This window comes from Vibrio sp. vnigr-6D03, assembly GCF_002835515.1.
Lineage (GTDB): Bacteria > Pseudomonadota > Gammaproteobacteria > Enterobacterales > Vibrionaceae > Vibrio > Vibrio penaeicida.
The window spans coordinates 57672-115342 of record NZ_PIZL01000008.1 but is presented as its reverse complement, the minus strand read 5'-3'; the positions used below and the strand labels follow the sequence as shown (position 1 = coordinate 115342).

56 protein-coding genes (2 of these 56 cut by a window edge) are annotated in these 57671 nt (G+C 44.6%); 20 read left to right on the top strand and 36 right to left on the bottom strand.

The window, feature by feature from the left end:
* Nucleotides 1-1045 carry the 5' portion of a PLP-dependent aminotransferase family protein gene (locus CW749_RS07275; protein WP_101111364.1) on the bottom strand. Its footprint begins 392 nt before the window's first position, so 1045 of the gene's 1437 nt are visible here — the first part of the coding sequence; the start codon lies at nucleotides 1043-1045; the stop codon falls past the left edge of the window.
* A 606-nt stretch (nucleotides 1046-1651) separates the two neighbouring features.
* Here CW749_RS07275 and CW749_RS07270 point away from each other — a divergent pair.
* A complete protein-coding gene (locus CW749_RS07270) occupies nucleotides 1652-2395 on the top strand; it encodes a metallophosphoesterase (RefSeq protein ID WP_101111363.1) in 744 nt (247 codons plus the stop codon).
* 107 nt (nucleotides 2396-2502) lie between these two features.
* Complete coding sequence (locus CW749_RS07265; RefSeq protein WP_101111362.1) at nucleotides 2503-2961, top strand: hypothetical protein; 459 nt, start codon at nucleotides 2503-2505, stop codon at nucleotides 2959-2961.
* Nucleotides 2962-3018: 57 nt separating this feature from the next.
* Here CW749_RS07265 and CW749_RS07260 read toward each other — a convergent pair whose 3' ends face one another.
* The 11 genes from CW749_RS07260 to CW749_RS07210 form a co-directional block, all read right to left on the bottom strand.
* Nucleotides 3019-4128 carry an enolase C-terminal domain-like protein gene (locus CW749_RS07260; RefSeq protein WP_101111361.1) on the bottom strand — a complete coding sequence of 370 codons (1110 nt, stop codon included), beginning with the start codon at nucleotides 4126-4128 and terminating at the stop codon, nucleotides 3019-3021.
* 45 nt (nucleotides 4129-4173) lie between these two features.
* On the bottom strand, nucleotides 4174-5364 hold the full coding sequence (locus tag CW749_RS07255) for a UxaA family hydrolase (protein ID WP_101111402.1): 1191 nt from the start codon (nucleotides 5362-5364) through the stop codon (nucleotides 4174-4176).
* Complete coding sequence (locus tag CW749_RS07250; RefSeq protein WP_101111360.1) at nucleotides 5357-5656, bottom strand: UxaA family hydrolase; 300 nt, start codon at nucleotides 5654-5656, stop codon at nucleotides 5357-5359. The genes CW749_RS07255 and CW749_RS07250 overlap by 8 nt, the downstream gene beginning before the upstream one ends.
* Entirely contained in the window at nucleotides 5656-6324 is a 669-nt protein-coding gene (locus CW749_RS07245) for an RraA family protein (protein ID WP_101111359.1), read from the bottom strand. Before CW749_RS07245 ends, CW749_RS07250 begins: the two co-directional genes overlap by 1 nt.
* Nucleotides 6325-6335: 11 nt before the next feature.
* A complete protein-coding gene (gene ugpC / locus CW749_RS07240) occupies nucleotides 6336-7448 on the bottom strand; it encodes a sn-glycerol-3-phosphate ABC transporter ATP-binding protein UgpC (RefSeq protein ID WP_101111358.1) in 1113 nt (370 codons plus the stop codon).
* Nucleotides 7449-7454: 6 nt separating this feature from the next.
* On the bottom strand, nucleotides 7455-8309 hold the full coding sequence (locus CW749_RS07235) for a carbohydrate ABC transporter permease (RefSeq protein ID WP_180958344.1): 855 nt from the start codon (nucleotides 8307-8309) through the stop codon (nucleotides 7455-7457).
* Nucleotides 8310-8311: 2 nt separating this feature from the next.
* Nucleotides 8312-9229: a sugar ABC transporter permease gene (locus tag CW749_RS07230; protein ID WP_101111356.1), complete on the bottom strand. Its 918-nt coding sequence runs from the start codon at nucleotides 9227-9229 to the stop codon at nucleotides 8312-8314.
* Nucleotides 9230-9317: 88 nt separating this feature from the next.
* Nucleotides 9318-10640 (bottom strand): sugar ABC transporter substrate-binding protein, encoded by a 1323-nt coding sequence (locus tag CW749_RS07225; RefSeq protein ID WP_180958343.1) that lies wholly within the window; start codon nucleotides 10638-10640, stop codon nucleotides 9318-9320.
* 73 nt (nucleotides 10641-10713) lie between these two features.
* The gene (locus CW749_RS07220) at nucleotides 10714-11862 is read right to left on the bottom strand and encodes a CaiB/BaiF CoA-transferase family protein (protein WP_101111354.1); all 1149 of its coding nucleotides are present in this window, start codon (nucleotides 11860-11862) and stop codon (nucleotides 10714-10716) included.
* Nucleotides 11859-12986: an extracellular solute-binding protein gene (locus CW749_RS07215; protein WP_180958342.1), complete on the bottom strand. Its 1128-nt coding sequence runs from the start codon at nucleotides 12984-12986 to the stop codon at nucleotides 11859-11861. Before CW749_RS07215 ends, CW749_RS07220 begins: the two co-directional genes overlap by 4 nt.
* A complete protein-coding gene (locus tag CW749_RS07210; RefSeq protein ID WP_101111401.1) occupies nucleotides 12979-13527 on the bottom strand; it encodes a MaoC family dehydratase in 549 nt (182 codons plus the stop codon). The genes CW749_RS07215 and CW749_RS07210 overlap by 8 nt, the downstream gene beginning before the upstream one ends.
* 146 nt (nucleotides 13528-13673) lie before the next feature.
* Between CW749_RS07210 and CW749_RS07205 the strand changes: the two genes are divergently transcribed.
* The 10 genes from CW749_RS07205 (at nucleotide 13674) to CW749_RS07155 (ending at nucleotide 20803) form a co-directional block, all read left to right on the top strand.
* Nucleotides 13674-14117 (top strand): MaoC/PaaZ C-terminal domain-containing protein, encoded by a 444-nt coding sequence (locus CW749_RS07205; protein ID WP_101111352.1) that lies wholly within the window; start codon nucleotides 13674-13676, stop codon nucleotides 14115-14117.
* Nucleotides 14118-14477: 360 nt separating this feature from the next.
* Nucleotides 14478-15533, top strand: coding sequence for a Gfo/Idh/MocA family oxidoreductase (locus CW749_RS07200; RefSeq protein WP_237322356.1), 1056 nt, complete (start codon nucleotides 14478-14480; stop codon nucleotides 15531-15533).
* 243 nt (nucleotides 15534-15776) lie between these two features.
* Nucleotides 15777-15992, top strand: a complete 216-nt coding sequence (locus CW749_RS07195; RefSeq protein WP_101111351.1) for a DUF6434 domain-containing protein — start codon at nucleotides 15777-15779, stop codon at nucleotides 15990-15992.
* Between the two features lie 231 nt (nucleotides 15993-16223).
* Nucleotides 16224-16577, top strand: coding sequence for a hypothetical protein (locus CW749_RS07190; protein WP_101111350.1), 354 nt, complete (start codon nucleotides 16224-16226; stop codon nucleotides 16575-16577).
* A gap of 717 nt (nucleotides 16578-17294) precedes the next feature.
* Nucleotides 17295-17630 (top strand): hypothetical protein, encoded by a 336-nt coding sequence (locus CW749_RS07180; protein ID WP_022550338.1) that lies wholly within the window; start codon nucleotides 17295-17297, stop codon nucleotides 17628-17630.
* Nucleotides 17631-17659: 29 nt separating this feature from the next.
* On the top strand, nucleotides 17660-18472 hold the full coding sequence (locus tag CW749_RS07175; RefSeq protein ID WP_101111347.1) for a class I SAM-dependent methyltransferase: 813 nt from the start codon (nucleotides 17660-17662) through the stop codon (nucleotides 18470-18472).
* Nucleotides 18473-18597: 125 nt separating this feature from the next.
* Nucleotides 18598-19062: a GNAT family N-acetyltransferase gene (locus tag CW749_RS07170; protein WP_101111346.1), complete on the top strand. Its 465-nt coding sequence runs from the start codon at nucleotides 18598-18600 to the stop codon at nucleotides 19060-19062.
* Nucleotides 19063-19166: 104 nt separating this feature from the next.
* Nucleotides 19167-19763 (top strand): methyltransferase domain-containing protein, encoded by a 597-nt coding sequence (locus tag CW749_RS07165; protein ID WP_101111345.1) that lies wholly within the window; start codon nucleotides 19167-19169, stop codon nucleotides 19761-19763.
* A 178-nt stretch (nucleotides 19764-19941) separates the two neighbouring features.
* Nucleotides 19942-20322 (top strand): hypothetical protein, encoded by a 381-nt coding sequence (locus tag CW749_RS07160; RefSeq protein ID WP_101111344.1) that lies wholly within the window; start codon nucleotides 19942-19944, stop codon nucleotides 20320-20322.
* 232 nt (nucleotides 20323-20554) lie between these two features.
* The gene (locus tag CW749_RS07155; RefSeq protein WP_101111343.1) at nucleotides 20555-20803 is read left to right on the top strand and encodes a hypothetical protein; all 249 of its coding nucleotides are present in this window, start codon (nucleotides 20555-20557) and stop codon (nucleotides 20801-20803) included.
* Between the two features lie 375 nt (nucleotides 20804-21178).
* On the opposite strand, the gene CW749_RS07150 is transcribed toward CW749_RS07155, so the two are convergent.
* From CW749_RS07150 to CW749_RS07055, 17 genes are all read right to left on the bottom strand, one after another.
* A complete protein-coding gene (locus CW749_RS07150) occupies nucleotides 21179-22516 on the bottom strand; it encodes an MATE family efflux transporter (RefSeq protein ID WP_180958341.1) in 1338 nt (445 codons plus the stop codon).
* Nucleotides 22517-22539: 23 nt separating this feature from the next.
* Entirely contained in the window at nucleotides 22540-23415 is an 876-nt protein-coding gene (locus CW749_RS07145) for a hypothetical protein (protein WP_101111341.1), read from the bottom strand.
* A gap of 567 nt (nucleotides 23416-23982) precedes the next feature.
* Nucleotides 23983-24339: a YibL family ribosome-associated protein gene (locus tag CW749_RS07140; RefSeq protein WP_101111340.1), complete on the bottom strand. Its 357-nt coding sequence runs from the start codon at nucleotides 24337-24339 to the stop codon at nucleotides 23983-23985.
* A gap of 390 nt (nucleotides 24340-24729) precedes the next feature.
* Nucleotides 24730-25284: a GNAT family protein gene (locus CW749_RS07130; RefSeq protein ID WP_101111338.1), complete on the bottom strand. Its 555-nt coding sequence runs from the start codon at nucleotides 25282-25284 to the stop codon at nucleotides 24730-24732.
* A gap of 355 nt (nucleotides 25285-25639) precedes the next feature.
* Nucleotides 25640-27379, bottom strand: a complete 1740-nt coding sequence (locus CW749_RS07120) for an ABC-F family ATP-binding cassette domain-containing protein (protein ID WP_101111336.1) — start codon at nucleotides 27377-27379, stop codon at nucleotides 25640-25642.
* Between the two features lie 391 nt (nucleotides 27380-27770).
* Complete coding sequence (locus CW749_RS07110) at nucleotides 27771-28058, bottom strand: PAAR domain-containing protein (protein ID WP_101111334.1); 288 nt, start codon at nucleotides 28056-28058, stop codon at nucleotides 27771-27773.
* A 214-nt stretch (nucleotides 28059-28272) separates the two neighbouring features.
* Nucleotides 28273-29049: an IclR family transcriptional regulator gene (locus CW749_RS07105; RefSeq protein ID WP_101111333.1), complete on the bottom strand. Its 777-nt coding sequence runs from the start codon at nucleotides 29047-29049 to the stop codon at nucleotides 28273-28275.
* A 159-nt stretch (nucleotides 29050-29208) separates the two neighbouring features.
* The gene (locus tag CW749_RS07100; protein ID WP_101111332.1) at nucleotides 29209-30312 is read right to left on the bottom strand and encodes a mandelate racemase/muconate lactonizing enzyme family protein; all 1104 of its coding nucleotides are present in this window, start codon (nucleotides 30310-30312) and stop codon (nucleotides 29209-29211) included.
* 28 nt (nucleotides 30313-30340) lie between these two features.
* Nucleotides 30341-31201, bottom strand: coding sequence for a fumarylacetoacetate hydrolase family protein (locus CW749_RS07095; protein WP_101111331.1), 861 nt, complete (start codon nucleotides 31199-31201; stop codon nucleotides 30341-30343).
* Nucleotides 31202-31223: 22 nt separating this feature from the next.
* On the bottom strand, nucleotides 31224-31982 hold the full coding sequence (locus CW749_RS07090) for an SDR family oxidoreductase (protein WP_101111330.1): 759 nt from the start codon (nucleotides 31980-31982) through the stop codon (nucleotides 31224-31226).
* Between the two features lie 10 nt (nucleotides 31983-31992).
* On the bottom strand, nucleotides 31993-32313 hold the full coding sequence (locus CW749_RS07085; RefSeq protein WP_101111329.1) for an L-rhamnose mutarotase: 321 nt from the start codon (nucleotides 32311-32313) through the stop codon (nucleotides 31993-31995).
* 10 nt (nucleotides 32314-32323) lie between these two features.
* Nucleotides 32324-33187 (bottom strand): amidohydrolase family protein, encoded by an 864-nt coding sequence (locus tag CW749_RS07080; protein WP_101111328.1) that lies wholly within the window; start codon nucleotides 33185-33187, stop codon nucleotides 32324-32326.
* 346 nt (nucleotides 33188-33533) lie between these two features.
* Nucleotides 33534-34823, bottom strand: coding sequence for a TRAP transporter large permease (locus CW749_RS07075; RefSeq protein ID WP_101111327.1), 1290 nt, complete (start codon nucleotides 34821-34823; stop codon nucleotides 33534-33536).
* Entirely contained in the window at nucleotides 34820-35305 is a 486-nt protein-coding gene (locus CW749_RS07070) for a TRAP transporter small permease (RefSeq protein WP_101111326.1), read from the bottom strand. Before CW749_RS07070 ends, CW749_RS07075 begins: the two co-directional genes overlap by 4 nt.
* A gap of 95 nt (nucleotides 35306-35400) precedes the next feature.
* Nucleotides 35401-36372 (bottom strand): TRAP transporter substrate-binding protein, encoded by a 972-nt coding sequence (locus tag CW749_RS07065; protein WP_201796996.1) that lies wholly within the window; start codon nucleotides 36370-36372, stop codon nucleotides 35401-35403.
* Between the two features lie 116 nt (nucleotides 36373-36488).
* Nucleotides 36489-37688 carry an amidohydrolase family protein gene (locus CW749_RS07060; protein ID WP_101111325.1) on the bottom strand — a complete coding sequence of 400 codons (1200 nt, stop codon included), beginning with the start codon at nucleotides 37686-37688 and terminating at the stop codon, nucleotides 36489-36491.
* Nucleotides 37681-38436, bottom strand: coding sequence for a glucosamine-6-phosphate deaminase (locus CW749_RS07055; RefSeq protein WP_101111324.1), 756 nt, complete (start codon nucleotides 38434-38436; stop codon nucleotides 37681-37683). Before CW749_RS07055 ends, CW749_RS07060 begins: the two co-directional genes overlap by 8 nt.
* Before the next feature lie 258 nt (nucleotides 38437-38694).
* On the opposite strand from CW749_RS07055, the gene CW749_RS07050 reads away from it, so the two are divergent.
* Nucleotides 38695-39918, top strand: coding sequence for an ROK family transcriptional regulator (locus CW749_RS07050; protein ID WP_101111323.1), 1224 nt, complete (start codon nucleotides 38695-38697; stop codon nucleotides 39916-39918).
* Here the strand turns inward: CW749_RS07050 and uxuA are convergent.
* Nucleotides 39915-41105 carry a mannonate dehydratase gene (gene uxuA / locus CW749_RS07045; protein WP_101111322.1) on the bottom strand — a complete coding sequence of 397 codons (1191 nt, stop codon included), beginning with the start codon at nucleotides 41103-41105 and terminating at the stop codon, nucleotides 39915-39917. The two genes, CW749_RS07050 and uxuA, sit on opposite strands and share 4 nt — an antisense overlap.
* Nucleotides 41106-41194: 89 nt before the next feature.
* Here uxuA and CW749_RS07040 point away from each other — a divergent pair, with 89 nt between their 5' ends.
* Complete coding sequence (locus CW749_RS07040) at nucleotides 41195-42613, top strand: fructuronate reductase (RefSeq protein ID WP_101111321.1); 1419 nt, start codon at nucleotides 41195-41197, stop codon at nucleotides 42611-42613.
* A gap of 248 nt (nucleotides 42614-42861) precedes the next feature.
* The gene (locus CW749_RS28325; protein ID WP_201796995.1) at nucleotides 42862-44625 is read left to right on the top strand and encodes a hypothetical protein; all 1764 of its coding nucleotides are present in this window, start codon (nucleotides 42862-42864) and stop codon (nucleotides 44623-44625) included.
* Nucleotides 44626-44689: 64 nt separating this feature from the next.
* Here the strand turns inward: CW749_RS28325 and CW749_RS07030 are convergent, their stop codons facing one another.
* From CW749_RS07030 to CW749_RS07005, 6 genes are all read right to left on the bottom strand, one after another.
* Nucleotides 44690-45721, bottom strand: a complete 1032-nt coding sequence (locus tag CW749_RS07030; RefSeq protein ID WP_180958340.1) for a LacI family DNA-binding transcriptional regulator — start codon at nucleotides 45719-45721, stop codon at nucleotides 44690-44692.
* A gap of 120 nt (nucleotides 45722-45841) precedes the next feature.
* Nucleotides 45842-46939 (bottom strand): sn-glycerol-3-phosphate ABC transporter ATP-binding protein UgpC, encoded by a 1098-nt coding sequence (ugpC, locus tag CW749_RS07025; RefSeq protein ID WP_101111319.1) that lies wholly within the window; start codon nucleotides 46937-46939, stop codon nucleotides 45842-45844.
* On the bottom strand, nucleotides 46940-48610 hold the full coding sequence (locus tag CW749_RS07020; protein WP_101111318.1) for an alpha-amylase family glycosyl hydrolase: 1671 nt from the start codon (nucleotides 48608-48610) through the stop codon (nucleotides 46940-46942). It lies immediately after the preceding gene.
* 2 nt (nucleotides 48611-48612) lie between these two features.
* Nucleotides 48613-49767: a carbohydrate ABC transporter permease gene (locus CW749_RS07015; protein WP_101111317.1), complete on the bottom strand. Its 1155-nt coding sequence runs from the start codon at nucleotides 49765-49767 to the stop codon at nucleotides 48613-48615.
* The gene (locus CW749_RS07010) at nucleotides 49767-50768 is read right to left on the bottom strand and encodes a sugar ABC transporter permease (RefSeq protein ID WP_101111316.1); all 1002 of its coding nucleotides are present in this window, start codon (nucleotides 50766-50768) and stop codon (nucleotides 49767-49769) included. Before CW749_RS07010 ends, CW749_RS07015 begins: the two co-directional genes overlap by 1 nt.
* Nucleotides 50769-50897: 129 nt before the next feature.
* A complete protein-coding gene (locus tag CW749_RS07005; RefSeq protein WP_101111315.1) occupies nucleotides 50898-52253 on the bottom strand; it encodes an ABC transporter substrate-binding protein in 1356 nt (451 codons plus the stop codon).
* Between the two features lie 302 nt (nucleotides 52254-52555).
* Here CW749_RS07005 and hutC point away from each other — a divergent pair, with 302 nt between their 5' ends.
* The 5 genes from hutC to hutH form a co-directional block, all read left to right on the top strand.
* Nucleotides 52556-53266 carry a histidine utilization repressor gene (gene hutC / locus CW749_RS07000; RefSeq protein WP_101111314.1) on the top strand — a complete coding sequence of 237 codons (711 nt, stop codon included), beginning with the start codon at nucleotides 52556-52558 and terminating at the stop codon, nucleotides 53264-53266.
* Between the two features lie 166 nt (nucleotides 53267-53432).
* The gene (hutI, locus tag CW749_RS06995) at nucleotides 53433-54641 is read left to right on the top strand and encodes an imidazolonepropionase (RefSeq protein WP_101111313.1); all 1209 of its coding nucleotides are present in this window, start codon (nucleotides 53433-53435) and stop codon (nucleotides 54639-54641) included.
* Nucleotides 54634-55713: a formimidoylglutamase gene (gene hutG, locus CW749_RS06990; RefSeq protein WP_237322354.1), complete on the top strand. Its 1080-nt coding sequence runs from the start codon at nucleotides 54634-54636 to the stop codon at nucleotides 55711-55713. The genes hutI and hutG overlap by 8 nt, the downstream gene beginning before the upstream one ends.
* A 95-nt stretch (nucleotides 55714-55808) precedes the next feature.
* Nucleotides 55809-57491: a urocanate hydratase gene (hutU, locus tag CW749_RS06985; protein WP_101111311.1), complete on the top strand. Its 1683-nt coding sequence runs from the start codon at nucleotides 55809-55811 to the stop codon at nucleotides 57489-57491.
* Nucleotides 57488-57671 carry the 5' portion of a histidine ammonia-lyase gene (gene hutH, locus CW749_RS06980; RefSeq protein ID WP_180958339.1) on the top strand. 1364 nt of this gene lie beyond the right edge of the window, so only the first 184 of its 1548 coding nucleotides appear in the window; its start codon is at nucleotides 57488-57490; its stop codon lies beyond the right edge, outside the window. Before hutU ends, hutH begins: the two co-directional genes overlap by 4 nt.

Sequence of the window (57671 nt, the reverse complement as noted above, 5' to 3'; positions counted from 1 at the left end):
CCGAAAGCGTCGACATCAACTGCGCTCGTTGCAGAGCCTTTGCGTACTGACGATTGGCTACCCATCCAACCCGATAACCAGGCGCTAAACATTTGGAAAAAGAACCGCAGTGCAGGACTCGATGTTCAGAATCGAAATGTTTGGCAGGCAAAGGCTTGATTTGATCAAAATACAATTCGGAATACACATCGTCTTCAATGAGAGGAACATCATGCATCGCCAGCATATCGATTAACTGGCGCTTTTTCTCTGGAGACAATGAATGTCCAATCGGATTCTGAAAAGAAGTCATAAACCAACAGGCTTTGATTGGTAACGTAGACAGCGCTTCTTCAAACAATTCCAAGTTAATGCCAAACTTCGGGCAACTAGGGATCTCGACAACTTTCAATTGCAGCCGTTCAATAGCTTGCAACGCACCATAAAAAGTAGGCGATTCAACCGCAACCAAATCCCCAGGTTTCGTCAGAACTTGTAAACTTAAGTTCAGCGCTTCCATCGCTCCGGATGTCACCACAATATCGTCCGGTACAACATGAATGCCTTCAAGGTTATATCGCTGTGCAATACAGCGCCTCAGTGCATCGTTCCCCGGTGGTAAGTTGGTGACTGTAGAATGAGGTAGCATCTTTCGCCCACTGCTCGCTAGGTTTCTGGTGAGCACTTTAAAAGGAAATAATTCTGGGTCTGGAAACGCACTGCTTAACGGAACAATGTCGTTATCACGTGTTTGTTGAATAACATCAAACAATAAATCGTTAATGTTCACGCTATCTGATTGGTTGACAGATTCTCGAGTGCTAGGAAGAATGTGTTCAGGCTCTATAGGTGAGACTTTTCTTGGTGAGACATAGTATCCAGATTGTGGTCTAGCTGTAACCCAGCCTTGGCTTTCCAGCAGCTGATACGATTGCATAACAGTAGAGATACTAAAACCAGATGTTTTGCATGTCGCCCGCACTGATGGCAATTTGTCTCCAGCTCGCCAAACACCACTTTCTATCTGCGTTTTTATATCTTGTGCTAACTGCTCGTATCTCGTCATTCTATTGGGGCTTCCTTGGAGCTGTTATATCGAGCTCGAATAGTAGTCTCTCTTATTCGAATTTCCATCAAAACACTGATGTTCTATTTTCTATTTGTGAAGAGACGCACCGATTAGCCACATAGGCATCTCATACAAAGAAATGGGGCTGGATAAACGCACCATATGAAAGATAGTGCTTCTGTAACGTAGCTAGTTGGGTATGTATACCCAAGTGACCTCAAGATGCAGGATTCAGAGCCGCATATTCTGATTAAGTTCAAGGAAAAGAACGCAGTGGAATGACGAATCCTTTCCAAGTTTTTGACGATGAAATGAAGTAGAATATGGGCTCCCAAGGGCGAGTTAAACTGGTTTTCATACTGCGTTATCGATTCTTGATTTAGAACCACTAGATCTTCAATTCGATGCCTTGCCCGAAAACCAGTTCCCTATTCTTTGGTAGGGAAGCCGCTGAACCAAGCATCTTGAGGTTACTTGGGTATGGTAAACAAGAAAACTTTCGTATAACGTTCACAAGACGGTTCTGGCTCAGTTTGCTAGTTGTTTTAGCGAATAAGTTTTTAACAAATAAGTGTTTTCGAAGAATAAAGTGGTTTCAAAGAAATGGAATTCAGGCATCAACATATAAACGTATCTAATTTCAATCGTGTATTCGTCATTGGCGATATTCATGGAAAACTAGGGCATTTAAAACACACATTACAAGATATTGATTTTAACCCTGATACCGATTTACTTATCTCGGTTGGCGACCTGATTGATCGAGGTCCGCAATCGGCTGAAACCTTACGTTTTTACTCAGAAAACGACTGGTTCCTCTCTATTATTGGAAACCACGAACTGATGATGTCCAATGCGATGTCGGTTTGGGAGTTAGAAAATAAGAATAAAGATCAGAGAAGGCTATTGGAGCTCTGGTGTAAAAACGGCGGTGATTGGGCACTAGAAGAATCGATTGATACCTTAAGGAGTCTACAGGCAATTGTTGAAGATATGCCCAGCGCCATCACTTGTAACCTTCCCGATGGAAGAAAAGTCGGCATAAGCCACGCTCAACCTCACAGCCTTGATTGGACAGAAATGCAGAACTGGAAAGGCAATATGCTAGAAAACCCTAGGTGGATTTGGGGAAGAACGCGTATAAAAGGTGAACCATCGGATCCCGTTACGAATGTAGACTTCACCATTCATGGACACACAAGAAGTGACAAAGTAGTCCGCATCGCAAACAGCTACTTTATTGATACAGCATCGCGAAATGACTACGCCGGAGAGTTCACAATGATCGAGATACTCTCTGGTGAATTTTTCTCTGGTATCACTTTGGACGAGTGGGAAGGATTGTAGATCAACTTACTTGATATTTAACTCATTTTTCATACTGTTCAATTTGTGTTCTTGGCATAAGCTTAATTTAAGTTGACCCAAAGGAAGCAACGCTCAAGGAATGAAAAATGAAATTAAAATATCTACTTGTGACGCTGGCTTGTACTCTATCTTTTCAGATTGCCGCTAAGCCTAGCGTTAACGATATGCAGCAATGCCAAGCTCTCATTGATTTTATTGAACAAAAACTCACCAACCCACCAGCAAAATACAAATCCGATCTTGTAGATACGGCAAAACTAGGGCTGGAGAAATACGACGATTACATTCAAAGTGACATTGTCACACCAGGATTGATCGAGTTTAACGGGGGTGACAAAGCAAAAGCCGCTCAAATGCAGAAACAAGTGGATGCGTTTAAATCTTCCTTAACGAAAGCCTTAAACCAAAGATACTCTCAACCAGGGTTGTTTATGGATCAAGTCGTGGCGTTAAATGAATGCACGAAAAAAGCCGTTCCTTCGGGCGAAGCATTAGACGATCTAAAGCGTTCCATGGAATCATTAATCGCTTTGGTACAAAGCTAGAGTCCTTAATAGTCCAAACATTTATTGCACTATGATGCCCCTAAGAAAAAAGGGGCGTCATAACATTTGAATGGTCGCGTTATCAATAAAACCCCAATCCAATTCCGCACCCAACCCTGCTGTTTCTGGGAGGTTGACGTAACCCTTTTCTATAGGTAGCGCCTGTTTCAAACCAAATGAAAATGTGTCCGTCGGATACAAAAGTTCAACATACGTCGTGTTGCTGATTGCCGCCGCCACATGCATATTGACTAACTCCAACGGGTGGAAAATCGTGGTATGCAGTTCGCAATTCATATGGAACGATTCCGCTAAGTTTGCCGTTTTAAGGACTCCGGTAATACCGCCGGACCAAGACACGTCTGCTCTAACTGCATCATAAACACCAGCCGACAGTGCTTCCGCAACAGAGTAAGGATGATGCGGCAACACCTCTGCACCCACAATGGGAATAGACACCTTCGACTTCAGCTTTTTAAGTGCGGTAAATGACTCATCGGGCAACGGCTCTTCCAACCACGCATAGTTCAACGCTTCCACCCCTTTAGCAAACTCCACCGCCTCTAAAAGTGAATATGACGCAACCGGATCGGACATAAGTGTGAAATCTTCACCAACCGCTTCGCGAACCGCTCGGTGAATCTCCAAATCTTCACGCATGTTATTACCCGGTGGGTGAATTTTATATGCATGATACCCAGCATTTTTTACTGCCAGCGCTTCTTTCTTGTAATCTTCTAATGTTGCTAGCACCAGTGACGAAGTGTAAACAGGCACGCGCTGCCTTGAACCACCGATGTAGCGCCATAAAGGCTGCCCTGCATGCTGAGCGCCTAAAAGCCATAAGCAGCAATCAAAGGGGCCATAACTGTACATAGGCAAATGATGCCACCATCGATTAAGTGTTCGGTATTCCTGCCATAGCTTTTCTCGGTCAAGTGCATTTTTGCCAATTAGAAGTGTTGGCATGCTAGACGCTGCTAGATGACCCGCCCCTAATGCTGACTTTCCTGCAAAGCCAAACATGGACGCGTTCATCCCGCATTCGGTTTTGAGTGTCACCACAAGAAAGTTCAACGCCTCTGATTTGCCTGCTTTCTTTAACGCGTGCGCATTCATAGCTGTGTCTGTTTGACAGCAGCGTATTTCGACTTGTTTGATTCTCATGATTGTTACCGTGGTAGGTTTGGGGCCTGTTACCCCGATTTAAGGCTACTTATAAGTAATTAAGCACTCAGCATGCCCCAACGCCTCTGACTTGGTTTGCTGACCTTGCGCAACAGAAACAACGAGGTCGGTAATCTCATTGGCTACAGAATCCAGCCCGACACCTTCCAACACTTTTCCGGCATTCACATCCATATCATTGGACATGCGGCTGTATGTTTCTGGGTTTGCACAAATTTTAATGACAGGAGAAATCGCGCTTCCCACTACCGACCCACGTCCAGTCGTAAACAACACCATATGAGCCCCGCAGGCGATCAATTCTGTGATTTCTGCATTATCAGCGATGTTAGGAAAGCCGAACCGTACTTCGCCATCGGGGACAACATCCAGCAACCAAAGCCCTTTTTGAGTAGGCAATTCAGCGGGCTTGATTATGCCTTCAATCGGGCGTGTACCACTTTTGGAATACGCCCCTAAAGACTTTTCTTCAATAGTGGATAGACCGCCATCTGCATTACCCGGCGCAAAACTCGCAAAACCGAGTGTGCTGTAATAGCGAGCCGCCTTATCGACTGACTCAACCAGCGCTTTTGAAATCTCAGGTGTCGCACCACGCTCACTCATATGCGTTTCACAACCTATGAGTTCACCTGTTTCTTCAAAAATACAGGTTGCTCCCATATCCACTAATGTGTCGAAGCTTAGACCTACAGCCGGATTCGCCGTTATCCCTGACGTGCCGTCGGAGCCACCGCAAATCGTTGCAACGGAAAGCTCACCGATGTCCATGTTCACTTTGGTTTCAGACGCCAATATGTCCATCACGCCTGTAACCCACTCTATCCCTAAATCAATGGCGTTTTGCGTGCCACCAACTTCTTGAATACTGATGGTACGTGAGGGTCTACCACTGGCTTTGACCAGTTTATCCAACTTCTCTCTGTTCATGCTTTCGCACCCAAGAGAAACAAATAAGACTGCGCCAACATTTGGATGCGTCGCCAACCCAGACAACACGCGCTCTGCATGAGAATTAGGGTAACACCCCGGAAAGCCGACTTCATGCACGATACCCGGCGCGATTCCTTCAAAATGGCGAACAATTTTGCTCACCACAAAATGGCTGCACTCTACCAAATACGCCACCATTATTTGATTGCGAATCCCTTTTCGCCCATCGCTTCTTAAATAGCCTTGCAAGTGAACTTGACGGTTAGATATGGCATCACTCATGAACATGCCCTCCTCTTTGATGCGATGGGATGTATTGGCTACGGAGATTATGAGTATGGATCAGCTCCCCTGCCTCTACATCAGCACTGCACTGCCCAATCGGCACACCGTACTTGATGATCAATGTGCCTTTTTTGAGTGCCATTCGTGCAACCTTAAACCCGACAGGTGTCGGTTGTTTAACCTCAATAGCCTGCTCGGATCCTTCCATCGCTACGACTTCTTTCGGGCGTAACTCCCGACAAGCAATCAACACATTGTCGTCCTCTTTAAGCAAAATCACCGACGCCATTAGAACTTACCGAATTGCAAATAAGCTTCCTGTGCATCCATCCCATCAAGAATTGCGCTGCGCACTTTGTTCTCTACCTTGGTGGATGCATACGCGGCTTCGGCCACTGATTTAGCAATGGATTTAGGAATGATAATGGCACCATCGTCGTCAGCGAGTAGGTAATCGCCAGGAGATATTGAAACCTCTCCGATTTGGATTGGCACATCAAACCCTACTGGCTTCCAGTACCCGACAACGTCTTCCGGTGTATAGAATCGGTGCCACAATTGGAAACCAATTTTTCGAATAAACCCAGTATCTCTTGCCCCGCCATCCACCAAACAACCCAGAACTCCTTTGTGTTGAAGTGTCTCAGCCGACAGCTCTCCCATGTGGGCAACCTTGTTATCATTCGGCTGACATACCCAAATATGCCTAGGTTTTGCTTTGGAGAGTAACCCCGTCCATTCCAACAAACTCTGATGACCATCCATAGATTGATCAACTTCACCCAGAATGGTGAACACAGGTCCGGCTAAGACTTGATCGGTAATAAGGGGGCGCAATTCACGAGGTAAAACATAGTTCGTCATGCCCTCCCCTCGCATCACATCATTGACTACACCGGTGTAGCATTGTTGGAGCAACTCTGTAATTTCATATTGTTCACTGGTATGGCTTGTCATGGTTACTCTCCTTAGGGGCTCTCAGCTAAAAGGGACTGCTCGGTTCCTTTATCAAAGAGATGAATACGATCCAGCCCGATAGCAAATTCCAGACGCTCTCCGTTTCTCACATCCCTCGGGCTTAACATTTTCGATTGAACTTCTTTCTGCCCTATTTGCACAAACAAAATAGTCTCTGTGCCTTGGGGTTCAGAAATGATCACGCTTTCATGAAATGGCGTACTTTGTACGCCGTTTTCCATACCATGCCCAACGGGGTACAGATCATCCGGTCGGATGCCAACCACAATTTTTTGCTCATGTTGGACTTTTCCTAAGAAGCGCTCTGGTAACTCTATTTCGTGCGCCCCTTCCAAGTGCAGTATCCATTTCCCGTTTTGCTCGTAAGCAATGGCATCGATCATGTTCATAGGAGGGCTTCCGATAAAAGAAGCCACAAACATATTCGTTGGCGCGTGGAAGATCTCCATAGGGGAGCCGACCTGCTCTATGTAGCCATCTCGCATCACCACTACGCGGTCGGCCAATGTCATGGCTTCGACCTGATCGTGAGTCACGTACACTACCGTTGTTTTAACCGTCTGATGTAGCTTTTTAATCTCGGTACGCATCTGCACGCGTAGCTTCGCATCTAAGTTAGACAGGGGTTCATCGAATAAAAACACATCTGGTGTGCGCACAATGGCTCGCCCCATCGCCACCCGTTGACGCTGCCCACCAGAAAGCTCGGCAGGCATCCTATCCATCAAGCTGTCTAGCCCTAGAATTTGGGCCGCGTTTTGTACTCGTTTTTCGATTTCAGATTCTTCTATATTGGAAATTTTCAACCCGAAACCTAAGTTCTCTTCCACCGTCATATGTGGATATAGTGCGTAGCTCTGAAACACCATGGAGATGTTTCTGTCTCTTGGCGGCAAATCGTTGACCACTCTATCGCCTATCACCACGTCACCACTTGTGATGCCTTCTAACCCTGCGATGATTCTCAGGGTGGTCGACTTTCCGCAGCCAGACGGACCAACCAAAACCACGAATTCATTGTGTTTGATATCCAAATCGACACCATGAACCACTTCAGTTTTGCCGTATCTTTTTACTACCTTGTTCAGCTTTACGTCAGCCATAGATGTTTATCCTTTTACACCACCAAATGTCAGCCCTGAAATCAGGTGCTTTTGAACTAAAAACGTAAGAATAAGTGCCGGAATAATGATGATTACCGCCATGGCACACATACCTGCCCAGTCAATCGTAAATTGAGCGGTAAAATCCATTAACCCAACGGGCAACGTCTTACTGTCCGTGGAACGGGTAAGCTGACTCGCCAGTGCATATTCGTTCCAAGAGGTTAGGAAGGCGAAAATACCGGCCGATGCCAAACCTGATTTTGCTAAAGGAAATTCAATTTTCCAAAAAGCTTGCCAACGTGTACAACCATCGACTTGCGCGGCTTCCGATAGGTCCTTAGGTATCTGCCTGAAAAATCCATCAATCAGCCAGATCGTGAAGGGCACATTCAATGCGACATACACCAAAATCACCCCAAATTGTGTGTCTATCCAACCGAGCTTACTCCACAGAATGAACACCGGTAGGCTGAGGGCGATACCAGGGATGGTTCGCGAGAGCATTAAGCCCAAAAACAGAGCGTCTTTCCCTTTAAAACGATACCGAGCAAAAGCGTACCCACCAGCAATACCAATCAAAATGGCTATAACCGTGCTGGTTACCGCTATGATCAGTGAGTTCATAAAATAACTGCCAACCGGAATCGCGATTTGATCGACCCCTGCACCAAGTATCGACATGAAGTTAGATAACCCGAATTCTTGCGGAATCCAAACCGGAGGCTTAGCTAGGATCTCTCCATTCGGTCGAAAAGCCGAAAACATCACCCAGACACCAGGGATACACATCAAGGAAATCAGTATGAATACCCCAACTCGAACCGCCAGCTTCTGAAGCGTGACACGTGTTGATGCCATGATCATTGCGCACCTCCCATGAAGCGACGAGCCGCCATTAATTTACGAAAGAAATAGAAGGTAAAAGCGATAGAAAGCAGAATCGATACGTACGCCATCGCATTGGCTTGTCCCATTTTGGCATTGTCGTAACCGACTCGCGCAATCAACGTCCACAATAGCTCGGTTCGCCCTGCGGGGCCGCCGCCTGTCATCACATCGACAATATCGAACGCTCGTGCCACATCCAGTGAGCGAATCGTCATCGCAATAAAAATAAAGGGCATTAAAAACGGTAATGTAATGTGCCTAAACACCTGAATGGGTGAGCATCCATCCACTTTCGCAGCTTCAATTGGGTCTTGAGGCATCGCATATAGCCCTGCCAGTAATAAGATGGCAAAGACACTGGTACTCATCCAGATTTCAGCAATCATGATGGACATCATGGCCAAAGTGCCGTCCACCAGCCACGGGATCGCTTGATCAGTCCACCCAAGTGTTTGGAGCAAATTGTTTAAAATGCCTATGTTGTCGTTAAAAACAAATTTGAACTGGAAGCCGACCAATATTGGAGAAAACATCATCGGGAACATCATTACAGTGCGTAATAAACGCTTTCCTTTCGTGATTTGATTCACCAACAAAGCGATGACTAAACCAAGCACCAATTCCACATTCAAAACGATGGTTAAGAAAAACACCGTTCTTGCGAATACCCACCAGAAATCTGCGTCGGAAAATATTCGGCTGTAGTTTCTCAGCCCGATAAACTTCCAAAGTGTTTCAGGGCGAGTGATTTTGTATGGCGTAAAACTTGTGTACAGAGAGAATATCAGTGGTAACAAGACCACCACGAGTATGGTGACTATTGCTGGTAATAGCAGCATATAGGGAACCGACTCTTCTCGGTGTACAAAACGCCGAATTGCTCGAAACATACCTATCCTTGTATTGGTTGAGATTAGGGTCTGCTGCCCCTATTCAAGCTGGGTGGGTTCCCCCACCCTTATATGCTTATCTACAGCCTTATAAGTAGCCTGCGTCTTCCATCACTTCGCGAGCGCCTTCAGCAGCATCATCCAATGCTTCCTTCACGGTTTTATCACCAACGACGGCAGCCTGAAGCTCTGGCCAAATTTGGTTAGAGACTTCGATCCATTCTGGGATCAGCGGTGGCGTAAACGCATCTTCAGCCATGGACTGTTGGTAGGTTTTGAATACCTGAACCATAAAGTCATTATTCATGGCACGATTCGCTTCAATGATGTCTTGCCATACTCGCTCACGAGTAGGTAGCAAGCCTCGACGGGCTTCGAGAATCTGACCTTCGTAGCTTGTTAAGAACGTAATGAACGATGCCGCTGCTTGTTTGTTTTCACACGCTTCTGTAATTGAAAAAGTGTGAGACCCAGACCAACCTGTACGTTTACCACCCGAGCCTTTAGGGGCTTTGACTAACCCAATGTCGCCTGCCACTTTGGAGTTTTTCGGGTCGTTGAAAAACGCAGCCCAACCAGCCCAATCCAAATCTAATGCAACCGTGCCTGAAGCAAATCCAAGCCCAGTATCATCCCATAAATAGTTTGGCACCCCTGCTGGAACCGCTTTGGCTTCATACAAATCCACAAACCATTGCAACGCTCGCTGGCCTGCTTCGGAGTTAAAGGTTGGGTTCCAATCTTTATCGAATAGCGCGCCGCCTTCTGCCACCAGCATTTCGTAGAAACGACCTGTGATTGCTTCGTCTTTACCAACATATTGAGTGCCGTAGAAGTTCGGTGGATCTGCGAAGAAAATCGCCTGATCTTTCACTTGGCTCCACGTTTCAGGTGGCGTTAAGTCATAACCATATTTGGCTTTGAACTTAGACTTGTTGTCTTCGTCTTCAAACAAAGATTTTTTGTAGTAAAGATTTGAAATATCACTGTGCCTTGGCAACTGCACCAAGCGTCCATCAATGGTTCCGTGCTCAAGCGTCAGTGCAACAAACTCATCAAGTACACTCTTGTTGATCAGCTTGCTGAGATCCGTATAGATAGAGCCATATTGAGGGGCGAAGCTGGTATGGTTAGACGCCACACAATAATTGATGTTGTTGGCGGCGATATCTTGTTTGATTTCGCGGTCTAACTCAAAATGGTTTTTGCGTGAAAGCACTTCCACTTTCATGCCCGTTTTCTTTTCCCACTTTGGAATCAAAGTGTAGAGAGGTTCATACTGCGCACCGCCAATGAGCTTAACGCGCAGTACCTTGTCGTCTGCGGCATTTGCAACAGAAACAGAGGCAGTTAAACAAGCCAATCCAATGGCTTTTGTTAGTGTGTTCGATCCTAATAAACGCTTCATCATGTCCTCCATGACGCCGTTCTCCCTGTATTGAGAGCCGGCTAAAGATTAGTCGTAAAGATTAAACTTACGTGAGTCACTTAAGTAAAAACTCCTTGGTGATCGATCCGGTATGCTGACCTAGTGTTGGTGCAGCTACCTTGCTGTTCAAAACTTTCCCGTCAAACCTTATGGGTAGACGAGTGGTCATTAGTTCTTCTACATCTTGGTGTTCAAGTTTTTGAAGCATATCGAGGTGTTGAAATGCTTCCGTTTCAATCAAATCATCCCAGTTCAACACTTCCGATGCCCATACATCGTGTTGCGAGAATATCGACATCCAGTGCTCGGTCTTTTCTTCCAACAACTTGGTTTGTATTTGCTCTTTAATTTCATCTCGATGGCTAAACCACATTTTGCTGTCGGTGTATTGAGCGATGTTTTCGTCGCCCATTAATTTCCCAAGCTGGTCAACGGGCCCCATGGCGATCGCGATATAGTTATCTTTGGTTTTATAGATGCCATAAGGTGCTGATAAATACGCATGAGCATTGTTCATTTGGCTACGTTCTTGTTTTTTCTTGCCGCTATTCAAGTACGTGGTAAGCACCTCAAACTGAAAATCAATCAACACTTCCATTAAGCTGGTTTCTACTTTGCCGCCTTTTCCTGTGGACTGGCTTTTTACCAATGCCGCCAATACACCTTGAACCAATGCATTCCCCGCCAACATATCCGCGACGGCTAACCCCATTGGCGTCGGTGGCATATCGCTGTTTCCACTTAGCCATGTCAAACCAGATAAAGACTGCGCTAACAGGTCTTGTCCTGGGCGATTCACCCATGGTCCCGTTGTGCCATAACCAGAAACGGACCCATATATAACTGTAGGATTAAATTGACGAATTGTTTCATAATCCAATCCCAATCTTTCGATCACACCCGGTCGGAAATTCTGCAAAACGATATCCGCTTTTTTCAATAGATTCTTCACAGCGGCAATGTCTTCAGGCTTTTTCAAATCAGCGCAAAAGCTTTCTTTGTTACGGTTAATGGCTTGAAACAGTGAATTCACACCACCCACATCGGTGTCGGTTAAGTACAAGTGCCGACATAAATCTCCGGAGCCTGGACGCTCTATCTTGATTACACGAGCCCCTAAGTCGGCCAGCTTCAGTCCAGCCAAGGGACCTGCTAGAAACTGGCTAAAATCGACCACCAACTTCCCTTCTAGTGGCAATGTCATCTTTTGCTCCTTGCGTACTCTTGCTGAATGTTCTCGACCGTTTTTTCCGGTGAAAGCTGCCCTTGCAAACACGCGTTAACCCAATCGCCTGCCACATCCTGAAATTGCATATACCCATTATGTCTAGGGCGCAAATAGGCGTTTTCTAGCGTGGTTAATGTGTCTTTAAAAAAGTGATTGGATTGTTGATTGCAGTGTTCATCCTGCCACGCAACCAAATTCCCGGGCTGCCCACCGGAGTTAAAGAAGAGATCTTTTTGCACTTCAGCAGAGGCGATCCAAAAAGCGTATTTCAATGCGATGTCTTTATGTTGGGTAGATGCAGAGATAGCAATACCGGTTCCCCCCAATGTTGTGCCACCGACTGCGTTGCCACCAAATACTGGCGCGTCGCAAGAACAGACGACATGTTGACGAAACCCTTCACGCCCGTAGTTGCTGTAGCCATATAAATACGGGACGTACGCAGCATCATCTCGGCAGGCGAGCCACTCATAAGCACCAATGGGGTTCATAGAAAAGCAACGCTCATCCAAATGCTGACTTACACGCAGAAGCTGGTTCAATGCCGCGATGCCCTGCTCAGTAGCAACACCGTTTATATCGGTGCCAAATGGGACTCTTTGGTTGGCGAGCACATTGTAAAAAGACATGAGTGCGTCGATAGGCTTTAACGGCCAAACAACCTTGCCGGCTTCCGCTAGTGCAACCACTTCATCCCATTCACGTGGAATACTGTCTAATTTATCGGGGCGGTATGCCGACACAGGGGTAGCCGCGTCAATCGCTAGCGCCCATTGGTGCCCATGAAAATACGATGGATGCGATTGCCCGACCGATTGCCCAGCTAGTGTTTCCAGTTGGTCGTCATAACTGTTTCCATCCAGAGGAAGCAGCAAACCGGTTTCGGACGCCGCGCCAGCATGAGGGTGATCAATCACCATTAAGTCGAACTCAGCGGTCATTTCTTCAAGAGGACGATCGGCAAACGCCTGCAAAGAGCGTTTATGCCAAATGATTTCTACGTCTGGGTTAAGCTCTGAAAACTTATTCGCCGTCGCAACCATTGGGTCGTACCCGCGGCAGTGATCCCAAGTCATACCATGTAGTGTTACCTTACTCACCCGCTGACTCCTTCTTGCCGTCATTATCTTTGTAGAGAACCGTCAATAAGTGCTCGCAATAAAGCACAAGCTCGCCTTCGCCCTTATAAACGCTATAGCTCACGCGGACTAATCCCATCTCGTCGTACTTGGGTTCTTTCGATAGGTTTTTTCGTACGGTATATATGGTGTCGCCAATAAATGTGGGTTTGATAAAGCGGAGTTTGTCGTAGCCGTAGGAAAATGAATTGAGACAGTTGGTTGCTACCAAGCCCAAACCGTAGGAAAAAACTTGTGCCCCAGCCACTAATCGCTTACCAAAATGCCCTTCTTCTTTGGCAAAGGTGTCATCGGCAACATAAGGATGGAGATCCATTACCAAGCTATTAAATAGCATGGCTTCACCTTCAGAAATGGTGCGCCTTAACGATCGAATGGTATGGCCGACTTCGAAATCCTCGTAATACCAATCTTCTGCATTCCAAACCGGAATGTCGGCGTGGTCAGTGGGCATGCCTTTTACCGGACGTGATGAAACGCCCACTGTCGGTTTTCTTTCCATGATAACCTCAACTTTGATTTCATATTCGAAATCTAATTTCAAAATCAACACTAGCACTTGACTAAAAAATGATCAACAATAAATTTCAAATATAAATCTAGATTGTGAATATGAAATTCAATAGAAGATAAACGTAGGTAATGATCATGGAACGAGCACGATATTTTGAAGACTACGAAATGGATGAAATGCGCCTTACATTAGGCCGCACCATTACCGAAACGGACTTTGTAGTACATGCAGGTCACACTGGGGATTTCTTCCCACACCATATGGATGAAGAGTTTTGCAAACAGCAGCCTTGGGGAAAAAGAATTGCCCACGGCACGATGACATTTGCGATTGGCATCGGTTTAACCGCCACAGAAATTAACCCTTTAGCCTTCACGTATGGATATGAAAGGCTTCGTTTCCCTAATCCGGTCTATATTGGGGATACCATCAAAAGCCGAATAACCATAAGTAAAAAGGTAGATGACCCCAAACGAGAGGGTTTTGGACAAGTCACCGAAACAGTAGAAGTGTTGAATCAAGACGGAAAAACCGTGCTGTATTGCGAGCATATTTTGCTTGTAGAGAAGAAAAAATAAGCTAAAGCCCCTTTTATACGACTATCTTTATCGCATAACTGGCGCAGCAGTATATACCCAAGTGACCTCAAGATGCAGGATTCAGAGCCTCATATTCTGTTTCAGTTCTAGGAAAAGAGCGCAGCGGAATGACCAGTCCTTTCCAAGTTCTTTGACGAAGAGATGAGACAGAATATGGGCTCCCAAGGGCGAGTTTAACTGGCTTTCATACTGCGTTACCGATTCTTGATTTAGAGCCACTAGATCTTCAAATCGGTGTCTTGTCTGAAAGCTAGTTAATTCTCGCTGAACCTAGCATCTAGAGGTTACTTGGGTATAGAAACACAACACTACGCCAAATTAGAATTCAAGGAGTGAACGATGACAATGGAATTGCAGCAAACTTGGCCAAAACCCAATAACCCCAAACCAATCGTAATCATTGGAGCTGGCGGAATAGTTCATGATGCACATTTACCCGCCTACAAAAAAGCCGGTTTTCATGTTCAGGGGATCTTTGATATTGATACTTCTAGAGCAGAAAAAGTCGCCAGCGATTGGGGAATCGAGACCGTATATAAAAGCTTAGAAGACGCCACTCAGTTTACCGATGTGGTTTACGACCTCCCTCTTCCCCCTGTTGCAGCCCCACAAGTGCTCGAAATGCTCCCTGATGGCGTACCCGTTTTGATTCAAAAGCCTCTAGGATTGGATCTTGAACAAGCAAAAGTGATCCGTGACATTTGCGAGCGCAAAAACCTCATCGCATCCGTGAACTTTCAGCTTCGATTTTCTGCCATGATGCTGGCACTAAGAGACGTCGTTCAAAGCGGTAAGCTGGGTGAGCTAACGGATATTGAAGTACACTTAAACATTCATACTCCGTGGGAGATGTTTCCGTTTCTACTCAAAATGGAGCGAATCGAATTGCTGGTTCACTCAATACATTACATCGATCTCATTCGCTCTATCGCGGGCAACCCAAAATCGGTCTATTGCCGGAGCATGGCGGATCCACGCTCGCAAGACTTCAAACAAACTCGCACCAGCGCCATATTGGATTACGAATATCCTTTGCGCTGCCTAATGTCTATTAATCACAATCATGATTACGGTCGTAAAGCGCAAGACGCCAGTTTCCGCTTTGAAGGCACCGAAGGCTGCGTGATGATAAAAATGGGCGTCCTACTGGATTACCCCAACGGCGAGCCTGATGAATTTTTGTTTTGTGAACGGGGTAAAGAGTGGCAGTCCGTCCCACTTGAAGGCGGGTGGTTCCCAGAAGCGTTTATCGGCACCATGAGCAACATTCAACGCTTCGCATCCGGTGAAGACGACACCCTACACACGGCAGTCACCGACGCCTTTCAAACCATGGCCGTTGTTGAAGCTTGCTTTGAAAGCAACAAAGCAAAAGGTATGGATATCCAATACTAACTTAAATAACCCACCACTCATTAAAAAAGGCTGCCAAGTGATATTGGCAGCCTTTTTTTGATGAAGGAGAGTTCACTCACACAAAACACCTTCGTAGAACCTATGTAATCACATGCATTGTATGATTGCTTTTAACTTACAGAGTGATTCACCTGTGAGCGATAACCAATCAAAATACATAATCCCAAAAACTAGACTTTATTCGTCTAGGTGCTGTTGTCAAAAATGCGAGGTATCTAAGCCATGGAAAAAGTTGATTGGCACAGCAATAATATTGAAGACACAACTGTTATAACAGACACTTATAAAACAACTCAAAATGTTCGTCGGTACTTCAAATCCAAGTTTGGAGAAGAGTTTAAATTCGATCGTAGTTTTATGCACTGGATGCAAGAAGCGACCGGTCGAACAATGGAAGATGCTTGCCAAGAATGGACTAATCGCCAAAAGTTAAAGTAGCCAGCCAAACCCTCTTTCATCAAAAAAGCAGCCTATTGGTAGGCAGCTTTTTTGATGGAAGAGAGATAGCTCGCACAAAATACACTTCCAATTATTATGAGTGCAATTGCACTGTATAATTGTCAGAATTTAAAGACTAGTCCCCTTCGAATAACGGGTATTTGGATTGAAAACCAAGTTAATACCTCTAAGTATCATTATGTCTTACGAAACTATAGGAAATACCTTGTGATGAGCATATTTAGAAAATTTTTATTAGCCTCAATGTTAGTTTCTCCTATGTGCTATGCGGAAAATATTCACTTAAACTCCCTTGAAATAAAATTCATTAGAGCTGTAGGTGATTATAGTGGTAGTACATACGATAACACTATTGAGCTTTGGTTCACGAGCCCACTAGTTTGGCCTTCATCTTCTTGTTCCGATACTCGCAGGGTATATGTAGATTCAAAACATCAACATATTATAAGTGCTGCCTATACAGCTTTTGCTGCAAATAAAAAAGTCAATGTTCATGTTGATTCAACACTACCAAAACGAGGCGGCGCATGCGAAGTTTCATATTTAGATATTTTGAATAATTAACGTGGAAAGTACCTAATTTGGAGAAAAACGTGGCGTTTTCTGTCTATTAAAAAATGCCACGACTTCATCGAGATTAAGGTCCGAAGTCAAATGGAGAAACGGACAATGCAAAGAGTAGAATTGAGTCCAAAAACCTTATTAAACGAAGAGGAATTCAGACAATATAGAAAAAGTAATAGAAAGTGGTTTCTTATTCACACTATTATTCTGATCTCAATTCTTGTAACAGTAGCTATATCAATTTTTTACAAAGAGTTAGAAATGGGTATTTATACTGGTTCTCTAGTTTTTCTGTACATTATTTCCCTAGGCATCATTGCGTCAAAGAATAAGTTGAATTGGATTCTATGGGTGTTACTCACCTTTATCTCAATGTTTACATTACCAATAATAGGTATGCTCATTTCACATGCACTGATCGCCAGAAAGGGATTTAAGAATAAATGGCTATCCAATCTGGATACCTAAAAGTACTGTAAGCAAGCCCCGTTAATTTTTGGTGAGTAATGGACGATGAAGATAGGTCTATCTGACAGACTGAGATACCAATGAAAATGACCTAGCCAAACTAACGGTCTTTCATTGAAGGAGAGTTCACTCACACAAAACACATCTCCAACAAATATGAATTAAGTTGCAATGTATAATCGCCTCGATTTTACAGAGTCAATTTTGGTCTTTAAGACTCTGTTATTCATAATAAATATTGGAGAAAAAATGAAAAAGCTACTCTTGTTGTTATCTTTGGTGGTTTCTACAAATGCATTTGCCGCTTTCAATTGTGAGGTGACCGTTAATCGAGTACTCGTTTACGGAAATGGAAGTGTTAATATTCTGCATTCTGGCAGAAATGATTTTACCTATATATGTAATACAAAAGGCACATGGAAAGGCATAGATACTGTCACCTGTTCATTGTGGGTTGGCATGCTGCAAAATATCCAAAATAACGCCAAGAAAGCGATATTTTATTATGGCGGACAAGGCACATGTGCAACGCTTCCAACCTATGGTAATACACCAGCTCCCGTATACATTGGTTCAATTCAGTAACGGCTAGCCAGATACAGATAGATAACACGATGCGCTACACGCCATTTGGTTTGGCGTTAGCGCTTGTTCTTTTTTATAGAGGGAAAACATTGCAACAGAGTAAAACCGAATTTTGGTCTGGTGAGGAATACGATGCCCAATATGATCATTTATATTCCGCTGAAATTTCATTTCTACAGAGCTTGATCCAACAGAAAAAAATAAAGAACCTGCTAGATGTGTGTTGTGGTACGGGTATCGTCACTATTCCCTTATCCACTGATCTAACACACTGCGTAGGTATCGATTTTTCGTTACCCATGATCAACCATGCAAAAAGTAAGTCATGTCGACTGCTCAACATATATTTCCATGAAATGGACGCAGCTACCTTTAACTTACGTAAAACGTTTGATTTGGTATCGATGACAGGAAATGCGTTTCAAGCTTTTATTTCAGATGAAGATCTCATATCGGTTTTAAGCAACATCCGCCAGCACATGAACCACAACAGCCTGTTTGTATTTGATTCTCGGCTACGCGGTTTAACAAGCCTTGAAGTGACGAACAGCTTCGAACATTGGGACAGCTACATTAGCGCTGCAGGACTTGAAGTTCAGTTATATGGTAGAGGTCAGCCGCATGAACACATCGCGAACACAATGCTGCTCGATATTCGTAGGGAATATCAAAACGGCGTCCAGTACTACAGCCAGATCGAACTAAAATATCGCTCGTTAAGTGAAATCCGAAAGCACTTAGCTCGCTGTAACTTAGAACTGGTTGAGCTTTACTCAAACTGGGAAAGATCACCGTTTGAGAACTCTTCTAAAAGTATCGTTGGGGTTGTCAGAGCGTTATAACATAATGTTAAAGATTCCCAGCTGCAAACATTGGTTAGATCAAAAGAAGTATTTTGATCAATGAGTTTAAAATTAAAGGCGGGGCTACTTAGCCTAAATGGTACGAAACATAGTAAGGAACTAAATTGAATCACTTGGAATTGAAAGGTCCTAAAAAAGGGCTAGGAAAAAAATGTGAGCCTGTACTTCGCACTGTCCCTGAATGGTTTGGGCGCGAAGAAGCGCTGCGTGAATACGTTGATACGATTGAAACCTTAGATACCTATACGGCGTGGCAGAAAGATAAGTTGGTTGGGTTCTTTTCCGTCGATTACCACAATGACTACTCTGCTGAATTACATATACTAGCCGTGGATAAGGAATACCATCGACAAGGTATAGGGCGAAAGTTACTGGTAGCTATAGAGTCAGACCTAAAAGCGAGAGCGATTAAGCTTCTCCAAGTTAAAACGTTAGGAACGTCTGCTTGCGACGATAACTACGACAAAACGAGACATTTTTATATAGGTATGGGCTTTTACCCTCTTGAAGAACTTGCGGATTTTTGGGGAAAAGGAACCCCTTGTTTACTTATGGTGAAATGCATTTAACCTAATATTTGCCTCAACCAATAATGATGATTATATGGAACTTAGTAAGGCATTAAATTTCCCAATTGGTGCAGTTTGGTTTTTCTCACTACAAGGTACAAAATATGGATGAAAACACCAAAAACTGGCGAATATTCTATAAGAAAGCGTTGTCTCGCCCTCACGCTAAACGTACTGAATTAGCGACAAAGCTGAATGAATCTAAAACCAACGTAGCTATAGATTGTGGCTGTGGAACAGGAAGCGACATTGATTACCTCGAACAACAAGGGTATCAAGTGCATGGCTTTGATGTGAATCCTGACTCTATCGATATTTGTCTAAATAGGTTCAAAGAAAAACCACTAGTGAACATCAAGGAATCTTCATTTGAGTCTTATGACTTTCCCTGTTCTGGCGTTGTGATTGCTAATTCGAGTTTATTTTTTGCAGACCCCACTCATTTCAATAGGACTTGGGAAAAAATCGAAAAGTCGATAGAAATCGGAGGTGTGTTTGCAGGCGATTTTATGGGTGTGAAAGACAGTTGGGCTTCAAATTTTCGTCAGCCCACTACCCCATTGAGTGAGCAACAAGTAAGAGCGTTATTCGTTAACTTTGAGATAGTAAGATTTATTGAACGAGATGAAGCCTCCAAAACCACAATCGGAATTCTCAAGCATTGGCACACGTACTCTGTCGTTGCTGTTAAACGAACTTAGCACCGCCCAACAGAGAGAGTTTTCCAATTCAAATTGATTCATTTTGGCTAAAGATGATATGACTCGCACAGATAAGGAATCTAAGATATGCAATCCGATTTACTCTGTATACTCGCCCCTTTTTTGAAAACCCAAGTCCGTGTTGAAAAATGGACGTTAAAATGAAACGAGGGATACGATGTTTTGGGGAATAGCTTTTTCGATCTATGTCATTTATTTATTAGGGATCATTCCTTTAAAGATATATCACTATTGGACAGGTAAAGAAACGAGCGCTTTAAAGGTAAAAATTGAAGAGTTTTCAGGTAGTTTATTTTTCTCTATTGGACTCATTGCGGTATATGGTCAAATCAACCAACAGTTTTTCTTTGTTCATGAGTTTTGGATCGCTTGGCTAATTATCTATACTGCGTACTGTATTATCTGCCTTTTTTACTCGCCAAAAATGCGGCATGTAGCGAATATAGCAAGCAAGAAAGTGCTTATCATTGGGACGATCATAGCCCATCTAGTATCACTTCCTCTGTATTATGCTGTATTTATTCAAGCTGGTTTCTAGCCATCACAAATTGTCGAAATAACAAGCACGGCTTTTAATGTATAGCCCTAGCACAATGCTTTCAAAATCATGAAGGTGAGATCGCTCGCACAAGTCAAGTAGCCCACAAATATAAGCTTGGTGACCTTGTATGATGCTCCATAAATTTAGTTCACATTTAAAGTAGTATGCAGTAGCGGTAGTTCTCCGCTCTTGGCTACTTTATTGGGCGTTAGTTTACTATGGAGAAAGCATGAAGTTTTTAGTAAAGATGATCCCAGTACTTTGTATGGCGACTTTTGGTGTTCACGCTGGCACTCAGACTGGCAAAGTAGAAACTCTATATGCGAGAGCATCCGATAATTTGCATCTTGTAACATTGAGTGGCGGTACTGCAAAAACTGGCTCCCCGAGTTGTGCAATAAAAGGTTATTGGTTGAATAGGGGTGAAAAATCCATTGCTGGGAAATCACAAATTAGTCGGTTACTCGCGGCAAAATAGCTGGCGTGATCGTCACTATTACGGGTCTCAATACTTGTAGCCGATGGAAGGACGGATAAAACAATTAATATCATAGTAATTAAGCAAGTCGGTGGTAATAAAGCCGAGTCCCTAAACAGAATATTTTAACGCTATTTACCCCTTTAGATATCCGAAACCAAAGCTTATGTTGGTTTGAGATATGTGAAGAATTCGTGAACTTGCATGCGTTACCAATTATTGACATAGAAAGTAAATCACTGACGCAGGTGAAACGTGGCATATTTCAATTATTACATAGAAATTCTGTACGAAAACGTAGTCGCCACCTCATTGTTTATAAAATGCCGCTCACGATAAATCGAGCGGCATGAGTCTCTTAGGTGCTGGTATTTACTACGCTAGCTTAACCAACCACTTGTGCTGCCTAATCCTATACAATGCAGGGAAAAGTTTGGCAAATTCTTCCATTTGAACGAACAAGTACACCCAATGTACAGGTAAAGCTAACCACAGTCCTAAAACAAGTGCAGTTGGTATAGCGATAATCCATTGGCATATGAAATCCAACTTAACGACGAATTTTGTTTCTCCACCACTAACCAATATACCTGCCATCTGTACGCTGTTGATTGCTTTTAGCATAACGGTAATAGCTGTTAGCGGGTACATAATGGAAAGCATTTTGACTACTGGCTCGCTTAAATGCACGTAATATTGAATAACCCAAAATGATGAGCCTACAATGATCATTGCAGCTACCGAACCAGAAATAGCACCAAATGTAAGCCCTATATTTGCAACTTTTTTTGCCTCTTCAAACCTCCGAGATCCAAGTTCTTTACCAACCAGAATACTGGTTGCTTGCCCAACGCCAGAAACGAAAGACAGAGCCAAAAGTTCAAATGGTGTGATGATGGACATTACGACCAGCACGTTAGTTCCCATATTGGCGTAAATAACCTGAAACGCAAACACACCGCCAACCCAAGATAATGAACCTAAAATCACAGGCCAACATAAGCTATATATTTTCTTATAGGCTTCAATATTAAAAGACGAGTATACCTCACTCATCTTTACTCTAAGCCTCGGCTCCCACATGTACACCACAGCAAGAAGCAATAAAAATCTAGCCCCTCTAGCAATGATAGAACCTACCGCTGCTCCTTCAATTCCAAGCTTGGGAGCACCATAAGCTCCAAAAATAAGTAGGTAATTCAAAACTATATTTAGTATCACTTCAAAACAGTAGCTATATAGCACAACATTAAATCTACCCAGTGACCGAAATGCTACGTCTTGAATGGTCGTTAGCCCAGTAAGAATGATGACGACAGATATTAAAGAGATATAGCTGCTCGACAAACGTAAAATATCATCTTCTTTGGTAAATAATTTTGCTAGGAGCTCAGGTATAGCGAAGAATAAACAGGCAAAAATTAGCGAGCAACCAAATATGATTAGTGCCCCACGGACTATGTTTTTTCTATACTCTGAATCCGCTCGTTCAGATTGTTGGTTCCAAATAATAGCAACGCCAGTAGATGAAGCAGAAACAAAAAACGCACTAAACCAAAGCCATCTAGCTCCAATGCCTGCTGCTGCTGCCTCTGTATCTCCAAGTAGGCTGATCATAAAAGAATCAACAAACCCTAAAGATGACATGACAACGTTGTATAACGAGATGGGAATGGCGCACATCAGAAACGCTTTTTTATTATATTTAATCATTTTTTGTGTCATCAGTTGTTAAATTAAAGACCAAATATTAAATTTTCCGAATGTAAAGAGATGAAGGGCAAATCAGAATCTATTCCAAAAGTTATTCTTGGTTCTTTCATGTTAAATTGATGATCAGCATCAATAATATTACTAGGGCAATCCGAATAACTAATTACACAAAATGTTGATTGTTCTTTCTCTTTTAGTATTCTTGAAACATCATTAACATGATCTACGATAAATTTTTCATTATTATAATATGCTATTTCGCTACAAAGATTTCCTTGTAGAATAACTTTTCTAGTAATGATATAACAAGATTGTTCCCCGCTTTTGAAAACCATTTGGTTACACTCAAGGTCTTCGTGATGAAAATACAATTTTTTATCTTCCAAATCGAGATACCTAAACCCATCCCCTCCGAAAAAAGCCTCTACTCTGTTTTTGTTGGATTCGTCGCTCTCGGGTAGTATTTGAAATCTATTTGACTCTTCTTTCGCTTTACATATTTTCCTAAAGATCGCATCCGAAACTTCGCTTGCAGAAAGTACAGTAAATAGCGTGTTATCATATTTATTAAGCTGCCGAAATAGCTTTAATCCGTACCCTCTATAATCTGGGTGTGAAACAGCACAGGTGAGATTTATCGTGTTCACTAGTTTACCATCACTATCCAGTCTAGTTTTCGGGATAAATCCTATACACCCAACTAATCTACCCGAAGCTCTTAGTGCCAACCCTGTTACTACATCAGGACCTTCAGGTTTAAATACTTTCTTCAATAATCTTTCATCTACATAACCCAAATGTGGGGGAGTAATTAATGGGTATAATTCTTCATAATCAGATGATCGTAATTCATTGACCACAATTTCTTCTAAAACTTCTTCTTTAAAACCAACACTCACAATTGTATCCCTAAGTTAATTTAAAAACCCTATATAGTTATCAAACTGAAATAGTTCCAGGTTAATATTAAGTTAACAAACAATATATATACAAAGAATTAATCTTCACCAAATAAAAATCAAAAAAGATAATAACCATGAAAATTCCAAATAATATTATTATTTTATTTTCATTATTAAAAAGGAAGAAAAAATGCGAGTATAATCACTTGGATTTGCTATAACCATGCAATAAATACATCTATCAATACTAAATAATTCATTATATTTAGCAATAATAATACAATTATAGAATAAAATGTTAACTTTAAATTATTAGATAGTTAAATTATTAGATAGTAATACAATAAAATAAATTTATATTATTATCTGACGAAAAAAATAACAATAGAACAACAAGAATAGAACGGCTATACGCAAGTAACCTCAAGATGCTTGGGTATAAATGATAATTGTTAAGGTTTTAGCTGTGAGGAATAACATGTTAACTATGAAAGTCGAAGATGAATAGGATAGGAGTTCAGGAGGTTCTGAACACCCACCTTTTTTAGATTTGGGCTGAAAAAATTAGAACTTTTTCGGGGCGTAACCTGTCATTGCTTTCAACTGAAGTTCTTTACCCAATTTTGTCGTCGGATGCACGACAACCAAGCCTTTTACTGATTTCTTCAGTTTGCCCATATCCGCTTGTTCAGCTTTAGTGATTTCACGAGAAAATGGCATATCAAGCAAGCTTTTACGCTCTTTGTTCATGTCGTACTGTTGCTTGTGCTTCATCGAGTTCGCTTTCTTATTCATCTTTTCTATTTCATCAACGAACTTTGAAATCATTTCTTGATCGCCACGCCCTTTCGCTGCGTCTAGTTTACGTTGGCAGTTATCTAAACGGTTGTGAAGCTTTTGAAGTTCTTGCTTTAGGCTCATGGTGATCATCTCATTGAAACAGAAAAGGGCGGCGAGTGTAGCATAAGCTCCCTTACTGCCCTAGCTATAAATGGAACTGTACACTACCAAGAACAGTCGCACACGCCATCTGAGCAGTCTTTCTTGGTCCAAATGACATTGGAACAACAATCCGCATTCTGACAAAATTGATCGTTTTCTTTTTTGTCTTTTTTCTTTTTCCTCTCTCGACTCAAAGTATGGTTTGCGACTCTGCATGCTGAAAAACGCCGTGAAATTCTTGTCTTTGATGAAAACACGCCGTCTTCCTGAATGATCTTTTTAACGGCTTCAGAACAGGAATCCCCTTGGTGTAAACAGGCGTGTGCGCATCGAAATCCTTTATATGGAGAGATAAAGCGCTGATAAAACCTAATCAGTACGACGGCTAGATATCTCATTCACACTCCCCAATTGCATCCATTCTTCCTTTAGTATTCCGTATCTTACGGAGTCATAGTACGTACCCTTATAGAAACGCACTTTTCGCAGCCTGCCTTCAAGTTTGAAGCCAAGTTTTTCGGCACACTTCATCATTGCAGGGTTACCTGACCATGTTGTGAGCCCTACTCTTTCTAGCTCTCGTGTGGCAAATATGTGTGAAACCCACTGACTCAGCGCCTGATGTGCTATGCCCTGCCCCCATGCTTTGGAGTCATAGATCACCACACCAGATTCTAACCAACGGGTGTTTTCGTCTTCCCAATAGCAGCTTACTGTACCCACTGGTTTGCCATTCCATTCAATTACCTGAATGTCTTCCCCTTTGAGAAGCCGCTGGAATGTGGTTGTTCGAAACACGTCTTTCGTTGGACGGGTGTAGCCAAAGTAAGGACCGTTGTATTTCGTCCATTCCTCGTCTTTGGTGACCAAGTTATGTAAAGCCTGGCATTCGTCTTCGAACGCCTTTCTGATAATGACAGTCATAGGAAACACCTAAAAATCCTGAACTCAGGATGAAAAGAAGCTCCCCATATGGGGAGCATTCATTTTTATATCTTATATACCCAAGTGACCTCAAAATGCAGGATTCAGAGCCTCATAGCCTGTTCCAGTTCAAGGAGAAGGACGCAGTGGAATGACGAGTCCTTTCCAAGTTCTTTGACGATGAAATGGAACAGAATATGGGCTCCCAAGGGCGAGTTTAACTGGCTTTCATACTACGTTACCGATTCTTGATTTAGAATAACTAGATCTTCAAATCGATGCCTTGCCTGAAAGCCAGTTCCCTATTCTTTGGTAAGGAAGCCGCTGAACCTAGCATCTTGAGGTTACTTGGGTATCAGATTAACTTACTATTAATTAACGCAATTTCTTCTCGCCATTGTGACTGAAGTTTTGGTTTTTGATGCTTAGGCTTTCGAGCTAGATCGTCTTCAAGCCAGACTTCTAATTCCAATAGCCTTTCGAGCATGATCTCTTCATCAATATCAGAATGAACAGAATTGCTTACGTCCTTAGTGTTGCTTTCCTTATTGAGTTCAGAAGAACTGCCAATTTGGAGATCACCACTTTCAAAAGCCAAACGCTGGTACGCTTCATCAACTTCGAGGTACTCTTCCAGTTTTCCGTCGGTCACTAGCCAGAATCGATTACAACTGGATTCGATAAGCCGACGATCGTGACTGACCACCAACGCCCCGCCTTGGAAGTTTCTTAAGGTTTCGAAAAGCTCTTCTTTCCCTTCTAAATCCAAATGGTTGGTTGGCTCGTCCAGCATGAGCAAATGATAGTTTGCGAGCGTTAGCCCAACAAATAACAATCGGGAACGCTCACCACCACTGAGTTCCTTTACCTTCTGCTCATGGCGGTTAAATGGAAAACCGGCACTGATTAATGAACGCTTTCGTACTTCTTCCGTTAAATTCCCGTAGGAATACAGCGCGTCTAGTAGGCTTTCCTCTCCGTTTATCTGCTCTAAGCTCTGGTCGTAGTATCCGATGTTTGCTTTTGGATGAAGTACTATTCCTCCAACACTGTAACCATCGGAGTGCGCAGCCCAAAGCATGCGCATAAGAGAAGATTTACCACTGCCATTTCGACCCAATATCGCGACTTTATCACCACTTTTGATTTGCTGGTGAATAACCTCAAATAGCAAGGGAAGATGAGACTGTGCTTTCACTTGGGTGTTTTCGAGTTCTAACAGGCGATTCGCTTGCATACGTTCACCCGACAAGGTCAGCGTCCACGGTGAACCTTGCGTAAGTTCGGTTTGCTGCTCGACCAATCGATCTTTGCGCTTTTCCATGTGTTTAGCTTTACGGGCTAAGTCTTCGTTGTCGTAAACTTTGCCCCAAACGGCTAAACGTTTGGCGCTTTTTTCGATCCGGTCAATCTCCTTTTGCTCCGACTTATGGCGAGCTTCATCAGCCATGTCTTTCTCTGAGAGCGCTTGCCTCGCTTCGCTACAAGGTAAATCAAAACTATAGAGTCCTTTGTCTCTCATAATCCAAGTTGTATTGGTTACGCTGTCTAAAAGAGTCTGGTCGTGAGACACCAAAACAAAGCTGCCACGCCATGTGTTAAGAAAACGCTCTAACCATAGCAAGGTGGGTAAATCTAGGTGGTTGCTGGGTTCATCTAAAAGCAATAGATCGGGCTGGGTAATAAGCGCTCTTGCCAGCAAGAGTTTCATGTGCTGCCCACCACTGAGGGAGGAAGCAAGCTGTTGCCATTGGCTTTCGCTAAAGCCAAATTCTGCCAATAACGCTTCTACGCGCCATCGTTCATCGAGCTCTGGTAATTGCTCTGCCAATGCTTCAATCAAACTGGCGTGCTCAACTGCGGCAGGAAGGTGCTGCTCTACGCTGGCAACCACGCAGCGGTGTGCTTTGGTAACACTTCCTGTGTGAGAATCTGATCTGCCACTCAACACGGCAAGTAACGAGCTTTTTCCACAACCGTTGTGACCAATTAAGCCAATTTTGTTGCCTTTTTGCAGGGTGAAGGAAATCGCTTCAAACAAAGTGCTTGAAGGTTGTTCAATAGTAAGAGTTTGTGCTGATACTAAAGTACTCATAAGTTTCTCAAGAATTGCGGGCACGATGCCCTTGTCAAACTACGCTGACAACAATCCAAGAGCTCAAGAGAAGAGCACTCTGAATAGAATGGTTTTGTATTCGCTCAAGCCTGGATTATCGCAGCACGATATCGCAATGTCTTGAGTGGTTCACTATAGCAAAGTGACGTGCGCTAAATGGGCGACACACAAACATAATTAATTCCTCCTTTTTCTTTGGGGCGATGGTTACGCCGCTGTGAATGGGTAGCGCGATAATAGATTTATCACCTTGCAAAAGATAGCCTTGAGAAACTTTACGCATAAAAAAAGAGAGGTCGGTCACCTCTCTTTCACATTTGATGAGCATGACGCTAAGTTACGCTCGATGTTATTTTACCGATTGACGACGTCAACCAATCAATACTGTCGGATTTCCGGCAACGATTTTACCACCGTGAGCGGTACCATCACCCATTCTTGCGGCAGGTTTTCCATTAATGGAGACTGAGCCAGAACCTTCGTTGATAGTGTCTGGCGGACCTATGCAGACCAACTTATCTCCTTTTCTACCAGCAGGTAAGCCCCCAATAAATACATTGCCTGAGCCACTAACCACTGGCCCACCGACGTGAGGGACTTTGGCTGTAACCTTGGGGCAGACATGCATTGATGTAACGGTGGCAGCAGGTTTTCCCATCTCCAACTCCTCACATTAATATAAAATTATGTGAACAAGCTAGAACAGTCGATGGTTGATATCAATGTGAGAAGTTATTGGTGAGAACACTCGTTCGGTAAAATTGTAGTTTCATCACTTAGTGTCGATGAAATGAACAAATGCATACAAAAAAACTTTTATTTTGCTTCAGAACCCAAACCTATGGGAACCGAAGCTTAATGACGTTGATTGGCTACTGATGCAGATTACCGCCCATCTGTTCATTTAAATACTCAGCCGCTTCCAGCATAGCTTCGCGGCATTCTTTCCTGATGGCACGGTTATCGCCTTCAACGCTTTCTATTAAAGGAATGGTCAAACAGGCGATTGCCTGCCCAGAGTAATCCGTTAGAGGTACTGAAATGTTGACGACCCCTTTAATGACATAGCTTTTGCGCTCTTCGTATCCTTTTTTACGAACTTTCGCTAGCTCCGCTTTTATTTCGCTAATGTCTTCTTCACTACCGGGAGGGTGGGCAAGGATAAACTGCTCTAATTCACTGTCTGGCGAATGCGCTAAAATAACGCGACCAGAAGACGCTTTCCACACATCCAATTTGGCGCCTAAGCGAACGCTCATCAAGTGGTATCCCGGAGAGTCAACTTGCCCTATAACCAACAATTTCCCTTCAGAAACGATGGCCAAATGAACCGATTGCTGAAGCTTTTCAGCCAATGTATTCATAACCGGAACCGCAAGGGATGTGAGGCGTTTTATCTTTGGATAACGATGCGAGACTTCGAACAACTTCGTGGTAAGCGCATACCTGTCGGTGTGAGAATCTAGCGACAAATAACCTCTATCGCACAGCACCACCAGCATTCTAAAAATCTCTCCGACACTTCTGCCTAATTCTCTGGCAATTTCGACCTGAGAAAGCCCAGAAGCGTGGCTTGAAAGTACTTCTATGATGTCTAAGCCCTTTTCCAGAGCTGGCGCTTGATACTTTTTCTCTTCTTTCGTATCCAATGGTTTTCCTTACTGGTGAATAACTTGCTTCCAAGCTGCCTTTCTGGCGCTGTACCCAAGTAACCTTAAGATGCTTAGGGTATAAGACTGTCGCTTATTGGAACCAATACTACTGAATACTTTACCAAGTTTCATCTGCGAGACATCACATCATTCATACTATGTGATCGCATTTTCCACTTTGGTTGTTTGCCGTATTTTGTCCCAATCCCAGTTTATACCTAAGCCAGACTCCGAAGGAGCAATAGCTTTGCCATTATTTATTGAAAGTGTGTTCGATGTAACAGAACCTAACTGCGGGATATATTCTAACCAGCGGCTATTAGGCACTGCGCAACATAACGATACATGCAGCTCCATCAAGAAATGTGGGCAAACGGACACGTTATACGTTTCAGCCAAATGCGCGACTTTTAACCAAGGAGTAATCCCTCCAATTCTAGCCACATCGACTTGAACAATATGGCAAGCGCCACGCTCTAAATATTCTCGAAAACCACGCGTGCCGTACATGGACTCGCCGACCGCAATAGGCAGCCCTGCAGCGGCACACAATTGCTGATGACCCGAGATATCTTCCGCTGGCATCGGCTCTTCTAGCCAACTGATTCCGAGTTCGGCGAATGCTCTGCCTCGCTTTATGGCTTCATCACGGCTGAAGCTTTGGTTGGCATCAACCATGATGTGGTAGTCGTCGCCCACCTGCTCTCTCACGTATTCCAACCTGCGAATATCTTCCGCTAAACTTGGTGAACCGACCTTTACTTTGGAGCCACCAAACCCTTGCTGTTTAACCGCAATGGCATCCGCCGCAAGTTGTTCTGCCGTAAGGTGTAACCAACCCCCTTCGGTGGTATACAGCGGAATTTCATTTTTCGCTCCTCCCGCCATTTTCCACAATGGAAGCTGAGCTTTAATCGATTTTCTGTCCCACAACGCAGTATCAATCGCCGCAAGTGCTAGGGACGTAATTGCGCCTACCGATGTGGCGTGTGAATGGAAGTATAAAGAGCGCCAAATCTCTTCAATACAATCTGGGTCTTTCCCAATTAGCTGAGGCAACAGGTGATCGTTTAGAAGCGCGACGACAGAAGAACCTCCAGTACCAATGGTGTAGGTGTACCCCACACCCGTTACACCGTCACCATCGGTAATTTTAACAATGGGTGTTTCTTGACAAACAAATGCCTGAATGGCGTCAGTTCGTTTTACTTCGGGAGTCAGATCGACCCAAAAAAGCTCTGCTTTCACTATCCGTGTCATGGCTTTGATTCCTTAACCCTGATTCCATTCAGGCATTTTCGTACGCGACGGCGACTTGACTAGAAACACCCAGCCCATCGATACCAAGTTCTACGACATCGTTCTCTTTCAAATATCTAGGCGGATTGAATCCCAACCCAACACCAAATGGCGTACCTGTCGATATGACATCACCTGGCAATAAGGTCATGTATTGGCTGATGTAACTGATCTGGTTAGCGATTGAAAACACCATGTCACTGGTGTTGCTGTCCTGCAGCATTTCACCGTTCAAAGATAACCATAACCGGAGGCTTTGCGGATCCGTGCACTCGTCGGTGGTAACCAAATAAGGCCCAAGCGGCGCAAAGGTGTCGCTGCTTTTGCCTTTTACCCACTGCCCTTCTTGTTCAAGCTGGAATTCACGTTCTGAGTAATCGTTGTGTAGTGCATACCCAGCCACATAATCCAATGCCTCGTCTTCCGAGACGTAACTGGCGCGTTTGCCAATAACAATAGCGAGTTCCACTTCCCAGTCGGTTTTCACGCTGTTTTTTGGAATAATGACAGGATCGTTTGGTCCGCACAGTGAGCTCGTCGCTTTCATAAACAATACGGGCTGGCTTGGAAGTGGCATGCCCGATTCCTCGGCGTGTTTTTTGTAATTCAGACCAACACATATAATTTTAGATGGGCGGTAAATCGGGGCACCATAACGTTCTTTTTCATCAAAATCGGGGCAATTTCCTTGGTGTTCGTCGAGCCATTTCGCTAACCGTTCTACACCATCATTTTCAAAAAAATCTTCCGTATAATCTTCACCAAAAGCGCTGACATTGACACGTTTTCCATTGGTTAGTTCGACGCCGGGTTTCTCTTGCCCCAGTTCGCCCACTCGAATCAGTTTCATTTTATTGTCCTTAAAAAAATGTTTAGCGGAGTTGAACCACACCACCGTCTATGTCGTAGCTTACGCCTGTAATAAATTTGGCTTTATCGCTGCAAAGAAATACCGCTATATCGGCGATTTCTTCCGGTGTCCCCATTCGTCCAATAGGTTGATATTCGCTGAGTACTTTGAACATTTCGTTTTTATTGTCGGGGTAGTGTTTATCTAAATACCCATCGACGAATGGCGTATGAACTCGAGCTGGGCAAATGCAATTGCAACGCACCCCTTTATCAACGTAATCTCTTGCGACACTGAGCGTCATGGCTGATACCGCACCTTTAGAGGCGGAGTACGCAAACCGATCGGCTATGCCTAGTTTAGCGGCGATAGAAGAAAGATTGAGAATGGACCCTTTTGCCGATTGAAGCATTGGCATCAAGTACTTGGTGAATAAAAATAAGCCATTCACATTCACTGAAAATACGCGTTGAAGCTCATCCAGTTCGGTATTTTCAACGTTACCAATGTGCGCAATACCAGCATTGTTAACGAGAATATCCAATCGACCAATTTGCTGTTCTAATTCTGCCACTAGGCGCTTTACGTCGGGCTCCGAAGACACGTCACACGTTAACGACGTGATCCGATCAGAACCAAACTCTTCCGCAGCACTCTCAAGGTGCTCGGGGTTCATATCTACTAAAACGACATGTGCGCCCGCTTGATGAAAACCTTTGGCTATCGCTAACCCAATCCCAGACGCTGATCCGGTAATAAGGGCTACTTTTCCTTGTAGCATGGGTATCTCCTTAATTGAGTTCAAAGACTTGTTCCATGTTTTGCCACCACGCTTCACCTGCTTCAGGTAATGGCTGCTGCATGGGTTTCATCCACGCCCACCATTTTTGAGTAATGGGGTCTGCGGCCATCGCAGCCATATCTCCTTCAAAGTCATGACCAACGTATTCAAAGTAGGCAAACAGCAAACCGTCGTGATGAAAAATGGAGTAATTTTGGATGTGTGACGCTTTGATTTGAGCCAGTACTTCCGGCCAAACTTCAGCGTGTGCTTTAACGTATTCGTCGTAATGTTCGGGCTTTAATCGGATAACTTGACCAAACTTCTGCATGAGCATTCTCCTAACGTAGCCGCGACAAATAAGAACGTTGCGCCGTCTTATGGAAAAGGTGCTGACGTTCTTCTTCTGTCCAATTTGAAACCATTGCGTTTAAGCGTTGATGCCAATCCTGCGCTGACTCCACTAAAGCAACAACCGGCCAGTCGGAGCCAAACAACAGCCTTTCTGCACCAAATGTAGCTTTTAGATAAGCAAGCACATCGCTTAACAAACCTTCAGTTTTGGAAAGATCCCCAGCTTGAGTAACAAGACCAGATACCTTACAAACAGCATTTGGCATCGCCGCTATTAGGGCAATATCTTGTTTCCATTTCTCATAGGCTTTTTCATCTTCCAAATAGGAGGCAATGGCAGGAATACCGCCATGGTCGATAACGAAATGCGTATCTGGGCAATGCTTGATGAGTGCTGCGGCATCCTCTAGCTCTTGAGGGCGAATACAAATATCGAAAGAAAAACCAGCGTTACCTATCGCTTGAACACCATGAATAAAAGGGGCTTGTAAGCAGTATCCTTGTGGTCGCTCCTCTGTGTGAAGTACCTGTCTGAATCCAACGACATGTTTTGCTTCGCTGTGCACGCTTTGTAGATAAGGAACAATGTCGCTTCGTGTGACATCAAGAGACGCAACCATAGCAACAAGCGGAGATTGAGGGTTTCGACACAGCAGCCCTATAGCGTCAATTTCCTTACCTTTTTGACTCTCAACGACATCCACTTCCACGTAGATAGCGCGATCGACGGATTTAAAATCAGATTGGTACATGTCCAAACTGAACGTTTTATTGAGCGCTTCAAATCCTGTGACCCATGGCAAATCGAACTCATCCAAATCCCATAGATGCAAGTGACTGTCTATGATCATTTCTGATCTCCTTTTTTAGTTCGATATTTTAAATATAAAATTACATTTTAAATACGATATGTAAATCGATTTATGGTTATTATTTGATCAATTTAGCAGCTAGCGTGAAGTTGATCACGAAGCGCTTGTTCGAGATCTTCTTTGCGACCGCGGATTATTGAAATGATTTAAAAAACCGATGAGGTAATTGAGTTAACGGATGAGGCGAATTAAACAGGTAAAAAGAAGTGACACGAAAAACCCCTCACTTTGTCGATCCAAAGAAAGGGGCAAAAATTTCGTAGGTATTAGTAAGGTATAGCTTCGGTCTGCTGGGCTGTGGTCTATTGGTCTAAGGTCTGTTTAGCTAAAGTAAAGAAGGTAACCACAAGGTTATCGCAGGCATATAAGTCACCAGCATAAGCACGACAACCATCGCCAAATAGAAAGGCAGCATGTGCCGAGCCGTGGTTTCTATTTTCACCTTACCTATTCCGCACCCAACCATTAACGACGTACCCACAGGTGGAGTACACACGCCAATACCTAAATTGAGCAGCATGATGATGCCGAAATGAATCGGGTCGACGCCTATGGTTTTGGCTATGGGTAAAAGAATGGGCGTCAGAATCAGAATCAACACCCCCATGTCCATTAACATCCCCAAAACCAGCAGCAATATGTTGATGGCTAACAGCACCACATAAGGGTTATCGGATAACCCCAAGATAAAATCAGCCAGTAAACTTGGTACGCTGAGGAACGACAATAAATAACCAAATGCAGAAGAAGTCATGATAATCGCGATCACCATCGACAGCGTTTTCATGGTGTCGCTCATGATTTTATTCATTTGAGTACGGTTGACGCTTTTGTACACCAGCACTGTGACTAACAACGCATACGCCACCGCAACTGCCGCAGACTCTGTTGCGGTAAAGATACCTAACACTATCCCACCGATAATAATAACGATGGTAAATAACCCAATTGAAGCTTCGCTGGTGATCGCTATCCCTTCTTTAAGCGAATACCTTTTTCCTTGCGGATGACCATGGCGTATCGCCAAAAATCCGCACAAAATCATGAGAGAAACACTCAGCAATATGCCTGGCACATAACCTGCGACAAAAAGCTGGCTAATCGGTAACCCGCCAGCTGCCAACGCGTAGTAAATCATATTCTGGCTTGGCGGAATCAATACCCCCTGCACAGAAGATGTCACCGTAACCGCTACCGAGTATTCCGCAGGGTATCCACTGCGCTTCATGGCAGGAATCAAAAACGATCCAATCGATGCCACATCTGCCACTGAAGAGCCCGAAATGCCACCAAAGAAGGTACTGGCGACCACATTACCCTGCGCCATCCCGCCTCTAAATCGACCTACTAGCACTTCTGAAAAACGCACCAATCGGTCGGAAATTCCGCCTTCCGTCATAATGCTGCCGACAAGTATAAAAAATGGCACCGCAAGAAACGTAAAGCTGAACATGCCATTGACCATTCGTTGCGCCACAAGTAACAGTGGAAGGTCTAACTGCCAAGCAGTAAGTACTGAAGATATGCCTAGCGCAAAAGCAATGGGCACTCTTAGTAACATTAACGTTAAAAAGCTGCCGAGTAGTACCGCAATCCCTACTTGATCCGCACTCATAAAGATCCCTCTTCTTTTTCGCGAATATCACCTGTCACAATGTTGGTGAGTGCATTGATAAGAGTCAGAATAGCCCCGACAACGGCTGAATAATAAAGTAGCTGCTTTGGCAAACCGGAAGCAGGAAGAATCTGCGCACCAGCAATGTTAACCAGCGTTTGAGCATTCATGAGTAGAATGAGGGAAAAAGCCGCAATACATAGATAAGCGAAGTAATCTAATGCTTTACCAATGGCTATGGGTGCTTTGTCTCTGAGATAGGTAATCGCAACATGAGAATGCGTTTTCACCCCCACAGCAATAGACAACATCCCATACCACACCAAAAACAACATCGCGACTTCTTCAGACCAACTGGTTGGCTTGTTAAACACATATCGTAGAACAACCTGCATGACAGTTATCACAACAATCAGCTCAAGCAATCGGTTAGCTACCCATGCAACAATTTGGTTCAGTTTCGTTATTAGCAGACTTATCATTTTGGCTCCGTGAGCTTTGTGCTTGCCTTATCCCTACGTTCAATCACAACTCTATGTTTCAACGTAACCCTACGGTTTAAGGCAAGCACTCCGCACTATTTCACTGCCTTAATTTTGCTAACAAGAGGTAACAGTTTCGGAAATTCTTCATACACTGGCTGAACCGCTTCTTGGAAAGGTGTATTGTCGATAACCGTGACTTTCACACCCGCTGCAACCACTTTCTTTTTTGCATCAATGTTGGCGCGAATCATCAGATCTCGCTCAAAGATCGCCGCTTCTTTCGCTGCTCTAGAGATAGCTTCGCGCTGATTTTGAGGAAGGGAGTCATATTTCGCTTTATTCATGATCAGTATAGCGGGCGGGCTCAAGTGACCATCTTCAACGTAGTTAGGCGCAACTTCATAGTGACCAGATGTTAGATAACTCACGTAGTCGTTCTCAGCGCCGTCGATAACGCCAGTTTGCAAGCTAGAGAACACTTCACCGTAGTTCATGGGTGTCGCAACGCCGCCAACAAGATTGACCATGCTGATCGAAATGGGTGATTTCTGAACTCGGATTTTTAGCCCTTTCATGTCTTCGATTGAGTTTACAGGGTTGTCTTTCGTGGTATAAAAGCTGCGGGTTCCCGCCTCCATGTATTCGAAACCGATCAAGCCGTATTTCGCCATATCGGCACGAACTTCATCACCTACTTCACTATCTAAAACACGGTATTTGTGTTTCACATTTTTAAAGATATAAGGAAGCGTAAACACACCGATACTCGGAGACACGTTCGCCAGAGTCACACTGTTTACGCGAGTTAAGTCGATAATCCCAGCTTGGGTTTGCTCTATGGTTTCCGCCTCTTGCCCTAACTGAGCACCCGAGAACACTTTGACTTTTATCTCTCCGTTTGAGTATGTCGATGCAAGCTCGGTAAACTTATGCATCGCCACGGTAACGGGGTTGGATTCCGGCTGGTTTTCTGCCAAGCGTAACGTTGTTGCCATCGATAAGCTCGGCATCAGTATTGCTGCAACTGTGCAACTAATTAAACCTTTCGTTAGTGTCCATTTCATGTCCTATACTCCTTGTTTACTCGGCTATTCCTAAGCCAAATATTGGGTTATTGAGCGGGATACGCTTTCGCCATGCCGCCTGTTCCTTTATTCATTTCACGGTGTCGCTTAATCGCCTATTTGTGGCTCTCTTTTATCGTGTGACTGATCGAATGTTTGCCTAAATGTGCGGCCATTAAAAACGGACCATCAGGGGTGAGAGACCATTCAAGAAATTCTGCTCTATCCCCTACTCCAGGCATTGTGTTTGGAAGCGAGAGCAGTTGCAGCGGGTTGTGCCGTGTGACTTGAAGCAGTTCAGACATCGTAAGACCGCACCATTTCATCGTGTCACGCAACATTTTATCCATTCGTGCTGATGAACCCGCGAAGTAAGGGGAACCTGGAATACGCACCACTCCGTCGGAACAAAGCTCAATCTCAGCCTCTCCCAACCAGTAACGCCCCGGTTGCTGTGATAACCCTCCAGCTGCTGTCGCATCCGTTGTTAAAACGGCACGTGGTAACGTTTTTGCGCGCAACCACGTCTTAAGCATTTCCGGCTTAACATGAAGTCCATCGGCAATGAAACTGGCATAGAGGCCATCATGAGCCAATTGCGCCATCAGCGGGTTATCCACCTTATGCAGTTGATGCGCCAAACCATTTCCTAAATGCGTTGAAAGAATCGCGCCTGCGTTTACTGCTTCATTTATTTTTTCTGAACTCGCATTGGTATGCCCTAGCGCTACGGTAATCCCTTCCGATTTGAGAAATGAAATCAGCTCAAGCACGCCTTCAATTTCCGGTGCAACCGTCATTAGCTTGATAGGCTTGGATGACAATGACTGCATTTTCTTAACAATCGCAACAGAACCCGAAATCATCGCTTTTTTCGGATGGGCTCCAACAAAACCCTCTTTTGGAGATAAAAATGGTCCTTCAATGTGATAGCCCATGACCATTTCTTTGCCCAAAGTACTTTGCTTTACGGCGTCGTCTAACTCCTGAAGAAGGCGATAGAGTTTGTTTTCTTCGGCCGAAATCAATGTTGGTAAGCAGCGGGTAACGCCACACTCCAGCATTGCCGATAAAGCGCAATCCAACTTCTCGGCTGTTACACCATAAGAATTGAAATCAAGCCCGTTAAACCCGTTGATCTGAATATCCACCAGCCCCGGAGTAACAACGGAATCCTGATTATTCGTATCAAGACAAAATGCCGGCACTTCGTTTGTAACCCGAGAGATGATGCCCAATTCATTGATGTCATATCGCATCAAAGGCCGATCATCACCTGAATACACCAGCAGGCTTTTCGAGCTCGCGCTACTCATCTCGACCTCTTAGGTCCAGTAGGCTTGCAGCCTCATTGTCCAAAAACACGGATGTCGACGAGTGCTTTTGCAACACAGACGCCGGATGAAGAACGGATAGTTCACCTTCTAAACAGTTTCGAACAGCTTGTGCTTTCCTCTTCGATGGCACTGTGCAAACAATGTGTTCACTTTTCAGAATCTGCTGAATAGACATAGATATCGCGTAGGTAGGAACCTCTTCTAATGAAGCAAACCACCCTTCGCCTAACTGCTGTTCTCGGCATGCTTCATCTAATTCAACTTGAATGTAAGGCGTGGTCACTTCAAAGTCGGCGGGTGGATCGTTAAACGCTAAGTGACCGTTTTCACCGATCCCAACAAACGCTACATCGATACTTACTGCGGCCATCTTCTCATTGAGCTTTGTTAATTCTTCATGAAGAGGAAACGCATCTCCATTGACATAAGTGATGGAATGAAGACCTACCAGTTTGTCGGCAACTCGCTCTCTCAGGTATCGCCTAAAGCTAGCTGGGTGTTCATCACTCAAGCCCACATATTCGTCGAGATGGAAAATGGACACCTTTGACCAATCAATTCTGGCATCAACGATCAGATTAGAAAGCATTGAAAACTGGCTGGTGCCCGTAGCCAAAATTATGTTCGCATGCCCTTTCTTTTCAATAGCTTGTTGAACGAGCTGCGCTCCGTGCTGGGCAGCGGCTGCCCCCATAGATGCTTCGTCTAACCACCTAGATATTTCCATTGTTTCTTACTCCACAAATCTGGTTATGTGCGAATCACATGTTCATTCTTTAAACACAAATCTGTCATTAATTACACTTGCTGTAAATAACTATTTTTTACACAATGTGTAATTATATAAGTGAGCTTTTAGACAAAGCGGATAGACGTTACTTTCAACTATTTGTTTTTTATTGAATAAAAGACATGCTCCTAGCCAGATTAGCGTCGTTGCCAACCTCTTAATTGAATGGCAAAAATTTGAAGGAAATCACCATTTATGCCGTCTGCATCAACCTCAAAAACGTCGACTAACCTCTCTTTTGGTGAACGTCTCGCGACATCATTGGAACAGCTCGATTCACAATTGAGCCAGCTTTCAGACAAACGGAAAAACCAGCTATTACGTGCCATTTTTAGCCAGCCTGCCCCTACTAGAAAAAGCTTAAGCCAAGAATACAGATTGCGCCCCGCGACGGTGACAGAACTGGTTGGAGAGCTCATTGAGCTTGGCTTGGTTATCGAAGATCGAACCATTAATCCATCCAAGCCAGGACGACCTGAAGTGTTTTTGCGCGTTCAGCCCAACGCGTTGTCGGGTATTGTTATCACCATCGACTCGCTGACCATTTATGCACATCTCATTAACTTGAAGGGCGAAGTCGTTAGCTCGTCTTCAAAAACGCTCAACGACCACGAGCTTTCAAACCAACAAATATTGAATCAGTTTGAAACACTGGCAAATACTTTAATTCAGTCGTCTCCAGAGTCCAATATCGTAGGCATCACCTGTTCATTACCCGGCTTAGTGGATGAAGATAAAGTGAGTTGGGTCTACGCCAATCGTTGGCCTGAAGTAACCAACCTTTCGTTCGAGCCTCTTTCCAACAACACTAAGCTGCCCGTTAAAATAGCCAAAAACCTCAACAACGAATTACGCGCTCGTTTACTTCGCCACCCAGAAAACAAGAAAGATTCGGTGCTGAATATTCACTGGGGTTACGGGATCGGAACATCCTATGCGTTGCGTGGACAAGTACTTCATACCCCCATAGGTGGTTTTGGCGAACTGGGGCAAACGTCCATTTTCATGGGAGAAAAACTGGTCACGGTGGAATCGGTTGCGTCTCTTCGCGCAATTGAAGGAGAGCTGAAAGCACACGTTCAAAATGTTCCGTCTAACGAAGCAGGGTTCGAGGAGATGTTCAATGATAAGGAGATCACCGATTTGCCCGTAATAAACCAGGCCATAGAGCTCATGAGCGCCACACTAATGAATGCATTTTTGGTTCTGTTTCCTCAACAGATCGTGATAACTGGACCTTTTGCGCAAAGCCCTGAAATATTCAAACGTTTAGAGCAAAGTTTTTCCGAAAAGCTACCCAAATTTGTATCAAGGGAAGTTTCACTGCATGTAGGTCAGCGCGCCAAAGCAGATGAACTATTTGGCGCACTTTCGCCGCTATTTCAAACCGAAATACTCACACGATTAAAAAGTCGTTAGACGTTGCTCGACTCTAACATCCGCTTGATGCCGAGCTCTAGCCCACGGAATTCAGCGAGCCCTTTTAAGCGACCAATGCACGAGTAGCCAGGGTTAGTCGATTTGTTCAAATCGTCTATCATCTGGTGCCCGTGATCTGGGCGCATAGGAATGGAGCGGTTATTGCCATTTCCTCGTCTTCTCGACTCTTCTTTCAAAAGCGCTAATACCACCGAATACATATCCACGTCCCCTTCTAAATGCGCTGCTTCGTGAAAGCTATGAGGGTTTTCTTCTCTTTGAGTCGAACGTAAGTGCGTGAAAAATATTCGGTTGTGAAAGGCATTGATCATATTCACCAAATCATTGTCTTCTCGAACACCGTAGGAACCAGTACAGAACGTAAAACCATTGTTTTCACTAGGAACCGATTCCACCAACCACGCCATATCTTCAATGGTTGAAACAATTCTAGGGAGCCCCAAAATGGGTCTGGGTGGATCGTCGGGGTGAATCGCCATTTTGATATTTTGCCGTTCACAAATTGGCATTAAGTCGTTTAAAAACAGTCTTAAATTAGAACGAAGTCTTTCCTTATCAACTAAATCGTAACGAGTAAGATGAGCGCGAAATTCATCCAAGCTGTACCCTTCTTCTGCACCCGGCAGCCCAGCTATGATGTTTGCCGTTAGCTTATCAATATCGTCTTGATGCATTTGAGAAAACACGTCACGAGCAGCTGCTTGTTCAGCTTCACTGTACTGCTGAGCGGCTCCCTCTCGTTTCAGAATGTGCAGCTCAAATACAGAAAACAGTGTGTGGTCAAACCGCAACGCCTTTGAGCCATCAGGCAGCTCATATTCCAAGTCTGTCCGTGTCCAATCCAGAACTGGCATAAAGTTGTAGCACACGGTATCAATGCTACATATCGCGAGATTTTCTAGGGTTTTCTTATAATTCTCAACCCAGGTTTTCCATGCGCCTGTTCGGAGTTTTATGTCTTCATGCACGGGCACACTTTCTACAACCGACCACGTTAACCCTGCGCTTTCTATTTGGGTTTTTCTTATCTTGATCTCTTCAACACTCCATACCTCTCCATTAGGGATATGGTGTAATGCAGTGACGATTCCTGTCGCACCTGCTTGCCTAATGTCTTGTAAGGACACGGGATCTTCCGGCCCGTACCAGCGCCAAGTCTGTTCCATAACTCACTCCATTTGAATGATCGCTTGATTGAAAATAATTAATAACATAACCTGTTATTAATTATTTTGTAAATACCACTGGTGAAAATATGAGCTCTGAAATCGTCAAAAGTATACCGACAAAGATTGTTCATTTAGGGTTTGGGGCGTTCTATCGTGCACACCAAGCGGTTTATTCTCACGAGGCAATGAATGCTAAAGATCCGTGGGGGACGTGTGTGGTGAGCCTATTTAGCGGACAGCCAATGATATCGGCTTTAACGGAGCAAAATTATCAATACTCTGTCATTGCTAAGGGGGACGGCGGTGCGAATATCACCAAAATTCAATCCATTAGTAACGCTCTGCATCCTATGATTCATGGCAAAGACGTGATCTTGGATACGATGGCGTCAATCGATACCCACATCATCTCACTCACCATCACCGAAAAAGGGTATTGCATAGAACCTCATTCTAGGCAATTAGACACAAGTGACCCTCTCATTCTGCATGACTTAGCCAAGCCCAGCGCGCCACGTTCAGCAATTGGTTACATCGTGGAATCTTTGAGAAGGCGATTTGAACGAAATTTAGAAGGGGTAACGGTGCTTTCTTGCGACAATATCCCAAATAATGGAGAAACCGTTCAAAACGCGGTGACGCAATTTGCCGAGTTGATTTCCCCCGAACTCGCGCTTTGGATAGACCGAGAAGTCACTTTTCCATCATCGATGGTCGATCGAATTACGCCAGCCGTCACCAACGAAACCCAACAAGAAATCGATCGTATCGTGGGAGAACACGACCCCTGCGGTATCATCACCGAACCTTTTAGCCAATGGGTGATAGAAGATAACTTCCGTTATGGCAGACCAAACTGGGAAACGGCCGGTGCTCAATTTGTTGAGGATGTCACGCCCTACGAAGACATGAAATTGAGAATGCTCAATGGGGCGCATTCTTTCATGGCTTATTTGGGTTACTTAGCGGGTTACAAAACAGTAGCGGAGACGATTCAAGACAAAGATTTCGAGATAGCGGTTCGACGGCTCATGACATCGCAAGCACAAACGTTACAAATGCCCCAACATGAATTGGACGTGTATAAAGAGTCGCTTATCGAGCGTTTTCGCAATACTCAACTGAAACATAAAACCTGGCAAATCGCGATGGATGGCAGCCAGAAATTGCCGCAAAGAATCCTTAGACCTATGGAACTTCACCTTCAAGCGGATCAAAACTGTGAAGATTACTATTTGGCGATCGCAGCTTGGATGCGATACGTAGGTGGAGTCGACGACAGTGGAGAAAGATTTGAAGTTAAGGATCCAAAATCAGCGCAGTTCGATACTATTCACAAAAGCACCCAACCTAACAATCTGGTCGAACAATTTATTCAAGTGGAGGACGTGTTCGGCGCTCAATTAATCCAAAATGATACCGCTGTTGCAAGGATAAAGAATGCGTATGAATCCATCGTACAACATGGTGCGAAGAACACGCTGAAAAGGTTCAACGTGTCCTAACTAATCGCTAGGTCTGGCAATACAAGTGACTGCCACATAACATTATCACCAACAAGATTAGGGTCTTTTCTTACACAGTTCACACTTTATAAATATTGATTCTGTGTAAAGGATTGCATTAGTGACTATTTATGCCAATTTAATGCGAAATTAACATTCTCAAAATTACGCTGCTTCCAAGTTTCATATAAGGCTCAACTTTCCCCAAAAACGTCATTGCTGAGCCGTTAACCTAACTCGGAAGAACAATGAAAAAGTTGCTAGTTACTACGGTTTTATTAGGTCTCACTGCCTGTGGCGGAGGATCGGATTCAGAAACAACCACCAATCCAGTGACACCAACCCCCGCGCCCACTCAACCAACAGAGCCTGCTAATGGGTCGGGTATCTCAGCCAAGTGGAAAGTGTTTGCCACCATCTCTCTGCCAAATGGCGATTATGTTTCAGCACGTTCGGATCAGCAAACAACGAAAATACACCAAGAGCTGCCTCTTATTCCCGCTCCTAATGGCTACGAATTGTCAAATCAAACCACGGCTTTAGCGCAGTTCGCTCAGTGGACGATTACCAACCCAGACAATTCAGTAGTCACGAGTGACGCTAAAAGAACGGTATTACTTCAGCTAAGAGAGGAAGGGACTTATCAAATAGAAATGTGCGTTTCTGAAACCAACACGATTGTGAAAGCGTATCCTTTTTGCGCCAATGTTGACTTGATCGTCGCTACACCAAAATCTCATCCAAAACTCATGTCTAATGGCACGCAATTGAATGTGAGTGCATCTGATTTGGTTTCAGGTACGAACGCCGTCTTTGATGTCGTCACTTTAAATAGTTCTGATCGTGGATTGGCCACTGTAAATACTGAACGCACAACGTTAACCTACGAAACGTTGAATGAATACGCGTATCTTTCATCAAGTGAACGAGAAGAAGTTCGTTTGAATGTACAGGCTAGCAGCGACAGCGAACGTTGGTCCGGTGTTATTGATGTGGTTATTAATGGCACCAACTCGACACCAGAATGCACAGCGCAAACCAGCACGATCACCATTCCAGAATCTGCCCTCGACAGTGAAACGTTCACAAAAGTCCCAGCAGGTCATTGTTTTACTGTTGGATCAAACTCTCTCTCAGCCAATTCTGACTGGCAAGGCTCCATTCATAACAACACCAGAGATACCCTTCTCGGTATCTTCCGGTATGCGGGTGTGGATTCAACAGACAACGTTCTTCATATGAAAACCACATCTCCTGGGAAGATAACCCTATCTAAGAAGCTGCATGGTGGTGATATCGATGGTAACAACGAATGGAACATTGAGATCATCGATAACGAGAACGTTGCACTGCCCGAAATAAAGGATTGGAAAACGCACCAAACTCTCGCAATCAATGAACGTCACCAATTATCCGTTCAGACAGAAGGTGAAGCGCAAAATTGGATTTACCATTGGCGTGTATCGGATGTGTCATTTGGTGAAAAACAAACCATCCGAGTTGCAACCAAATCACCCAATTTGAATTTAGGTGCATTCTCAAACAGCCAAAACGTGAAAGTCGAGCTAGTCACCGACAACCGACATTATTTGAAGAATCAATCCGCCAGTTTCGGTCGCGATTCACTCGTCATTGTTGGAATGAAAGGGTCGCACAAAAAATATAAGCAGTACGCGCTGATACGAGGAGACGAGCCAACACCGCCAGAGACCGTCGTTAAGGTCAATGGTCAAGTCTACAAAGCTGGCTTACACAGGTTGCGACTGGATAGAAATGAAAAGTTAACGATTGACGGAAGTGCTTCGGTATACGATGAGAATGACGCATTCCTCAAATTCCATCACATTAAGAACTTCGGCTCTAACAGTACGGTAAATTGGGTAAGCGATCAGGCAGCTCACACATACAACAACGCTCTAGATGTGATGACACACCATTTCTGCATTACCGGAAAGTTCCCTTGGACAAGTTCGGAGAATTCTTGTGTAAAACTGCTTATTCTGAGCGAATAGTTTTTCTTACACTCAATCTTCTTTTATCCCCAATCCGTCGATAAGCGGTGCGGGGATATTTGATTCAGGCGCTGGTTCGAACTTTTAGCTCGCTGTCTATTACGCAGCTTTTCAACGGTTCCTTACCTAAAATCATGTACGCTGCCAGCCGCCCTTTCTCTCTTTGAGCCTGATGGATCGTCGTTAGTCCCGCGGTTTCAGCCTGCGGAATATCATCAAATCCAGACACTCTCACATCGTTAGGTACTGACAACCCAGCATCCTGACACGCCTGTATCGTGCCTAAAGCAATCACATCGCTCATGCACAAAATAACGTCTGGCTTGCTTGTTTTAAGCGCCTGCTTTGCGGCTTGATAAGCATCATCGAACGCATTGTCTGGTACGTTCCAAATGTGTTTGTCTTGCAGAAAATGTCCTGTCTTGGCTTTGATCACATTCTGCATTCCTTGAAGGCGTCGGTTTGATACCGACATATTAAAGTCCAGCAAATCTGCTGTATGAATGGGTTCAGCTTTAGGCGAAGCCGTCAGCCTTAACCCTAAAATGCAGACTTGCTTAAAGGGTTGCCCAAGCGTGTGATTCGAGATGAGAGAAGCCGCTCCCTCGTCATCGGTGTTGATGTGACAAACACCATCAATATCCACATCGACTGAAACCATAGGCTTGTGCTGACGAATCAGCCTTGCCAACATTTCGTCGTCTTTTGGTGGACCATAGACAATAAAGCCGTCGGCATAAGCATCGAAAGAACGACTCTCAGCGAACCCAACTCGGCTAGGCAGTAAGAGAATGTTGATGTTCTCTTCGTCAAACACTTCGGAAACACCCGTTAAGAACTGCGTTGCGATGGGATCGCTAAAGTTATATTGAAGGCGCTCTGCGAGCGACACACCGATAATGCCAGACTTCCCAATTTTTAAACTACGCGCCGCTGCATTGGGACCGTAAAACCCCATTTTTTCACATTCAGATAAAATGTGCGCCCGAAGCTTTTCGGAGAGTTGGTTGGGTCGGTTAAAGGCATTAGAAATGGTCGCGGTCGATACACCAAGAGCGAGTGATACGTCTTTTAATGTCAGCTTTTTCGCGTTCATAATAACCTTTAACTTCCTTATATTGACTTGAAAGATCCAAAGCCGAAAGCGCCCCATTCCCCGATGGGTCGCTTCCCCTTTAAACATCACTTTTGTATGCGGACCACATAGATTATCAGTTTACTTCCGTAATGTTTGTCCTTTTTCTGAGTCAAACAAATGGATTGCGTTCAGATCGAGATACCCAGTGAAATGGCTGTTTTCTGAAGAAAAATCATCATCCGCAGGGACTTCTAAAGACAACGGTTGGTCGCCAATTTCAGCGCGGATCAGCATGCTCGCCCCCAAGAGTTCGTAATCCACCAGCTTACATTTTACGGCGGCAAAGTTGGTGTGCCCCACAAATTCCGGTTTCAAGTGAATGTCGGTTGGACGAAGTCCCAAGGTCACTTTACTGCCTTTGGCGGGACGTTCAAAATCTTCTGGAACAGGAACCTTTTCTCCGTTCAAAGGAAACACTGCTGTCTCGTTTTCTTGCTGAACAATGGTATCGATCATGTTCATACTTGGGTTCCCGATAAAGCCTGCGACAAACTTGTTCACGGGGCGATTAAAGACTTCTTTGGGTGAGCCGATTTGAGCAATAATCCCTTTTTCCATGATGACGATTCTGTCTGCCAGCGTCATTGCTTCTACTTGATCGTGGGTAACGTAAATCGTGGTGGTTTCAAGTTCCTTGTGCAGCCCTTTAATTTCTGCACGCATTTGCCCCCTCAACTTGGCGTCTAAGTTCGACAATGGCTCATCAAACAAAAACAACTTGGGTGTTCGAACCATGGCTCGCCCCATCGCTACACGCTGGCGTTGACCACCAGATAGCGCTTTGGGTTTTCGTTCGAGTAATGGCGTCAGCTCCAGCAAATCCGCGGCCCATTCAACACGCTTGTCGATGGCGTCTTTCGACATTTTCTTCAGCTGTAATGAAAACGCGATATTGTCGTACACCGACATATGGGGATAGAGGGCGTAGCTTTGAAATACCATAGCGAGGTCGCGATCTTTCGGGTCTACGTCGTTAATGCAGACATCATCAAGATAGATCTCTCCGCTGCTGATGTCTTCTAGCCCTGCCACCATTCTTAATGTGGTCGATTTACCACAGCCTGAAGACCCAAGCAGTACAACAAATTCACCATCTCTAATCTCTAGGTCAAATCCTTTAACAACCTGAGTGCCGCTGTAGTCTTTTTTGACATTTTTAAATGTTACCGATGCCATCTATTTTCCCTCATTCCCAGAAGCCACTAACTTACCCAGCTTTGCAATTAAGCCACCAGCCGAAGGCACGCTTAACTGATCATTCAAAAGCGTATGCGGTAAACCGATGTCTTCAACAGAAGCGATATCAATCCCTTTTTCGCTTAAGTTTTCGATGACGACGTCGTTGCCAGTCAGGTTCAAAACGACGAATAAGCGGGTGCCATTTTCAAATCGTTCAAAACTGATCAGATCCGCGTGCAGTTGATGCCACTTAAACTGACCCGTTTTTAGTGTTGGCTGTGTTTTTCGCCACTCAATGAAACGTTGCACGAAGCGCAAGACTGAGTTTTCTTTCTGCTGCTGCAGTTCTGGGTTTAATGCCAAATGTGCTGTTTCTATTGGCAGCCACGTTTCAGCATTCTGGCTAAACCCGCCATCGCTATTCCAAACCATTGGGGTTCGGCAGCCATCTCGCCCTTTGAAATCTGGCCAAAATTCAATGCCAAACGGGTCTTGAAGATCATCAAACCCTACCGTCGCTTCTGGTAAGCCCAACTCCTCACCCTGATAGATGCAAGCGCTGCCTCTTAAGCTAAGTAAAAAGACTAGGCTGGCTTTGGCTAACGCTTCTCTGTCCAGCACGTTGCCTTGCTTATCCGTGCCCCAACGAGAAACGCTGCGAACGACATCGTGATTACTCAATGCAAAGCAAGGCCATCCCGACCCTAGATTTTCTTCAACGCGTTCAAGCGTATCTTTTATATACGCCGCATTATGATCTTCACCCAATAATTCGAACGTGTAAGCAGAGTGCAATTTGTCGCCATTAGAAGTGTAAGACGCCATCACTTTTAACCCTTCAGGTGCGCCAATTTCACCAACAGTAAAGCGATCAGGGTACTCATCCAAAACCGCTCGCAGTTTCTTCAAAAATTCCAGATTTTCAGGCTGTGTCAGTTGGTGGCAGTGATATTGATAGCTGAATGGGTTTTTCTTATCTGTCCCCACAAACTGCTCTTCAGGTTTTCTCACGGGTGGATTGTCTCTTAGCTGTTGGTCGTGGAAAAACATATTCACCACATCTAACCGGAATCCATCCACCCCCAAGTCCATCCAGAACTTCGCTGTATCTAAGGTGGCTTGCTGTACCTCTGGGTTATGGAAGTTCAGATCAGGTTGCGAGGTTAAAAAGTTGTGCTGGTAGTACTGCTGACGACGGCTATCCCACTGCCATGCCGAACCCCCAAAAATACTAAGCCAGTTGTTCGGCGGTGTGCCGTCTTCTTTAGCGTCAGCCCATACATACCAATCGGCTTTGGGATTGGTTTTGTCTTGTCGGCTTTCTTTAAACCATGCATGCTGGTCGCTGCTGTGGCTGTATACTTGATCCACAATTATCTTAAGCCCCAGCTTATGCGCTTCATCCAACAATGTTTTGAAATCGTCCAACGTGCCGAACATCGGATCAATTTCGACGTAGTTGGCAATGTCGTAACCAAAATCATCCATGGGCGACGCAAAAATGGGCGATAGCCAAATCGCATCTACCCCTAAGCTCGCAATGTAGGGCAACTTGCTGGTTATCCCATTTAAGTCGCCAATACCATCACCGTTGCTGTCCATGTAACTGCGTGGATAGATCTGATAGATCACCGCTCCGCGCCACCATTCTATGTTTGAATTTTCCATGATTATCCTCCCTTAACCGAACCGGACAGCAATCCGCGAACAAAATATCGTTGTAACGATAAAAATACGACAAGCGGTACGATGATCGTTATGAACGCACCACTCGTTAAAATTTCCCAGTTATCCCCACGCGATCCCAGCAGTTCACGAAGTTGCGCCGTGAGCACAATCTTGTCGCCACTGTTTCCGAGGTACACCATGGCCACCAGCAAGTCATTCCATACCCATAAGAATTGGAAAATAGCGAACGATGCCAGTGCGGGTAATGAAAGAGGCAGCACCACTTTGATAAAGGTTTGAAAGTGATTGGCTCCGTCCATACGCGACGATTCCATGATTTCTTTTGGCAAACCCGCCATATAATTCCGCAGCAGATAAATCGCCAGCGGTAGCCCAAACCCTGTATGGGCAAGCCAAACACCGGGATACGATTTGGTCGCCACGTCGAAAAAGCTTCCGACTTCGTTGTACAACCTAAGCACCGGAATCAACGACATTTGTAATGGCACAACCAATAAGCCAACAATGATGGCTAACATGATGCTTTTGCCTCTAAAATCCATCCACGCTAATCCGTAGGCAGCAAATGCCGCGATCATAATGGGAATAAACGTAGCCGGTATGGTCACCGTCAGTGAGTTAACAAAAGCTTGCCCTACCCCTTCCGAAGCCAATACCTCTATGTAGTTTTCAAAGGTAAATCGAGGTGGAATGTTTGCCACATGGAAAATCCGTTTGCCTCTTTTATGTGTAAATGGCGCATTGGATTCCCAGCGATATTCACCATTTTCCATCACGGTTAATACGCTGCCGTTTTTCAACTCAACAGCCTCACCGGGTTGATGTTTGTCGATTTCCTTCGCCCGTTCACCCCAGCTGTCTACCGTTCTTCCTGAATTTTCTTCAAACAAATTACCTGCGATGACATATTGGTCACCATCGCGGATGGCACTGCCTTTCTTTCCTGTTCTGACCACTTCATTTCGTTCTGTGGTGACCATGGCTGTCCACCAACCGCTGATCGCAAGCTGGTCTTTGTCACGCACTGAGCTCACCAACAATCCCAACGTTGGTAAAGTCCACGCCAGCACGAAGAACAAGATCAGGCCATGTTTAAAAAGCGTACCTGCAGACAGCTTTTTTTTGTTTCTTTCCATCACTCTTCCCTTGCCTTCTTAATGTTCCACAACATAACGGGAATGACCGCTACCATAAGAACAACGGCTATTGCACTTCCTTTGCCGAAGTCCCCTCCACCTCTGAACATCCAATCGAACATGAGGTTGGCCATCACTTCGGTATCCCACTGACCGTTGGTCATGGTAAGAACGATGTCGAAGACCTTGAGAACAAGAATGGTAATGGTGGTCCACACGACTAAGATGGTCGGTATAATTTGAGGCACCAGAATTTTGACAAAAATTTGAAAATCGTTCGCACCATCGAGTTTTGCTGCTTCGAGTACTTCCTCAGACACGCCTCTCATTGCCGCACCTAACAGCACCATGGCGAATCCGGTTTGAATCCAGATCAGAATGACCATGAGCAAAATGTTGTTCCAAAATGGCAAGGCGATCCACGCTTGAGGCTCTCCCCCTAACGCCACCACAATGGCATTCAATAGCCCAATTTGGTCGCTGTCGGCACCTCGGTAGTCGTATACAAATCGCCAAATGACGCTGGCACCAACAAATGAAATAGCCATAGGTAAGAAAATTAATGTCTTGGCTACCTGCCCCCACCAGATTCGGTCGGAAAGGTAGGCAATCACCAAGCCAAAAAACGTGCTTAGCGTAGGCACTAATATCAACCAAAGTAGGTTGTTTAAGATGGCTTGAGAGAATTCTTCATCCCCGAATGCCCAGCTGTAATTACTCAAACCAACGAAGTCCGTTGCCGTTCGGTCATACATAGATAAACGCAAGGTTTCCACAACGGGATAAACAAGAAATATAAGCAGTAATAGCAAAGCAGGACCAACAAAAATAAAGGGTTGCAGCTTAAGCCTAAGCTGATCCTTTTTTCGCTTTTCCTCGCCTTGTAAATGCTTACTGGATAAAGCTTTCTCTAAGCCAAAATACGCCGTGTAGTAAAAAGCAATCGATGCTATTACTGCAACAAGCATGGCAAACAGAGAATCTAGGAGTTGATCGATCAAAATCGTTCTCCATAACATAGAAATTGAATGGTTAGGGCGAAGCTCATTACTACGCCCTTATTGGCAGTTAGCGACACTTGGTCGCTAACCTAGGTCTGTTGACCTACTGACTTTATTGGAATAGTCGCTTTACTTGATGTCGTCCCAGCTTTTCTGAATAGACTTAGTGACTTTCTCAGCGGACTCTCCACCTACGTAGTCCACCATGCCCGTCCAGAAGGAACCAGCACCCACAGCACCCGGCATTAAGTCAGAACCATCAAATCGGAAAGTGGTCGCATTAAGTAAGATTTCACCTTGCTTTCTCTGTGCGTCATTCTCATATGTCGCAACATTGACGCCTTTGTGTGCCGACAGGAACCCACCCTGTGCCATCCAAAGTTCATTTGCCAGTGGAGTCAGCAAGTAATCCATCACAGCGCGAGTCGCTGCAGAATCTTTCGTTACCGCATAAGCCACACCAGCACCTAGAACAGGGTTACCCAAATCTTTGGATTCATAAGAAGGGAAATAGAAGAAATCGGCATCTTCACCTACAACTGTCCCTTTAGGGAAAAACGCTGGGATGAAACTTGCTTGGTGATGCATGAAACATTTAGCTGGCACGGTGAATAAGCCTTTAGGGCTGTCGCGGAAATCCGTAGTGCCAACAGAAGCGCTTCCACCAGCGACGTATTTGTCGTTCAACGCAAATGTTCCAAACTTCTCAATGGCATCAATAATGCGTGGGTCGCTAAATTTAATGCTGTTATTTACCCAGCCGTCGTACACTTCCGGTTTTTGGGTTCTTAACAGTATATCTTCCACCCAATCTGTTGCTGGCCAACCTGTCGCACCACCAGATCCAAGCCCAATACACCAAGGAGTATTGCCGTCTTTTGCCATTTGTTCCGTTAACGCTAACAATTCTTCCATTGAATTGGGTGTTTCATATCCTGCGTCTTCAAAATTATCTGGGGAGTACCAAACCAAAGACTTAATGTCGGTTTTATAGAAAATCCCATAAAACTCTTCTTTTCCTTCTTTATTTTTATAGGTACCCAGATCTACCCAAGAATTACCTGCTGCGTAATTTTCTTTAACATAGTCTGAATACTTATCGCCTAATGGCACCAGCAAGTTTTTAGACGCCAAATCCGCTGCCAACCCCGGTTGAGGGAACGCTGCAATATTCGGCGGGCTACCTGCTTGAGTATCAATCACGATTTGTTGTTCAAAGCCATCCGAACCTGAATATTGAACCTCCACTCCCGTCGCTTTTTCAAAATAGGCGAGTACATTACGTATTTTGGTGTCTTCCGGAGCCAAGAAAGGACCCGCCATCGTTACCGTTTTCCCTTTTAGATTAAGCCCTTCGAAAGCTTTGAGGTTATCCCAAGAGAAATACCCTTCTCCTTCTGGAAAAAGTAGATCTTGCGACCATACACTTGTAGATAATGATGCCGCGACTGCGGTAGCGAGTAACTGGACTTGGTAGCGTTTCATTTAAAGTTCCCTCTTAACGTGTTTTCAGCGTAGTTGATGTCTAGAAAGCCAGCTCATTACCTAAAAGGGAAAAATTAGAAGGCGAGGTTAGAAGCTTTTTTCTTAACATTTAATTAACCTTAAACGTTTAAGTTGATTTAAAGCGTGATTTTGATCGAATTTTGAACACTTATTTAAGTCTCAATTTCGATACGACTGGTGTACGGTAGGCTCGCTATAGTTAAAAAGTGTGAGGTTACTGACTTGCTATCTGAGCGGAAATTGCGCATCATTTGTATAGTCAATAAAGGACAGAAGCAGTCATGACAGGCGCTCCGCTATATATACAAATCAAACGCTACATTCAGGAAAAAATTGATTCAGGTGATTGGCCTGTAGGTCACAGAATCGCGACTGAACTCGAACTCACAGAGCAATTTGAAGTAAGCCGAATGACAGTGAATAAAGCCATTCGAGATTTGGTGTCTGAAGGTAAACTGAAACGCACACCTCGCTTGGGTACGTTCGTTTGTGCGCTGGAAGAGAAAGCCGAATCCCCCTTGCTCAATATTCGCAATATTGCTGAAGAAGTGTCTTCTCGTGGGAAGCAATATCACAGCCAAGTACTGACTCAGAAAGCTCTTAAAGCAGACGACACAACAGCCACAAAGCTAGGCGTTATGTTAGGTAGCGACGTTTTTTACAGTGAAATTATCCACTTTGAAGACAAAACGCCCATTCAGCTTGAAGTGCGTTGGGTAAACGCCGTTTATGCCCCTAACTACCTTAAGCAGGATTTTTCAATCATCACGCCAAACCAGTATCTATCGGATAACTGCCCACTGAGTGCAATTGAACACACGGTAGAAGCGATTAACCCCGAAGTAACCATAAGGGACGCGCTAGAACTGAAAAACTACGAGCCATGTTTATTGCTGAATAGAAGGACGTGGAGCGGTGATAAGCTAGTCAGCTCTGCCCAGCTTTATCACCCGGGAACCCGCTATAAACTAAGCTCTAAAATCGATATTTAGCCGCACAGTTACCCATCCCCAATCTACGCCCTTGATGTGCTCAGACATTTCGCTTTGAGCACATCAAATTCACTCCCATGATCACACTTTTCTAACATCTCTCTTGCTCCGTTTTCTTAATTCATCTATTTATTTGTATATACATTTAAATTCAAAAGATGAAATCATGCTTCGGAAACTCATTAACGCGAGATTAGTCACTATGGTGACTGGCACACAGGGTTACACCGCTTCCCCCTCAACGTCAGTGCTGATCAGAGATGGAAAAATCGACGCTATTGGCGATTCAATCTCAGCGCAGGTGCCCGAATCCGACACGATCGATTGTCAAAATAAATTAGTGACACCTGGCCTTATCGACTGCCACACCCACTTGGTATATGCCGGCAATCGAGCTAACGAATTCGAAATGCGGTTAACGGGTGTGCCTTACGAAGAAATCGCCAAACAAGGGGGAGGCATTCTTTCGACTGTGAAAGCCACCCGAGCAGCAAGCATTGAAGAGTTAGTTGAGCTTTCCCGCCCAAGAATGGAAGCATTATTGAATTCTGGTGTTACCGCGATCGAAATTAAGTCTGGCTATGGTCTGACACTGGACGACGAACTCAAAATGTTACGTGCCGCTAAGTTACTGGGTGAACAGTACGATGTGCATGTAGAAACCACATTACTCGCCGCCCATGCTGTTCCCCCTGAATACCGCGACAATCCCGATGCGTACATCGACTTAGTTTGTAACCAGATTATTCCGGCAGCGGCAACGGAAGGGTTGGCATCAGCGGTCGATGTTTTTTGTGAGTCCATTGGTTTTAGCCTAGCGCAAACTGAGCGCGTTTTTGAAAGTGCCAAAAAGCACGGGCTTAAAGTCAAAGGGCACACCGAACAGCTATGTAACTTAGGTGGCAGCGCGTTGGCAGCGCAGCATGGCGCACTTTCGGTAGACCACATAGAGTATCTAGATGAAGCCGGAGTAAAAGCAGTAGCAAGCGCCGGATGTGTCGCCACTTTGCTGCCCGGCGCGTTTTATTTCCTACGTGAAACTCAGAAACCACCTATTGATTTACTGAGACAACACCAAGTCCCTATGGCAGTTTCAACCGACATAAACCCGGGCACTTCCCCTTTTGCCAGCTTGACACTCATGATGAATATGGCCTGCACCTTATTCAATTTAACGCCGGAGGAAACGTTAAGAGGTGTCACTGTTAACGCTGCTCAAGCGTTAGGTTTACAAGATCGAAAAGGTAAAATACAAGTCGGTTTTGATGCAGATTTCGCTGTATGGAACATCGAACACCCAGCCGACCTGAGCTATCAAGTTGGTATTCAGCACTTACATGCTCGTATCGTCAACGGAGAATGGATTCATGTCTAAACAAAGGTTTGAGTGGCAAGGTCGAAACGATATAGAAGACGGCGAGCTCGGTCATCGGGTTCATCATGTCATCCGCCATGGCACACCAAATAATGCAAACTTAGGCGACGTCACCATCTTAGGTTTCGCGTGTGACGCTGGTGTAGCAAGAAATAAAGGTCGAACCGGAGCACAAGCGGCACCAAACAAAATTCGGGAAGCGCTGGCCAATATGGCTTGGCACGAAACCACTCAGTTATTTGATGGTGGAACGGTTGTTTGCGAAGGCGATCAACTAGAACAGAGCCAACATGCGTTGGCAGACGTACTTTCCTCCACGCTTAAGCACACCCCAGCAGTTACCCTGGGTGGTGGGCATGAAATAGCTTGGGCTTCCTTCTTAGGGTTGGCTAAGTTTCTAATCAAAGAACAGAAGCAAAAAGAACAATCAGATCCCAGCAAAGACGTCTCCCCTCCCCGAGTCGGCATAATCAATTTCGATGCTCACTTTGACCTGAGAGTATTCGATTCTAACGGTTTGGATTTCAATAGCTCTGAACTAAGCGGCTCTGAATTAAGCGGCTCTGAATTAACGACCGCGAAAGAAAGCATCCAACCCAGCTCAGGAACGCCATTTAATCAAATCCACCAATACTGCCAAAAACAAGGCTGGGCATTTAACTATGCCTGCCTAGGAGTAAGTGCAGCAAGTAACACTAAAGCACTGTTTAAGCGCGCGGACAATTTGGGGGTTTGGTATGTCGAAGACACACAAATGCACGCTGGTACGCTAGCCAAGCAGTTGACTCAGTTACAACGATTTATCGACCAAAACGATGTGATTTATCTAACCATCGATTTGGATGTTTTCCCTGCTGCCACGGCTCCAGGAGTCAGTGCACCAGCAGCCAAAGGGGTGAGTATGGAGACCTTCTCGCCCTATTTTTCATTAATTTTGAATAACTATAAAAAACTAAAAATTGCAGACATTGCGGAATACAACCCGAGATTTGATATCGACGGTCAAACCGCAAGGCTTGCCGCTCGGCTGTGTTGGGATATCGCAACATCAATGTCGCGTAACCAGTCTTAGCGGCTTAGCTAACGCCCCATAAATAGCTTTTTTCATCAAATAGCTATGGCTCACGGCAGTCTGCCCAATAACCTGAATTCATAAAGGAGTATCCGATGACGGATCCAAGACTCGATACAACAAGAACCATTCGTGCCCCTCATGGAACGAAACTTCGTGCGAAATCGTGGCTAACAGAAGCACCACTGCGTATGTTAATGAACAATCTTGACCCTGATGTTGCTGAACATCCTCATGCGCTGGTTGTATACGGTGGCATTGGTCGTGCAGCTCGCAACTGGGAATGCTACGACAAAATTGTCGAGGTTCTAGAAAGGCTTGAAGACGATCAAACGTTGCTGGTTCAATCCGGTAAGCCTGTTGGGGTATTCCCGACTCACAAAAATGCACCACGTGTATTGATCGCCAACTCCAACCTCGTTCCTCATTGGGCAAACTGGGAACATTTCAACGAACTCGATAAAGAGGGGTTGATGATGTACGGGCAAATGACGGCGGGTTCGTGGATTTACATTGGCTCTCAGGGCATCGTTCAAGGCACCTACGAAACGTTTGTTGCGGTGGCTAAAAAACACTTCGATGGACAAGCAAAAGGACGCTGGGTACTCACCGGTGGATTAGGCGGTATGGGTGGTGCGCAACCTCTAGCTGCAACAATGGCCGGTTTTTCAATGCTTGCCGTAGAATGCGATGAAACACGCATCGATTACCGATTGCGTACTGGCTACGTCGATAAAAAAGCCACCAGCATTGATGAAGCACTTCAAATGATCCAAGACTCAGACACGCCTATCTCTGTTGGTTTATTGGGTAACGCGGCAGATGTTTTCCCAGAATTGGTTAAGCGAGGTATTACGCCAGATGTCGTCACCGACCAAACATCGGCACACGACCCGCTCAATGGCTACCTTCCTCAAGGTTGGACAATGGAAGAAGCCAAAGCGCGTCGCCTTGAAGATGAAGCTGGTGTAGTGAAAGCGGCTAAACAATCTATGGCTATTCAAGTTCAAGCGATGTTGGATTTGCAAAGCCAAGGTGCGGCGACACTCGACTACGGCAACAACATTCGTCAAATGGCACTCGAAGAAGGCGTGAACAATGCCTTTGATTTCCCAGGATTCGTTCCTGCTTACATTCGACCTTTGTTCTGCGAAGGTGTTGGACCGTTCCGTTGGGCAGCCCTTTCTGGTGACCCAGAAGACATCTACAAAACAGATCAAAAAGTCAAAGAACTGATCCCAGACGACCCACATTTGCACAACTGGCTCGACATGGCTCGTGAACGTATCCAATTCCAAGGTTTGCCTGCGCGTATCTGTTGGGTTGGTCTGAAAGATCGTGAACGTCTTGGTCAAGCATTCAATGAAATGGTGAAAAACGGTGAGCTAAAAGCGCCTGTTGTCATCGGTCGTGACCACTTAGATTCAGGCTCCGTTGCCAGCCCTAACCGTGAAACGGAAGGTATGATGGACGGCTCTGACGCTGTGTCGGATTGGCCACTGCTTAACGCTTTGTTGAACACGGCGGGTGGCGCAACATGGGTATCGCTTCACCACGGTGGTGGCGTGGGAATGGGTTTCTCTCAACACTCCGGTATGGTGATCTGTTGTGACGGTTCGGATGATGCGTCTGAACGTATCGCCCGCGTATTACATAACGACCCAGCAACGGGTGTAATGCGCCATGCTGATGCAGGGTACGACATCGCGAAAAACTGTGCGAAAGAGCAGAAATTAGATCTGCCAATGCTAAACGAAGAACTAAGCCGCCTGAAATGAGTGAGAAACCAATGATCAATTTAGAACTAAACCCAGGAAACATCAGCTTAAGCCAGCTACGCCAAGTAAGCCGCGCGCCAGTCAACTTGTCGCTCGACCCATCGGCTATTCCGGGTATCGAAGCAAGCACTCAAGTGGTCAATGAAGTGATTGCGGAAAACCGAGTCGTTTATGGCATTA

Coding starts and splice junctions, on each gene's coding strand:
- CW749_RS07245 (WP_101111359.1), bottom strand. CDS start 6,324: ATGACAAGCCATACCAGTGAACAATATGAAATTACAGAGTTGCTCCAA.
- CW749_RS07065 (WP_201796996.1), bottom strand. CDS start 36,372: ATGAAATGGACACTAACGAAAGGTTTAATTAGTTGCACAGTTGCAGCA.
- CW749_RS07175 (WP_101111347.1), top strand. CDS start 17,660: ATGCGCTACACGCCATTTGGTTTGGCGTTAGCGCTTGTTCTTTTTTAT.
- CW749_RS07230 (WP_101111356.1), bottom strand. CDS start 9,229: ATGTTTCGAGCAATTCGGCGTTTTGTACACCGAGAAGAGTCGGTTCCC.
- hutI (WP_101111313.1), top strand. CDS start 53,433: ATGCTTCGGAAACTCATTAACGCGAGATTAGTCACTATGGTGACTGGC.
- CW749_RS07260 (WP_101111361.1), bottom strand. CDS start 4,128: ATGAGAATCAAACAAGTCGAAATACGCTGCTGTCAAACAGACACAGCT.
- uxuA (WP_101111322.1), bottom strand. CDS start 41,105: ATGGAACAGACTTGGCGCTGGTACGGGCCGGAAGATCCCGTGTCCTTA.
- CW749_RS07195 (WP_101111351.1), top strand. CDS start 15,777: ATGGAAAAAGTTGATTGGCACAGCAATAATATTGAAGACACAACTGTT.
- CW749_RS07165 (WP_101111345.1), top strand. CDS start 19,167: ATGGATGAAAACACCAAAAACTGGCGAATATTCTATAAGAAAGCGTTG.
- CW749_RS07110 (WP_101111334.1), bottom strand. CDS start 28,058: ATGGGAAAACCTGCTGCCACCGTTACATCAATGCATGTCTGCCCCAAG.
- CW749_RS07075 (WP_101111327.1), bottom strand. CDS start 34,823: ATGAGTGCGGATCAAGTAGGGATTGCGGTACTACTCGGCAGCTTTTTA.
- CW749_RS07085 (WP_101111329.1), bottom strand. CDS start 32,313: ATGCAGAAGTTTGGTCAAGTTATCCGATTAAAGCCCGAACATTACGAC.
- CW749_RS07130 (WP_101111338.1), bottom strand. CDS start 25,284: ATGACTGTCATTATCAGAAAGGCGTTCGAAGACGAATGCCAGGCTTTA.
- hutG (WP_237322354.1), top strand. CDS start 54,634: ATGTCTAAACAAAGGTTTGAGTGGCAAGGTCGAAACGATATAGAAGAC.
- CW749_RS07180 (WP_022550338.1), top strand. CDS start 17,295: ATGAAAAAGCTACTCTTGTTGTTATCTTTGGTGGTTTCTACAAATGCA.
- CW749_RS07160 (WP_101111344.1), top strand. CDS start 19,942: ATGTTTTGGGGAATAGCTTTTTCGATCTATGTCATTTATTTATTAGGG.
- CW749_RS07155 (WP_101111343.1), top strand. CDS start 20,555: ATGAAGTTTTTAGTAAAGATGATCCCAGTACTTTGTATGGCGACTTTT.
- hutC (WP_101111314.1), top strand. CDS start 52,556: ATGACAGGCGCTCCGCTATATATACAAATCAAACGCTACATTCAGGAA.
- CW749_RS07005 (WP_101111315.1), bottom strand. CDS start 52,253: ATGAAACGCTACCAAGTCCAGTTACTCGCTACCGCAGTCGCGGCATCA.
- CW749_RS07015 (WP_101111317.1), bottom strand. CDS start 49,767: ATGGAAAGAAACAAAAAAAAGCTGTCTGCAGGTACGCTTTTTAAACAT.
- CW749_RS07190 (WP_101111350.1), top strand. CDS start 16,224: ATGAGCATATTTAGAAAATTTTTATTAGCCTCAATGTTAGTTTCTCCT.
- CW749_RS07100 (WP_101111332.1), bottom strand. CDS start 30,312: ATGACACGGATAGTGAAAGCAGAGCTTTTTTGGGTCGATCTGACTCCC.
- CW749_RS28325 (WP_201796995.1), top strand. CDS start 42,862: ATGAAAAAGTTGCTAGTTACTACGGTTTTATTAGGTCTCACTGCCTGT.
- CW749_RS07270 (WP_101111363.1), top strand. CDS start 1,652: ATGGAATTCAGGCATCAACATATAAACGTATCTAATTTCAATCGTGTA.
- CW749_RS07060 (WP_101111325.1), bottom strand. CDS start 37,688: ATGAGTAGCGCGAGCTCGAAAAGCCTGCTGGTGTATTCAGGTGATGAT.
- CW749_RS07120 (WP_101111336.1), bottom strand. CDS start 27,379: ATGAGTACTTTAGTATCAGCACAAACTCTTACTATTGAACAACCTTCA.
- CW749_RS07250 (WP_101111360.1), bottom strand. CDS start 5,656: ATGGCGTCGGTGATTTTGCTTAAAGAGGACGACAATGTGTTGATTGCT.
- CW749_RS07070 (WP_101111326.1), bottom strand. CDS start 35,305: ATGATAAGTCTGCTAATAACGAAACTGAACCAAATTGTTGCATGGGTA.
- ugpC (WP_101111358.1), bottom strand. CDS start 7,448: ATGGCTGACGTAAAGCTGAACAAGGTAGTAAAAAGATACGGCAAAACT.
- CW749_RS07040 (WP_101111321.1), top strand. CDS start 41,195: ATGAGCTCTGAAATCGTCAAAAGTATACCGACAAAGATTGTTCATTTA.
- CW749_RS07095 (WP_101111331.1), bottom strand. CDS start 31,201: ATGAAACTGATTCGAGTGGGCGAACTGGGGCAAGAGAAACCCGGCGTC.
- CW749_RS07080 (WP_101111328.1), bottom strand. CDS start 33,187: ATGATCATAGACAGTCACTTGCATCTATGGGATTTGGATGAGTTCGAT.
- CW749_RS07050 (WP_101111323.1), top strand. CDS start 38,695: ATGCCGTCTGCATCAACCTCAAAAACGTCGACTAACCTCTCTTTTGGT.
- CW749_RS07200 (WP_237322356.1), top strand. CDS start 14,478: ATGACAATGGAATTGCAGCAAACTTGGCCAAAACCCAATAACCCCAAA.
- CW749_RS07020 (WP_101111318.1), bottom strand. CDS start 48,610: ATGGAAAATTCAAACATAGAATGGTGGCGCGGAGCGGTGATCTATCAG.
- CW749_RS07030 (WP_180958340.1), bottom strand. CDS start 45,721: ATGAACGCGAAAAAGCTGACATTAAAAGACGTATCACTCGCTCTTGGT.
- CW749_RS07210 (WP_101111401.1), bottom strand. CDS start 13,527: ATGGAAAGAAAACCGACAGTGGGCGTTTCATCACGTCCGGTAAAAGGC.
- CW749_RS07265 (WP_101111362.1), top strand. CDS start 2,503: ATGAAATTAAAATATCTACTTGTGACGCTGGCTTGTACTCTATCTTTT.
- CW749_RS07255 (WP_101111402.1), bottom strand. CDS start 5,364: ATGAGTGATGCCATATCTAACCGTCAAGTTCACTTGCAAGGCTATTTA.
- CW749_RS07225 (WP_180958343.1), bottom strand. CDS start 10,640: ATGATGAAGCGTTTATTAGGATCGAACACACTAACAAAAGCCATTGGA.
- ugpC (WP_101111319.1), bottom strand. CDS start 46,939: ATGGCATCGGTAACATTTAAAAATGTCAAAAAAGACTACAGCGGCACT.
- CW749_RS07235 (WP_180958344.1), bottom strand. CDS start 8,309: ATGGCATCAACACGTGTCACGCTTCAGAAGCTGGCGGTTCGAGTTGGG.
- hutU (WP_101111311.1), top strand. CDS start 55,809: ATGACGGATCCAAGACTCGATACAACAAGAACCATTCGTGCCCCTCAT.
- CW749_RS07140 (WP_101111340.1), bottom strand. CDS start 24,339: ATGAGCCTAAAGCAAGAACTTCAAAAGCTTCACAACCGTTTAGATAAC.
- CW749_RS07205 (WP_101111352.1), top strand. CDS start 13,674: ATGGAACGAGCACGATATTTTGAAGACTACGAAATGGATGAAATGCGC.
- CW749_RS07055 (WP_101111324.1), bottom strand. CDS start 38,436: ATGGAAATATCTAGGTGGTTAGACGAAGCATCTATGGGGGCAGCCGCT.
- CW749_RS07090 (WP_101111330.1), bottom strand. CDS start 31,982: ATGCTACAAGGAAAAGTAGCCCTTATTACCGGATCAGCGTCTGGGATT.
- CW749_RS07220 (WP_101111354.1), bottom strand. CDS start 11,862: ATGACATTGCCACTAGAAGGGAAGTTGGTGGTCGATTTTAGCCAGTTT.
- CW749_RS07150 (WP_180958341.1), bottom strand. CDS start 22,516: ATGATTAAATATAATAAAAAAGCGTTTCTGATGTGCGCCATTCCCATC.